The organism is Ruegeria sp. N8 (assembly GCF_056531325.1).
Genome location: NZ_JBQFLQ010000002.1, coordinates 338,661 through 393,217, shown reverse-complemented (window position 1 = coordinate 393,217; position 54,557 = coordinate 338,661). Strand labels below are relative to the sequence as shown.

59 protein-coding genes (1 of these 59 only partly in view) are annotated in these 54,557 nt (G+C 59.4%); 48 read left to right on the top strand and 11 right to left on the bottom strand.

Going from position 1 to position 54,557, the window contains the following annotated elements:
• The 3 genes from ACR0C5_RS06030 to ACR0C5_RS06020 all read left to right on the top strand — a co-directional run.
• A protein-coding gene (locus tag ACR0C5_RS06030) for a DUF3422 family protein (protein WP_480875276.1) crosses the window boundary here: on the top strand, positions 1-1,154 show its 3' portion. Its footprint begins 124 nt before the window's first position; 1,154 of the gene's 1,278 nt are visible here — the last part of the coding sequence; the start codon falls outside the window, past its left edge; the stop codon is at positions 1,152-1,154.
• A 68-nt stretch (positions 1,155-1,222) separates the two neighbouring features.
• On the top strand, positions 1,223-2,359 hold the full coding sequence (locus ACR0C5_RS06025) for an MFS transporter (RefSeq protein ID WP_331252254.1): 1,137 nt from the start codon (positions 1,223-1,225) through the stop codon (positions 2,357-2,359).
• A gap of 15 nt (positions 2,360-2,374) precedes the next feature.
• Positions 2,375-3,538, top strand: coding sequence for a M20 aminoacylase family protein (locus ACR0C5_RS06020; RefSeq protein ID WP_170788354.1), 1,164 nt, complete (start codon positions 2,375-2,377; stop codon positions 3,536-3,538).
• 46 nt (positions 3,539-3,584) lie between these two features.
• On the opposite strand, the gene ACR0C5_RS06015 is transcribed toward ACR0C5_RS06020, so the two are convergent.
• Complete coding sequence (locus ACR0C5_RS06015; protein WP_480875272.1) at positions 3,585-4,907, bottom strand: 3-deoxy-D-manno-octulosonic acid transferase; 1,323 nt, start codon at positions 4,905-4,907, stop codon at positions 3,585-3,587.
• A 1-nt stretch (position 4,908) separates the two neighbouring features.
• Positions 4,909-5,916, bottom strand: coding sequence for a GTP 3',8-cyclase MoaA (gene moaA, locus ACR0C5_RS06010; RefSeq protein WP_480875269.1), 1,008 nt, complete (start codon positions 5,914-5,916; stop codon positions 4,909-4,911).
• 90 nt (positions 5,917-6,006) lie between these two features.
• Here moaA and ACR0C5_RS06005 point away from each other — a divergent pair, with 90 nt between their 5' ends.
• A complete protein-coding gene (locus ACR0C5_RS06005; RefSeq protein WP_480875266.1) occupies positions 6,007-6,429 on the top strand; it encodes a hypothetical protein in 423 nt (140 codons plus the stop codon).
• Here ACR0C5_RS06005 and ACR0C5_RS06000 read toward each other — a convergent pair.
• The 3 genes from ACR0C5_RS06000 to glmU are packed head-to-tail and all read right to left on the bottom strand — an operon-like array spanning position 6,417 to position 10,282.
• Complete coding sequence (locus tag ACR0C5_RS06000; RefSeq protein ID WP_170769830.1) at positions 6,417-7,106, bottom strand: DNA alkylation repair protein; 690 nt, start codon at positions 7,104-7,106, stop codon at positions 6,417-6,419. The two genes, ACR0C5_RS06005 and ACR0C5_RS06000, sit on opposite strands and share 13 nt — an antisense overlap.
• On the bottom strand, positions 7,106-8,926 hold the full coding sequence (glmS, locus tag ACR0C5_RS05995; protein ID WP_480875264.1) for a glutamine--fructose-6-phosphate transaminase (isomerizing): 1,821 nt from the start codon (positions 8,924-8,926) through the stop codon (positions 7,106-7,108). Before glmS ends, ACR0C5_RS06000 begins: the two co-directional genes overlap by 1 nt.
• Before the next feature lie 3 nt (positions 8,927-8,929).
• Positions 8,930-10,282: a bifunctional UDP-N-acetylglucosamine diphosphorylase/glucosamine-1-phosphate N-acetyltransferase GlmU gene (gene glmU, locus ACR0C5_RS05990; protein ID WP_480875262.1), complete on the bottom strand. Its 1,353-nt coding sequence runs from the start codon at positions 10,280-10,282 to the stop codon at positions 8,930-8,932.
• A gap of 134 nt (positions 10,283-10,416) precedes the next feature.
• On the opposite strand from glmU, the gene ACR0C5_RS05985 reads away from it, so the two are divergent.
• Positions 10,417-11,088 (top strand): HAD-IA family hydrolase, encoded by a 672-nt coding sequence (locus ACR0C5_RS05985; RefSeq protein ID WP_170352600.1) that lies wholly within the window; start codon positions 10,417-10,419, stop codon positions 11,086-11,088.
• Between the two features lie 39 nt (positions 11,089-11,127).
• A complete protein-coding gene (locus ACR0C5_RS05980; RefSeq protein ID WP_480875259.1) occupies positions 11,128-12,318 on the top strand; it encodes a DegT/DnrJ/EryC1/StrS family aminotransferase in 1,191 nt (396 codons plus the stop codon).
• Between the two features lie 6 nt (positions 12,319-12,324).
• Here ACR0C5_RS05980 and ACR0C5_RS05975 read toward each other — a convergent pair whose 3' ends face one another.
• Positions 12,325-13,392, bottom strand: a complete 1,068-nt coding sequence (locus ACR0C5_RS05975; protein WP_170769256.1) for a Hint domain-containing protein — start codon at positions 13,390-13,392, stop codon at positions 12,325-12,327.
• Between the two features lie 207 nt (positions 13,393-13,599).
• Here ACR0C5_RS05975 and ACR0C5_RS05970 point away from each other — a divergent pair, with 207 nt between their 5' ends.
• Positions 13,600-14,763: an isovaleryl-CoA dehydrogenase gene (locus tag ACR0C5_RS05970; protein WP_170769257.1), complete on the top strand. Its 1,164-nt coding sequence runs from the start codon at positions 13,600-13,602 to the stop codon at positions 14,761-14,763.
• A gap of 44 nt (positions 14,764-14,807) precedes the next feature.
• Here the strand turns inward: ACR0C5_RS05970 and ACR0C5_RS05965 are convergent, their stop codons facing one another.
• On the bottom strand, positions 14,808-15,413 hold the full coding sequence (locus ACR0C5_RS05965; RefSeq protein ID WP_170769258.1) for an OmpW/AlkL family protein: 606 nt from the start codon (positions 15,411-15,413) through the stop codon (positions 14,808-14,810).
• Between the two features lie 136 nt (positions 15,414-15,549).
• Between ACR0C5_RS05965 and ACR0C5_RS05960 the strand changes: the two genes are divergently transcribed.
• The 32 genes from ACR0C5_RS05960 to ACR0C5_RS05805 all read left to right on the top strand — a co-directional run bounded on the left by ACR0C5_RS05960 (position 15,550) and on the right by ACR0C5_RS05805 (position 44,701).
• A complete protein-coding gene (locus ACR0C5_RS05960; RefSeq protein WP_480875257.1) occupies positions 15,550-17,076 on the top strand; it encodes an AMP-binding protein in 1,527 nt (508 codons plus the stop codon).
• Positions 17,077-17,569: 493 nt separating this feature from the next.
• On the top strand, positions 17,570-19,174 hold the full coding sequence (locus tag ACR0C5_RS05955; RefSeq protein WP_480875254.1) for a carboxyl transferase domain-containing protein: 1,605 nt from the start codon (positions 17,570-17,572) through the stop codon (positions 19,172-19,174).
• 1 nt (position 19,175) lies between these two features.
• Entirely contained in the window at positions 19,176-19,598 is a 423-nt protein-coding gene (locus tag ACR0C5_RS05950) for an ASCH domain-containing protein (protein WP_480875251.1), read from the top strand.
• 3 nt (positions 19,599-19,601) lie between these two features.
• Positions 19,602-21,530 carry an acetyl/propionyl/methylcrotonyl-CoA carboxylase subunit alpha gene (locus tag ACR0C5_RS05945; protein WP_480875249.1) on the top strand — a complete coding sequence of 643 codons (1,929 nt, stop codon included), beginning with the start codon at positions 19,602-19,604 and terminating at the stop codon, positions 21,528-21,530.
• A 59-nt stretch (positions 21,531-21,589) separates the two neighbouring features.
• Positions 21,590-22,444 carry a hydroxymethylglutaryl-CoA lyase gene (locus tag ACR0C5_RS05940; RefSeq protein WP_170769264.1) on the top strand — a complete coding sequence of 285 codons (855 nt, stop codon included), beginning with the start codon at positions 21,590-21,592 and terminating at the stop codon, positions 22,442-22,444.
• Positions 22,445-22,447: 3 nt separating this feature from the next.
• On the top strand, positions 22,448-23,236 hold the full coding sequence (locus tag ACR0C5_RS05935; RefSeq protein WP_480875246.1) for a crotonase/enoyl-CoA hydratase family protein: 789 nt from the start codon (positions 22,448-22,450) through the stop codon (positions 23,234-23,236).
• 188 nt (positions 23,237-23,424) lie between these two features.
• The gene (locus ACR0C5_RS05930; protein ID WP_050602775.1) at positions 23,425-23,790 is read left to right on the top strand and encodes an NADH-quinone oxidoreductase subunit A; all 366 of its coding nucleotides are present in this window, start codon (positions 23,425-23,427) and stop codon (positions 23,788-23,790) included.
• Positions 23,781-24,314: a NuoB/complex I 20 kDa subunit family protein gene (locus ACR0C5_RS05925; protein ID WP_037307875.1), complete on the top strand. Its 534-nt coding sequence runs from the start codon at positions 23,781-23,783 to the stop codon at positions 24,312-24,314. The genes ACR0C5_RS05930 and ACR0C5_RS05925 overlap by 10 nt, the downstream gene beginning before the upstream one ends.
• Positions 24,311-24,637 (top strand): antibiotic biosynthesis monooxygenase, encoded by a 327-nt coding sequence (locus ACR0C5_RS05920; RefSeq protein ID WP_170769266.1) that lies wholly within the window; start codon positions 24,311-24,313, stop codon positions 24,635-24,637. Before ACR0C5_RS05925 ends, ACR0C5_RS05920 begins: the two co-directional genes overlap by 4 nt.
• Positions 24,630-25,229 carry an NADH-quinone oxidoreductase subunit C gene (locus tag ACR0C5_RS05915; protein ID WP_480875241.1) on the top strand — a complete coding sequence of 200 codons (600 nt, stop codon included), beginning with the start codon at positions 24,630-24,632 and terminating at the stop codon, positions 25,227-25,229. The genes ACR0C5_RS05920 and ACR0C5_RS05915 overlap by 8 nt, the downstream gene beginning before the upstream one ends.
• A 5-nt stretch (positions 25,230-25,234) precedes the next feature.
• Positions 25,235-25,411 (top strand): hypothetical protein, encoded by a 177-nt coding sequence (locus ACR0C5_RS05910; protein ID WP_170784206.1) that lies wholly within the window; start codon positions 25,235-25,237, stop codon positions 25,409-25,411.
• Between the two features lies 1 nt (position 25,412).
• Positions 25,413-25,535: a hypothetical protein gene (locus ACR0C5_RS05905; RefSeq protein ID WP_257599041.1), complete on the top strand. Its 123-nt coding sequence runs from the start codon at positions 25,413-25,415 to the stop codon at positions 25,533-25,535.
• Positions 25,535-26,758 carry an NADH-quinone oxidoreductase subunit D gene (locus tag ACR0C5_RS05900; protein WP_170352614.1) on the top strand — a complete coding sequence of 408 codons (1,224 nt, stop codon included), beginning with the start codon at positions 25,535-25,537 and terminating at the stop codon, positions 26,756-26,758. The genes ACR0C5_RS05905 and ACR0C5_RS05900 overlap by 1 nt, the downstream gene beginning before the upstream one ends.
• Positions 26,758-27,864 carry an NADH-quinone oxidoreductase subunit NuoE gene (nuoE, locus tag ACR0C5_RS05895; RefSeq protein WP_480875237.1) on the top strand — a complete coding sequence of 369 codons (1,107 nt, stop codon included), beginning with the start codon at positions 26,758-26,760 and terminating at the stop codon, positions 27,862-27,864. The genes ACR0C5_RS05900 and nuoE overlap by 1 nt, the downstream gene beginning before the upstream one ends.
• Before the next feature lie 30 nt (positions 27,865-27,894).
• Positions 27,895-28,113: a DUF5337 domain-containing protein gene (locus tag ACR0C5_RS05890; RefSeq protein WP_480503119.1), complete on the top strand. Its 219-nt coding sequence runs from the start codon at positions 27,895-27,897 to the stop codon at positions 28,111-28,113.
• Between the two features lie 12 nt (positions 28,114-28,125).
• Positions 28,126-29,424, top strand: coding sequence for an NADH-quinone oxidoreductase subunit NuoF (nuoF, locus tag ACR0C5_RS05885; protein WP_170788373.1), 1,299 nt, complete (start codon positions 28,126-28,128; stop codon positions 29,422-29,424).
• 2 nt (positions 29,425-29,426) lie between these two features.
• Positions 29,427-29,843, top strand: a complete 417-nt coding sequence (locus ACR0C5_RS05880; RefSeq protein ID WP_480503117.1) for an MAPEG family protein — start codon at positions 29,427-29,429, stop codon at positions 29,841-29,843.
• Positions 29,843-30,226: a hypothetical protein gene (locus tag ACR0C5_RS05875; protein WP_480856838.1), complete on the top strand. Its 384-nt coding sequence runs from the start codon at positions 29,843-29,845 to the stop codon at positions 30,224-30,226. The genes ACR0C5_RS05880 and ACR0C5_RS05875 overlap by 1 nt, the downstream gene beginning before the upstream one ends.
• Before the next feature lie 98 nt (positions 30,227-30,324).
• Complete coding sequence (locus ACR0C5_RS05870) at positions 30,325-30,729, top strand: DUF5333 domain-containing protein (protein WP_170769274.1); 405 nt, start codon at positions 30,325-30,327, stop codon at positions 30,727-30,729.
• Positions 30,730-30,732: 3 nt separating this feature from the next.
• Positions 30,733-32,754, top strand: a complete 2,022-nt coding sequence (gene nuoG / locus ACR0C5_RS05865; RefSeq protein WP_480875232.1) for an NADH-quinone oxidoreductase subunit NuoG — start codon at positions 30,733-30,735, stop codon at positions 32,752-32,754.
• Positions 32,755-32,958: 204 nt separating this feature from the next.
• Positions 32,959-33,996, top strand: a complete 1,038-nt coding sequence (gene nuoH / locus ACR0C5_RS05860) for an NADH-quinone oxidoreductase subunit NuoH (protein WP_170788377.1) — start codon at positions 32,959-32,961, stop codon at positions 33,994-33,996.
• Position 33,997: 1 nt separating this feature from the next.
• Entirely contained in the window at positions 33,998-34,492 is a 495-nt protein-coding gene (gene nuoI / locus ACR0C5_RS05855; RefSeq protein WP_170769278.1) for an NADH-quinone oxidoreductase subunit NuoI, read from the top strand.
• Positions 34,489-34,899 (top strand): carboxymuconolactone decarboxylase family protein, encoded by a 411-nt coding sequence (locus ACR0C5_RS05850; RefSeq protein ID WP_170769279.1) that lies wholly within the window; start codon positions 34,489-34,491, stop codon positions 34,897-34,899. Before nuoI ends, ACR0C5_RS05850 begins: the two co-directional genes overlap by 4 nt.
• Entirely contained in the window at positions 34,896-35,498 is a 603-nt protein-coding gene (locus ACR0C5_RS05845) for an NADH-quinone oxidoreductase subunit J (RefSeq protein ID WP_480875228.1), read from the top strand. The genes ACR0C5_RS05850 and ACR0C5_RS05845 overlap by 4 nt, the downstream gene beginning before the upstream one ends.
• Complete coding sequence (locus ACR0C5_RS05840) at positions 35,495-35,983, top strand: hypothetical protein (RefSeq protein WP_480875225.1); 489 nt, start codon at positions 35,495-35,497, stop codon at positions 35,981-35,983. Before ACR0C5_RS05845 ends, ACR0C5_RS05840 begins: the two co-directional genes overlap by 4 nt.
• 4 nt (positions 35,984-35,987) lie before the next feature.
• Positions 35,988-36,293 carry an NADH-quinone oxidoreductase subunit NuoK gene (gene nuoK / locus ACR0C5_RS05835; RefSeq protein WP_005984024.1) on the top strand — a complete coding sequence of 102 codons (306 nt, stop codon included), beginning with the start codon at positions 35,988-35,990 and terminating at the stop codon, positions 36,291-36,293.
• Between the two features lie 7 nt (positions 36,294-36,300).
• Positions 36,301-38,442, top strand: coding sequence for an NADH-quinone oxidoreductase subunit L (gene nuoL / locus ACR0C5_RS05830; RefSeq protein WP_480875222.1), 2,142 nt, complete (start codon positions 36,301-36,303; stop codon positions 38,440-38,442).
• On the top strand, positions 38,442-39,986 hold the full coding sequence (locus ACR0C5_RS05825) for an NADH-quinone oxidoreductase subunit M (protein ID WP_480875219.1): 1,545 nt from the start codon (positions 38,442-38,444) through the stop codon (positions 39,984-39,986). Before nuoL ends, ACR0C5_RS05825 begins: the two co-directional genes overlap by 1 nt.
• Positions 39,987-39,999: 13 nt before the next feature.
• Positions 40,000-41,442 carry an NADH-quinone oxidoreductase subunit NuoN gene (gene nuoN / locus ACR0C5_RS05820; RefSeq protein ID WP_170769283.1) on the top strand — a complete coding sequence of 481 codons (1,443 nt, stop codon included), beginning with the start codon at positions 40,000-40,002 and terminating at the stop codon, positions 41,440-41,442.
• A gap of 54 nt (positions 41,443-41,496) precedes the next feature.
• Positions 41,497-42,246, top strand: coding sequence for a biotin--[acetyl-CoA-carboxylase] ligase (locus ACR0C5_RS05815; protein ID WP_170788382.1), 750 nt, complete (start codon positions 41,497-41,499; stop codon positions 42,244-42,246).
• Between the two features lie 11 nt (positions 42,247-42,257).
• Positions 42,258-43,037 carry a type III pantothenate kinase gene (locus ACR0C5_RS05810; protein ID WP_170769285.1) on the top strand — a complete coding sequence of 260 codons (780 nt, stop codon included), beginning with the start codon at positions 42,258-42,260 and terminating at the stop codon, positions 43,035-43,037.
• A complete protein-coding gene (locus ACR0C5_RS05805; RefSeq protein WP_480875216.1) occupies positions 43,034-44,701 on the top strand; it encodes a ribonuclease J in 1,668 nt (555 codons plus the stop codon). Before ACR0C5_RS05810 ends, ACR0C5_RS05805 begins: the two co-directional genes overlap by 4 nt.
• 8 nt (positions 44,702-44,709) lie before the next feature.
• Here the strand turns inward: ACR0C5_RS05805 and ACR0C5_RS05800 are convergent, their stop codons facing one another.
• Together ACR0C5_RS05800 and ACR0C5_RS05795 are read right to left on the bottom strand one after the other, a co-directional pair.
• Positions 44,710-45,411 carry an NUDIX hydrolase gene (locus ACR0C5_RS05800; RefSeq protein ID WP_480875213.1) on the bottom strand — a complete coding sequence of 234 codons (702 nt, stop codon included), beginning with the start codon at positions 45,409-45,411 and terminating at the stop codon, positions 44,710-44,712.
• A 28-nt stretch (positions 45,412-45,439) separates the two neighbouring features.
• On the bottom strand, positions 45,440-45,835 hold the full coding sequence (locus ACR0C5_RS05795; protein WP_170769288.1) for a DUF983 domain-containing protein: 396 nt from the start codon (positions 45,833-45,835) through the stop codon (positions 45,440-45,442).
• Positions 45,836-46,025: 190 nt separating this feature from the next.
• Between ACR0C5_RS05795 and ACR0C5_RS05790 the strand changes: the two genes are divergently transcribed.
• Genes ACR0C5_RS05790 through ACR0C5_RS05775 form a run of 4 tightly spaced genes read left to right on the top strand, consistent with a single transcriptional unit; the run spans position 46,026 to position 47,924 of the window.
• On the top strand, positions 46,026-46,493 hold the full coding sequence (locus ACR0C5_RS05790; protein WP_170784237.1) for an EF-hand domain-containing protein: 468 nt from the start codon (positions 46,026-46,028) through the stop codon (positions 46,491-46,493).
• A gap of 6 nt (positions 46,494-46,499) precedes the next feature.
• Positions 46,500-47,114, top strand: a complete 615-nt coding sequence (locus ACR0C5_RS05785) for an RNA polymerase sigma factor (protein ID WP_480875209.1) — start codon at positions 46,500-46,502, stop codon at positions 47,112-47,114.
• On the top strand, positions 47,107-47,454 hold the full coding sequence (locus tag ACR0C5_RS05780; RefSeq protein ID WP_480875207.1) for a hypothetical protein: 348 nt from the start codon (positions 47,107-47,109) through the stop codon (positions 47,452-47,454). Before ACR0C5_RS05785 ends, ACR0C5_RS05780 begins: the two co-directional genes overlap by 8 nt.
• Positions 47,451-47,924 (top strand): periplasmic heavy metal sensor, encoded by a 474-nt coding sequence (locus ACR0C5_RS05775; protein WP_170788388.1) that lies wholly within the window; start codon positions 47,451-47,453, stop codon positions 47,922-47,924. The genes ACR0C5_RS05780 and ACR0C5_RS05775 overlap by 4 nt, the downstream gene beginning before the upstream one ends.
• 4 nt (positions 47,925-47,928) lie before the next feature.
• Here the strand turns inward: ACR0C5_RS05775 and ACR0C5_RS05770 are convergent, their stop codons facing one another.
• Positions 47,929-49,314, bottom strand: a complete 1,386-nt coding sequence (locus ACR0C5_RS05770; protein ID WP_480875204.1) for a diguanylate cyclase — start codon at positions 49,312-49,314, stop codon at positions 47,929-47,931.
• 87 nt (positions 49,315-49,401) lie between these two features.
• Here ACR0C5_RS05770 and ACR0C5_RS05765 point away from each other — a divergent pair, with 87 nt between their 5' ends.
• The 5 genes from ACR0C5_RS05765 to ACR0C5_RS05745 all read left to right on the top strand — a co-directional run bounded on the left by ACR0C5_RS05765 (position 49,402) and on the right by ACR0C5_RS05745 (position 53,788).
• The gene (locus ACR0C5_RS05765) at positions 49,402-49,686 is read left to right on the top strand and encodes a DUF3572 domain-containing protein (protein WP_170784247.1); all 285 of its coding nucleotides are present in this window, start codon (positions 49,402-49,404) and stop codon (positions 49,684-49,686) included.
• An 18-nt stretch (positions 49,687-49,704) separates the two neighbouring features.
• Positions 49,705-50,397 (top strand): HAD family hydrolase, encoded by a 693-nt coding sequence (locus ACR0C5_RS05760; RefSeq protein WP_480875201.1) that lies wholly within the window; start codon positions 49,705-49,707, stop codon positions 50,395-50,397.
• A gap of 123 nt (positions 50,398-50,520) precedes the next feature.
• Positions 50,521-52,080: a trimethylamine methyltransferase family protein gene (locus ACR0C5_RS05755; protein ID WP_480875199.1), complete on the top strand. Its 1,560-nt coding sequence runs from the start codon at positions 50,521-50,523 to the stop codon at positions 52,078-52,080.
• A 122-nt stretch (positions 52,081-52,202) separates the two neighbouring features.
• On the top strand, positions 52,203-52,790 hold the full coding sequence (locus ACR0C5_RS05750) for a heme NO-binding domain-containing protein (protein ID WP_480875196.1): 588 nt from the start codon (positions 52,203-52,205) through the stop codon (positions 52,788-52,790).
• Positions 52,787-53,788, top strand: coding sequence for a GGDEF domain-containing protein (locus tag ACR0C5_RS05745; RefSeq protein WP_480875195.1), 1,002 nt, complete (start codon positions 52,787-52,789; stop codon positions 53,786-53,788). Before ACR0C5_RS05750 ends, ACR0C5_RS05745 begins: the two co-directional genes overlap by 4 nt.
• Before the next feature lie 6 nt (positions 53,789-53,794).
• Here the strand turns inward: ACR0C5_RS05745 and ACR0C5_RS05740 are convergent, their stop codons facing one another.
• A complete protein-coding gene (locus ACR0C5_RS05740; RefSeq protein ID WP_480875193.1) occupies positions 53,795-54,493 on the bottom strand; it encodes a CbiX/SirB N-terminal domain-containing protein in 699 nt (232 codons plus the stop codon).
• Positions 54,494-54,557 lie beyond the last annotated feature (64 nt).

Below are 54,557 nucleotides of genomic sequence, written 5' to 3'. Positions count from 1 at the left end.
CGGTGGCGCGGGATCGGGATGAAGATATTGCGCATCTGATCAATCTGCTGGACCGCCATGGCGCACAGCATCCGCAGCCTGACGCCACGCATTATGCCGGACAGATCGGGCGCCATTGGTTGAAATGGGAGCAACATACGGAATTTGTCACTTACACAGCGATTACGCAAAATGTCAGTGATCGTGCCTTCAATCCAGCCGATTTCGAGGTGTTCCCCCCCGATTGGTTGATGGCCAGCCCCGGTCAGCGTGTGACCTCGGCAATGATCCGTGTGGTCCCGCGGGCGGAGGAGGACGCGGTGCAGGCCGCGCTTGGGGATTGGTTTGAACCTGAAAGCTTGGCTGTGGCGCGGGTGCTGGACGACTCGGCCATTTGTGCCAGTGACTTTCGCATCGACCCGGCTGGACACATGCGCTTTGCGCTGTTTGTCGACGAACAGACAGGGCGGCGCAGGACCGGGCGGATTATTCAACGCCTGTGCGAGATCGAAACCTACAAGGCCATGTCCATGTTAGGCTTTGCAAGGGTGAAGCAGCTGACGCCACGGATCAGTGAGTTGGACGCACAGCTGACCCGGTTGATGGGGCAGATGACTGACAATTCGGCGCACCCCGATGAGCTATTGCCAGATTTGTTGTCGACTTCGATCGAACTGGAGACACTGTCTGCCCGCTGTTCGTTCCGCTTCGGGGCCACGGGGGCATATGAAGCGATTGTCAATCAGCGGATCGAAGTGTTGCGCGAAGAACGGTTCGCGGGGCGGCAGAGTTTCGCGGACTTCATGATGCGCCGCTATGATCCGGCCATTCGGACTGTGAAATCCACCGAACGTCGGTTGCAAGCCTTGTCCGACCGGGCGATCCGCGCCGGAGAGTTGCTGCGAACGCGGGTGGATGTGGAGCGCAGCGCACAAAACCAGGCGTTGCTGGAGAGTATGGATCGCCGGTCCGATCTGGCGCTGCGGTTGCAGCATACGGTCGAAGGGCTGTCGGTGGTTGCGATCAGTTATTATGCAGTCTCGCTAGCCAGTTATTTGCTGTACCCCTTGACCAAGGCTGGGATCAGCAAAGGTATGCTGACCGCTATTGTTACGCTGCCGGTCGTGTTTTTGGTCTGGTACGGGATTCGTCAGATACGCAAGCGGTTGGAATAATCCGCATTTGCTCATCCCGGGAGCGTCTATAGAACGGAAACAGGCAGGGACGTGCGAAGGATTAGAGCGTGATCGGAATATTGGCCGCATGGCGGGCCGTGGCGGCCATGTTCATCTTGAATGGTGCGCTTTTCGGTATCTGGGCCTCGCGCATTCCGGCGGTCCGCGATCGGCTGGATCTGACGCATGAGGCCTTGGGATATGGTCTGCTGTTTATGGCGGCAGGTGCGGTGTGTTCTTTTCCGGTCACGGGGCGTTTGACCGACAGGTTTGGTGCTGTTGCGATTACGCGGGTCATTGCCGTCCTCTATACGTTTTCCCTGATCCTGCTGGCCTTTGCGGGCGGGTTCTGGGCGCTGGCGGCGTTTCTGTTTGTATTCGGGGCCTTTCATGGCTCGATGGATGTGGCGATGAACGCCTGGGCGGCCGAGGTCGAGCAGGCCTATGATAAACCAGTCATGTCCTCGTTTCACGCGATGTGGAGCCTTGGGGCAGGGCTGGGCGCGCTCAGCGGGTATGGCGCTGTGCAGTTGGGTTTGTCTGTCTTACAGCACTTCTTGCTGGCGGGCGGTGTTGTGGTCGCGCTGGCGTTGGCTTTTTCCTGGGTGCGATGGTCGTCGCGGCGGGTTGAGACGTCAGGTGGGGCGGTTTTCGCGTTGCCATCGGGGGCCTTGGTACTGGTGGGGTTCATCGCACTGTGCGGCGCTTTGGGCGAGGGCGCGGTCGCAGATTGGAGCGCGATTTTCCTGCGTGATGTCACCGGAGCAGCAGAAAGCGTCGCTGCGTTGGGATATGCGGTGTTCTCCGTTACGATGGTGGCGTTCCGGCTGGCAGGCGGGTTTGTCATCGCTCGGTTTGGCGCGGTGCCTACGGCACGGTTCGGTGGGGTTTGTGCGGCTTTGGGCGTGATCGGGGTTGTTGCGGCCAACGCGCCGGGACCAGCGCTGGCTGGGTTTGCGTTGATGGGTGTCGGCTATGCGGTGATTATGCCGCTTGCGTTCAGCCGGGCTGCCAATGATGCGACGATCCCACCGGGGCAGGCCATCGCCAGCGTGGCGACGTTGGGCTATGGCGGGTTGTTGATCGGACCTCCGCTTATTGGGTTTTTGGCCGAAATGCTTACATTGCGTTTGGCGTTCATGGCGCTGTTGCCGCTGGCTGTGTTCATTGTGCTGCTATCTGGTGCATTGAAGACAGACAGATAGATTTGGGAGAGAGATATGCCGATCAAAAACCGCTTTGCGGAGTTGCAGACGGAAATTACGGAATGGCGGCGTGACATTCACGAACATCCCGAAATTCTGTTTGAAACGCACCGGACCAGCGCTCTGGTCGCGGAAAAGTTGAAGGCATTTGGGTGTGATGAGGTGGTGACGGGCATTGGCCGAACCGGAGTTGTTGGGATGATCAAAGGCAAGGCTGACACCAGCGGCAAGGTCATAGGGTTGCGGGCGGATATGGATGCGCTGCCGATCCTTGAGGCGACAGGGCTGGACTATGCCTCGAAAACTGAAGGGGCGATGCATGCGTGCGGCCATGACGGGCATACGGCAATGTTGCTGGGGGCGGCCAAATACCTGTCCGAGACGCGGAACTTCGATGGCACTGTTGTGGTGATCTTTCAACCGGCCGAAGAAGGCGGTGGCGGCGGCCGCGAGATGTGTGAAGACGGGATGATGGACCGATGGGGTATTCAAGAGGTCTATGGAATGCACAACTGGCCGGGTCATCCCGTTGGCAGTTTCGCCATCCGGCCCGGTGCGTTTTTCGCGGCCACCGATCAGTTTGATATCGTGTTTGAAGGCAAGGGCGGTCACGCGGCCAAGCCACATGAAACGGTGGATACGACAGTGATGGCCGCACAGGCTGTGTTGGCCTTGCAGACCATCGCCGCGCGGAATGCCGACCCGGTGGATCAGGTGGTGGTGTCAGTCACTTCGTTCGAGACCTCTTCCACTGCGTTCAACGTGATCCCTCAGACGGTCAAGATGCGCGGCACTGTGCGGACTATGAGCACCGCCATGCGCGACTTGGCCGAGAAGCGAATTGGCGAAATCTGCAACGGTGTTGCTGCGACCTTTGGCGGGCGCGTCGATGTCACCTATTACCGGGGCTATCCCGTGATGGTGAACAGCGAGGCGCAAACCGAGTTTGCAGCTGATGTGGCGCGGTCGGTGTCCGGTGCATGCGAAGAGGCACCTTTGGTCATGGGGGGTGAAGATTTTGCGTTTATGCTGGAGGAGCGACCGGGCGCGTATATTTTGGTGGGCAACGGGGACACGGCAGCGGTGCATCACCCAGAGTATAATTTCAACGATGAAGCGATACCGGCCGGGTGTAGCTGGTGGGCTGAAATTGTTGAACAGAGGATGCCGGCGGCTTGAACGTGCGGGCCGGTGGGGGCTCTGCCCCCACGCCCCCGGGATATTTTTAGCCAGATGAAGTGGGATCCTGACGTTTCAAGTTAAGCTGGGCGCAAAGTGTTTCGACGATGTCGTCCAGTGCCTTTTTTTGAGAGTTTACGCAGGTTTTCGCAGCTTCGCGGGCTGCGTTCAGTTTGGTTGGATCAGACAACCATTGGGTCACAGCCTTCGTTAACTCTGGTGCTGTTCGTACCTCGGTTGCGCCACCTGTTTCGATCAGAGGGGCGAAGGTCTCGGCGAAGTTGAAATAGCCGGGACCGGTGATCACGGCTGCGCCAGCTTGGGCAGGTTCGAACGGATTATGGCCACCGATTTCCCTGAGGGACCCGCCGAGGAACACAATAGGGCAGAGCGCATACCAGGTGCCGGTTTCACCCAGCGTGTCGGCGACATAGATTTGTGCATCCTGCGCAATGGGTTGCGACGCAGAGCGGAAGGCTGCCGTTAGGTGAGACTGTTGGATCAGCGCGGCGACGTCGCCTCGACGCTCGGGGTGGCGAGGGATCAAGAGGAGCAGCAGGTCGGGCCAGCGGTTCAGCAGTTCGGCATGGGCCGACAGTACGGTTTCCTCTTCTCCGGCGTGGGTCGAACTGGCGATCCAGATGGGGCGGTCACTGATTTGGGTTCGAATTTCCTCAAGTGTGGTGCGGTCCACCGGTAGCGGGTCGGACATCGCTTTGAGGTTCGTGCCCGGTTTCACGCGGGTTTCTGGGGCACCCATAGCAATCAGGTTGCGGGCGGTTTTGTCGTTTTGGGTCAGGAAAAGGGTGAATTGGTCCAGAAGGAAACGCGCTGTTTGGGGCCGTTTTTTCCACCCCTCAACCGATCGATCTGAAAGTCGTGCATTCAGCAGCGCCAGAGGTGTGTCGCGATTGTGGGTTTCGGTGATAAGCCGCGGCCAGATTTCGCTTTCGACAAAGATGGCAGCATCGGGTCGCCAGTGGTTCAGAAAGCGCCGGACCGGGCCAGCTGCGTCCAAGGGCGGGTATTGATGGCGCGTCCGGGGCGGCATACGCTTTTCGATGAGCGCCGCCGATGTGGGTGTTCCTGAGGTGATCAGGAAGCTGGCATCTGGCAGCCTTTTGCCCAGACGTTTGATCAGAGTGATGACCGACAGAGTCTCGCCCACACTGGCGGCGTGAAACCAGATGAGATGGCCTTTGGGACGCGGTTGGCTGGCGTGACCCAGTCGCTCATGTTGGCGCAGGGTTGGGACTTCTGCCGCCAGAAGTTTCTTGCGCACCGCGCGCCACACGAAAGGGGCCGCCACAGCAGTCAGGCCGCAATACAAATGGTAAAGCAGCGTCGGTCGGCCAGAAGGGGCGGCCATGTCAGCCGCCTGTGTGGCTCATGTGGCGGCTCATCTTGCCATCCACCGACTGGCGGGAATAGTCGAAATCATGCCCCTTGGGCTTGAGGTCGATTGCGGCCCGGATCGCCTCTTCCAGCGGTTGCTCGGTGTCGGGATGGTTGCGCAGCGCACCGCGCAGGTCTGCCATATCCTCTTGCCCGAGGCACATATACAGCTCACCGGTGCAGGTCAGGCGCACGCGATTGCAGCTTTCGCAGAAATTGTGCGACAGTGGCGTGATGAAGCCGATCTTTTGGCCTGTCTCTTCCAGACGGACATAGCGCGCGGGTCCACCGGTGCGTTCGGCCAGGTCGGACACCGTGTAGTGGTTTTCGTATTCCTTGCGCACATCTTTCAGTGACCAGTATTGGTCCAACCGGTCTTCGTTGCCGATATCCCCCATGGGCATCACTTCGATCCAGGTCAGGTCCATGTCGCGTTCGGCACACCATTTTGTGATCGTGGGGAGCTCTTCTTCGTTGAAGCCTTTCAACGCAACCGCATTGATTTTGATCCGCAACCCGGCCTTTTGCGCCGCATCAATTCCGTTCAGAACTTGCTTGAGACGTCCCCAGCGGGTGATCTGAGCGAATTTGTCCTCGTCCAGCGTATCCAGCGAGATATTCACCCGCCGTACGCCAGCGGCGTAGAGCTCATCGGCAAAGCGATGCAGTTGTGATCCGTTGGTGGTCAGCGTCAGCTCTTTCAACGCGCCGCTGTCCAGATGCCGGGTCATGGCGTTGAAAAACGTCATGATATTGCGGCGTACCAGCGGCTCACCCCCGGTGATCCGTAACTTTTCTACGCCCATGTTCACAAAGGTCGAACACATGCGATCCAGCTCTTCCAGCGTCAGCAGGTCCTTTTTGGGCAGGAACTTCATGTCCTCGGACATGCAGTAGACACAGCGGAAATCGCAGCGGTCCGTGACGGAGACGCGGAGATAGGTGATGGCGCGAGCGAACGGGTCGATAAGTGGAGCAGTCATGCGACATAGGTAAAGCGCCACCCGCCCTGCGACAAGGGCGAACTGTGCTTTGCGCTGGTACAGATGCGCGCACGGCAGTAGGGTTCAGGCATGAGATATGAGCTTTTGCTATGCTGTATTCTGGTCGCTGGGTGCGATGCAGTCCGATCGACCACGGATCGAGTGTTTAACCGGGGTGAACCGGCTGCCGCAGCCGAACCCGAAGAGGCTGTGGTTGAAGAGGTCGCCGAACCCGAACCGGCCCCAGCTACCGCTGCCGGTTGGATCGGGGCCAAGACCACGATTGCCAGCTTGGGCGATCCGACCACGCCGGGGCGCTGGATGCAGACGCCTCTGGTCGAGACGGAATTTACCGGGCGGGTGCTTGTACCCCGAACCGGCGCGCAGGCTTACATCACGCTGGTTCCCGCACCGGGGCCCGAAGGCGGGGGGAGCCGCCTGTCGCTGGACGCGATGCGAGAGCTGTTGTTGCCCTTTGATGAACTGGTCGAGCTAGAAGTCTACTCCAACTGATCTTTCAGGTACTTGCCTGCTTCGCGGCGGGCAAAGGGTTTCATCGCCAGGCCATGCGTTTGCAAAAAGGCGATGACGCGCGGTGCGTCGTGCTTGGACAATTCGCGCAGCCACCACGCGATAGATTTCTGGATGAACCAATCACGGTCAGGTACATAGCCCGCAGCCCAGCCCAGGATCCGATCCCGGTGTTTCAGGTCGTCTGGTTTGGGATGGTTCTGTTTGGTCCAAGGCAGGGTAGCGACCAAAGCCGCGCGACGGGTCCACATGTGCTCGGATGTCGTCCAGCGTTCGACCTGATCCAACCGCGCAGGATCGGCGGACAGGCGTTTCTGCATTGCCATACAGGCGTGGTCGGCAACGGCCCAGGCGTCGAAATCGGGCAGCCAGCTTTGCAGCAGATCCCATGCCGCTTCATCTGGCCGGATGCGTGCCTGCGTCAGTAGCTTGGCAGCGGCGATGCGGGCTTCGTGAATATTCGTCTGCCAAAGCGCATCTGCCAGAGCGACGCGATCCGGCACATCCAGCTCTTGTCGCCAGCTTTTGGTCAGATCATTCAGAACCGGATTGGGCACGCCCAGATAGGGACGGTCCACCTTGTGATAGGCGGCGGCCTGCTGCGCGCGCTCAGTGTCCTCAAACGTGTTGATCTGGTCCAGATATGCGGCGGCTTGCATCATTCGACGGTGACGGATTTCGCCAGATTGCGCGGCTGGTCCACATCCGTCCCCTTTGCCACGGCTGTGTGATAGGCCAGCAGTTGTGCCGGAACCGAATAGAGGATGGGCGCAAGGCTCGGGTGGATGTGCGGCATGCGAATGGTGCTTTGAACCCCGTCCTTGGCCTCGGCGATGCCGTCGTCGTCGGAAACGAGGATCACCTTGCCTTTGCGTGCCATGACCTCTTGCATGTTCGACACCGTCTTGTCGAAAACCGCATCGCGCGGGGCCATTACCACCACGGGCATATGCTTGTCGATCAAGGCGATGGGCCCATGTTTCAGCTCACCCGATGCGTAACCTTCGGCGTGTATATAGCTGATTTCTTTTAGTTTAAGCGCGCCTTCCATTGCCAATGGGAACATGAGGCCGCGACCCAGAAACAGAACGTCGCGCGCCTCGGACAGACGTTGGGCAGCGGCGCGAATGGCATCGTTTTGCTCCAGCGCGATGTTCAGCACTGATGGCAGGCCACGCAAGGCGGCGGCGTGATCAGCCAGTTGCTTGGGCGTCAGAGTGCCGCGATCAGCGGCCGCTTTCAGCGCCAGCATCAGCAGCACGCTGAGCTGACAGGTGAAGGCTTTGGTCGATGCCACGCCGATCTCGACCCCCGCATGGATGGGCAGCGCGATGTCGCTTTCCCGCGCGATTGAACTTTCGGGAACATTGACCACCGAGACGATCTTGTCGGCTTTGCCCTCGCAATAGCGCAGCGCGGCCAGCGTGTCGGCTGTCTCGCCCGACTGGCTGACGAACAAGGCTGCTGTGCGACCGGGAATGGGCGGTTCGCGATAACGGAACTCGCTGGCGATATCGACCTCGACGGGGATCTTGGCCAGTTGCTCGAACCAGTATTTCGCGGTCAGACAGGCGTAGAAAGCGGTGCCGCAGGCGACCATGGTCAGACGGTCCAGCTTGGTGAAGTCCAGATCGCCGGGCAGGGTGATCTCGTCCCCGCCCGTGCGCAGATAGGACCGGATCGCCTCGGCCACGACAACGGGCTGTTCGGCGATTTCCTTGGCCATGAAATGCTTATGGCCGCCCTTGTCGGCGCGGGACTGGTCGATCTTGATCTGGCGGACTTCCCGATTGACCAACTCACCGGTTTCGTTGCGGATCTCCAGCGAGGTGCGGGTCAGCACGGCGCGGTCACCCTCTTCAAGATAGGTGATGCGGTCGGTGAGCGGGGCCAGTGCGATGGCATCTGAGCCTACGTACATCTCGCCATCCCCGTGACCGACGGCCAGCGGAGAGCCCTTGCGCGCCGCCACGATCAAATCGTCCTGACCGTCGAAAAGGAACGCTAGCGCAAAAGCACCCTCAAGCCGGTCGATGGTTTTGAATGCGGCGTCAACCGGCGACAGGCCCGTATTCAGGAAATGCTCGGCCATGAGGGCGACGGTTTCGGTGTCAGTTTCGGTTACGAAACCCACCCCATGCTCGGCCAATTCGGCGCGCAGCTCGCGGTAGTTCTCGACGATCCCGTTATGCACCACGGCCACGGGGCCCGCCTGATGCGGGTGCGCATTGGTCACCGAGGGTACGCCGTGTGTGGCCCAGCGGGTATGGCCGATACCCGACTTCCCGGGCAATGGGTCATGTACCAGCAAATCGCTAAGGTTCACCAGCTTGCCTACGGCCCGTCTGCGTCCTAACGCGCCGTTGTTCACGGTCGCAATCCCGGCGCTGTCATAGCCGCGATATTCAAGACGCTTCAGCGCCTCGACCAGAATGGGGGCAACCTCGTGTTCGCCCAAAACGCCTACGATACCACACATGGGTCAGGCTCCTTTGTCGCGGCGAGCCTTCTTCGCCTTGAGCATTTCAAAAAGTTTGCGCGCATAGCCGGGTTTGTTGTCCTGCTTGGCCCGTGCTACGGCCAGAGCGTCGGGCTCGACGTCGCGCGTGACCACCGTGCCGGTCGCCGTCATCGCGCCGTCACCCACGGTCACGGGGGCAACCAGCATGGTGTTTGATCCGATGAACACATTCTCACCAATCGTGGTCTTGTGCTTCATCACCCCGTCATAGTTGCAGGTGATCGTACCCGCTCCGATATTTGTTGCCGCACCAACAGAGGCATCCCCGATATAGCTGAGGTGGTTGACCTTAGCCCCTTCGGCGACCTCGGCATTCTTGATTTCGACGAAATTCCCGATGCGCGTGTTCTCGGCCAGTTCAGTGCCGGGGCGCAGTCGGGCATAGGGGCCGACGATAGCTCCGCGGCTGACATGGCAGCCTTCCAGATGCGAAAACGCCCGGATCGTCGCGCCACTTTCGACGGTGACACCGGGGCCAAAGACCACGTTGGGCTCGATCACCGTGTCCCGTCCGATGATCGTATCAGCGGCCAGGTAGACGGTTTCCGGAGCCATCAAGGTTACGCCCAGATCCAGCAGGTCTGCGCGGGCGCGAGCCTGGAATACCGCATCAGCAGCGGCCAGATCTGCGCGCGAGTTGACGCCTAGCGTCTGCGCCTCGTTACAGGCAACAGCGGTGACTTTCAGATCCCGGCTGCGGGCGATCTCGACCACGTCAGTCAGGTAGTATTCCTCGGACGCGTTGTCATTGCCTACCGCGTCGATCAACGAGAGCAAGGTTAGTACGTCACAGGCCAAAATCCCAGAGTTACAGAAACTTATCGCGCGTTCCTCATCCGAGGCGTCCTTGTATTCTACGATCCGTTCCAGCGTGTCTCCCTGCATGACCAGACGGCCATAGCGGGCGGGATCGGCGGCCTCGAACCCCAGAATGACCAAATCATTCTGTGCGCGTGCGTCGATCATCCGTTCCAGCGTGTCAGGCTGCAAAAACGGCGTGTCACCGTAAAGGACCACCACGTCGCCTTCGAACCCCTCCAGCGCGGCGCGGGCCTGGGCGACGGCATGGGCGGTGCCCAACTGTTCCTCTTGTACGGCAATCTGCGCGGTCTCATCCTCGGCTGTGGCGACCTTGGCAACGGCCTCGGAGCCGTGGCCGGTGATAATCACCGTGCGTTCGGGCGACAGCACGGCCCCGGCGCGCATGGCGTGGACCAGCATCGGAGCTTGCGCGATGGGATGCAGAACTTTGGGGATATCCGAATTCATCCGGGTGCCTTTTCCGGCGGCGAGGATGACAAGGGCGGTGCTCATGAATTCGTTTTCTCTTTGTGTTTTGTTGGCGACCGTTTTATCCGCTGGGGGCAAAGGCGCAAGCGGTTCGGGCATCAAACTAGATTGCCGTTTGCAACACGACGTGGCGAAAACCCGCCGAGGCAGGAGGCTTTATGCGTACCGTAATCTTCGATCTGGATGGAACTTTGGCGGATACATCCGGCGATCTGCTAGAGGCCGCGAACCATTGTTTTCGTCATATGGGCCATGGTGATGTGCTGATCCACGGGCAGGACGCGGGCGTGGCACTTCGGGGTGGTCGGATGATGCTGACCCACGGGTTAAAGCGTGTTGGAGCATTCGAAGAGCAGACCATTTCGGACTATTACCCGATGTTGCTGGAGGCCTACGCGCAGGCCATCGACACCCATACCACCTTCTATCCCGGCGCGTTGGACGCGGTTGAGGCGCTGAAAGCGGCCGGTTACGGCGTGGGCATCTGCACCAACAAGCCCGAGGCGCTGGCGCATCAGTTGCTGTCACAGATGGGAGTGCGGGATCAGTTCGCCGCTCTGGTCGGGGCGGATACGTTGCCCGTGCGCAAACCCGACCCCGAACCGCTGCGCGAGGCTGCGCGGCGGGCAGGTGGTCATCCCGACCTGTGTGTTCTGATCGGCGACTCCGATACCGACCGGAACACGGCAAAGGCGGCGGGCGTGCCTTCGGTTCTGGTTACATTCGGCCCTTCTGGTGACGATATGGCCGCGCTGGAGCCCGAGGCGTTGCTGCATCATTTCGATGATCTGCCCCGCGTGGTCGAGGGGTTGATTGGTGCGGCGGCTTAGTCTCTTGACCCAAGCGGGCGTGAGGACCAGAACAGAGCCATGACCGAGATATTCACTGGCAGCTTCACCCAGCAGGAACCCATCCCCGAAGAGGCGGTCGAGGCCGCGCTCGCTGTGCTGCGCCATGGGCGGTTGCACCGTTATAACGTGGTGCCCGGAGAACTGGGCGAAACCGCGCTGCTGGAGCAGGAATTCGCGGCGCAGATGGGGGCGAAATACTGTCTGGCGGTATCCTCGGGCGGATATGCGCTGGCCACGGCCCTGCGCGCAGTTGGGGTGCAGCCGGGTGATCCGGTGCTGACCAATGCTTTCACGCTGGCGCCGGTGCCGGGGTCAATCGCCTCGGTCGGGGCGAGGCCTGTGTTCGTGGGCGTGACCGAAGGGTTGGTGGTTGATCTGGACGATCTTGAAGCCAAGCTGGATAAGGCGCGAGTGCTGATGCTCAGCCATATGCGCGGGCATCTGTGCGACATGGACCGGCTGATGCAGATGTGCGACGCCGCAGGAGTGATCGTGATCGAGGACTGCGCCCATACGATGGGGGCAGCGTGGCGCGGGCAATTGTCGGGGCGGCAGGGGGCCATTGGGTGTTATTCCTGCCAGACCTACAAGCATGTGAACTCGGGTGAGGGCGGCTTGCTGGTCACCGATGATGAGGAACTTGCAGCGAAGGCGACGATGTTGTCGGGCTCGTATATGCTGTACGAACGTCATCTGGCCGCACCGGGGCCAGAGGTGTTTGAGCGGATCAAATATAACACCCCCAATGTCTCGGGCAGGATGGATAACCTGCGGGCGGCGATCCTGCGGCCTCAACTGCGGGATCTGGACCAGCAGGTTTCGCGCTGGAACGAACGCTATGCTGAGATCGAAGATGGTCTGCGCGACACGCCCGGCCTAACTATTGTCGAACGGCCCGAAGGTGAGACCTATGTGGGCTCATCCATTCAATTCCTGTTGCTGGATTGGTCGCCCGAGCGTATCGCCGAGGTGATCCACCGCTGCGCTGCGCGTGGGGTCGAGTTGAAGTGGTTCGGTGGGGCCGAGCCCACTGGTTTTACCTCGCGATACGACAGTTGGCGCTATGCGGACAGCACGCCTTTGCCTGCCAGTGACCGAGTGCTGGCGGGGATCATGGATATGCGGGTGCCGCTGACCTTCTCGCTGGAAGATTGCCGCCTGATTGCGCGGATCATCCGGGCCGAGGTTGGCGCGGTCTATCAGTCCTGACCAACGCTAATGCGCGCGCTGGTCCAGCGGGTGTTTGTTGTTTTTGCCCAGACGCTCGACAAACCGTTTTTGCTTTTTGATCTGCGGGATGGTCTGCTGCGAGGTTGACGGGGTGACGGCTGTCAGGCCCGGGAACAGCAGGTGGAGCTCCTCCAACGTCTCGGCAGATAGGGCTGACAGAGACATCGGCGACAGCAACATGCTTTCACTGGGGGCACCGTTCGCAAATACAATTTCATGGTCATCGAAAAGCAGATGGAAATAAGTCGTCGCACACGCCTGCGCCTCGACTTCTACCTCTGGCAGGGCGGTCAGCCGAATGGCTGAGATCAGAACCTCGCGCGCGCCAAACATACGTTCTGCCACGGGCGACGAGGCCTGCATCCGGTGCTGTCGTGACACCAACAAATCCGTATGCGGCATCCCTTGTCCAAGCGCACCTTTGGCAATGCGGATCGGAAGCAGCTTGGGTTCAGCCGTCATCTCGGCCTTGGAAACATGTCGCCGCCCGACCCATTTCAAAGCTTTGGCCCCCGATTGCGTCATCACCAGATCGCCGGCCTTCAACTGTTCGACGGGGATTTCACCATGTTCTGTGTCGATCAGCGTTCCCTGACAGAAACAGATCAGAAGCGAGATGTTGTCGACAATCGCGCCAAGGCTGTCATCTACGCCGATTTCGGTGAATCGCAGCGTGTAGTCACCCGCCTCGGGGAAATCGACGTCTATGATGATTGTTGTGAAGCTGGCCTCAGTTGGCAGAACGGTCATGGTTGAAATCACGACGCCGTCGCTGTCCACGATTTCGACCGTGAACCCATCGGTGCCCGCGTTACCCAGCGAGGCTGTGCGCAATGCTGTATCGAATTCCAAAATACCCGAATGCGCATCGTCCAGCGTAAACGTCTGTTCCAAAACGGTGGTGAAACCCGAGCGGCCATCCAATTCTGAAACCAGATTCCTTGAACCATTTCCAAGGAAGGCAAACTCGGGGTTGATTTCCACGTCGGTGCCCGACCAGTTCGAGCGGCCGCTGCTGAAATCTCCGTTAATAATCACATTCGTCGGGGCCATGGGATCTGCTTTCTAAATGATTTTCGACTCAACGCATGTCGGCGAGACCCTATTGGCTCAGCGTCGGGACGACAATGTGTTGAAATCGTGAAGATACTCTGAATCCGAGGTTTTTTTGAGTGATTGCGCCAGGTTCTTGACGTCCGCGCTTGTCCGTGTCAAATTATTTGAACAAGTGTTCATTAATCCAGTTGGAGGAAGTCGGGGATGTTCACGGCCACAATGCAGTTCGATCTGGGTGAAGATGTGAATGCCCTGCGGGAGATGGTTCATCGCTGGGCGCAGGAGCGGGTCAAACCGAAGGCTGCCGAGGTCGACAAATCCAACGCCTTTCCCAATGACTTATGGCGCGAGATGGGTGATCTGGGGATGTTGGGTATTACCGTACCCGAGGAATATGGCGGAGCGGGGATGTCCTATCTGGCCCATACCGTCGCAGTTGAAGAGGTGGCGCGGGCTTCGGCCTCGGTCTCGTTGTCTTATGGGGCGCATTCAAATCTATGCGTCAACCAGATCAAGCTGAATGGGACGGACGAACAGAAAGCAAAATACCTGCCGCGACTTGTCTCGGGTGAACATGTTGGCGCGCTGGCCATGTCCGAGGCCGGAGCCGGATCGGATGTTGTGTCAATGAAGCTGCGCGCCGAAAAACGCAACGACCATTACCGGCTGAATGGCAGCAAATACTGGATCACCAATGGGCCGGACGCGGATACTCTGGTCGTCTATGCCAAAACCGACCCGGAGGCGGGATCGCGCGGAATCACCGCTTTTTTGATCGAGAAAGAGATGACCGGGTTTTCGACATCCCCGCATTTCGACAAGCTAGGGATGCGTGGGTCAAACACGGCCGAGCTGATCTTTGAAGATGTCGAGGTTCCGTTCGAAAACGTGTTGGGCGAGGAGGGCAAGGGCGTCGCGGTTTTGATGTCCGGTCTGGATTATGAACGCGTGGTGCTGGCCGGGATCGGCACCGGTATCATGGCTGCCTGTCTTGATGAGATCATGCCCTATCTGGCCGAGCGCAAGCAATTCGGCAAACCTATCGGGTCGTTCCAGCTGATGCAGGGCAAGATCGCCGATATGTATACAGCGATGAACTCGGCGCGGGCCTATGTCTATGAGGTCGCCAAAGCCTGTGATCGGGGGGATGTGACACGGCAGGATGCGGCGGCATGTTGCCTCTATGCGTCCGAGGCGGCGATGACGCAGGCGCATCAGGCGGTGCAGGCGATGGGCGGGGCCGGGTTCCTGTCGGATTCTGCCGTCAGCCGGATTTTCCGCGATGCGAAGCTGATGGAGATCGGTGCAGGCACCAGCGAAATCCGCAGGATGCTGATTGGCCGTGAGTTGATGAGTGAGATGTCGTGACGAAAAACGCCCCGCAACAGGATGCGGGGCGCAGAAGTGTTGGATCAGAAACGATGGACGTAGGAAACGCCAATCAGCCAGGGGTCGATCTCGGCTTCGCCGATATCGGCACCATCAAGCGACACGTCCGAGTCGATGTCGAACCAGCGCACGTTCAGACGTACGGCACCTTGTTCGGTGATGGCGTAGTCCAGACCGGCTTGCAACGCGAGTCCGACCGAGTTGTCCAGCTCAAGATCGCCCAAGGCAGAGCTTTCATCAAAGAAGATCGTGTAGTTGATGCCGGCACCGACATAGGGTTTCCAGGCGGTGCCTGTGTCGAAGTGGTAGTTCAACGACAGGGTGGGCGGCAGATGCTTGAGGCTGCCTGCGTCGACGCTGCCCCCCAGCGTGACTTCATGGCTGAACGGGGTTGCAGCCAGCAGCTCGATGCCCAGATTGTCGCGGACAAAGTATTCAACGGTGAAGATTGCGCTGACGTCGGAATCGACTTCGGCGTCCAGCCCGGCCAGCGTACCGTTATCGGATTTGGGCTCCAGATACCCCGCACCGATACCAACGGTCCAATCACCCTGGTTCTGAGCAAGAACAGGAGAAGCAAGCGCCACAAGCGCAGTGGAAAGTGTCAAAGCGGCGAGTTTTTTGGTCATGTCACGGCCTCTGAATGTTTTGATGCTTCGGTTTTGCATCAACCGACCCCTGCCAACTCTGATCTGTGTCAAGTTTCTGTGACAGTTGGGGTGCGCGCGAAAAGGAAAAATCTCTTTGAATCAGGAGGTTCAAGCCATGTGTCCCGCTAGAAACATACCAGGTATGCTGGGTGTGGGTGGCTGGGATGTGCCAGACCGACTCAATATGGCGGCGCAATGTCTGGCGCAGCCGCATGATCAGGTTGCAGTCGTTGATCTGACACGCGATGCGCGAAAGGACATAACGTTCCGGGATCTTGCGCGGATGACGGATGGCATTGGGCAGGTTTTGCAACAACGGATCAGGCCCGGTGATCGGGTCGGTGTATTGCTTAGTCAGTCGCCTTGGTGTGCGGCGGCGCATCTGGCGATCTGGAAACTGGGCGCGATCTCGGTGCCTTTGTTCAAGCTGTTCCAACGCGATGCGCTGGCGTCACGCGCGGGCGACGCCGGGGTGCAGGTTGTGCTGACGGATGCCGAGGGGCAGACGCTGCTGAGTGGGTTGGCGGATCCGCTGCGTGTCGACCAAATCGCGCCGTCGGATCAGACGCTACCCTTTGCCGATACCGGCCCCGAGGATCCGGCGGTGCTGATCTATACCTCGGGCACCACTGGCAGCCCCAAGGGCGTGCTGCACGGGCATCGGGTGCTGACCGGCCATCTGCCCGGCGTGTCGATCAGCCATAACCATCTGCGCGACGGCGATTGCCTGTGGACCCCCGCCGACTGGGCGTGGATCGGTGGGCTGTTTGACGTGCTGATGCCAGGTCTGGCGCTGGGCATTCCGGTGGTCGCTGCGCGGCTTGAGAAGTTCACGCCCGAGGCCTGCGCCGATGTGGTCGCGCGCGGCGGGGTGCGCAACGTTTTCTTTCCGCCCACCGCGCTGCGGATGTTGAAAGCGGCGGATCAGGCCATTCCCGGTCTGCGTTCGGTCGCCTCGGGCGGCGAGCCGCTGGGGGCCGAGATGCTGGCCTGGGGGCAGCGGGCGTTTGGTCTGACGATCAACGAATTCTACGGGCAGACCGAATGCAATATGGTCGTTTCCTCCTGCGCCGAGGATTTCCCCGTGCGCCCCGGTTGTATTGGCAAACCGGTGCCGGGGCATGAGGTGGCGGTGATCGACGAGGATGGCCATCCGACCGATGAAGAGGGCGACGTGGCCATCCGGCGCGGCTCGGCCTCGATGCTCTTGGAATACTGGAACCGGCCTGAGGCAACAGCTGAGAAGTATCGTGGCGACTGGCTGATCACCGGCGACCGTGGCGTGTGGGTGGGTGACTATCTGCGCTTCATGGGGCGCGATGATGACGTGATTACGTCGGCCGGATACCGGATCGGCCCCGCCGAAATCGAGGATTGCCTGCTGACCCACCCGGCAGTGGCGACCGTGGGCGTGGTCGGCAAGCCCGACAAGCTGCGGACCGAGATCGTCAAGGCCTATGTGGTGTTGAAGCCAGGGGCCGAAGCGTCGGGCACAGAGCTGCAGGAGTGGGTCAAGGCTCGTCTGGCGCAGTATTCCTACCCGCGCGAGGTGGCGTTTCTGGAGGAATTACCGATGACGGTGACGGGAAAGGTTATCCGGAAGGAATTGAAGGCGCGGGCTGCTGGGGAGACAGCTGTATGAAACTAGTCAGCCTGTTTTTAGTTACTTTGTGCTTTGCATCAAAAGCGAGTGCGCGGAGTACGGAGTCCCAATACATTGATGCTCTTGCATGGCTTGACGGATGTTCGGCTTTGTCGAGGGGCGCCCCAATCACTCAGATGCATATGGATACCAAGTGCTTTGAGTGGGGAGTTAGGCATTGCTACTATCCACCCTCTTTAAAGACGCGAATTTCTTGCAAGAATGCGTTTGTCAGGCACCTAGAAATACGATCGCATGAAATACTTGCAGAGCTCCCGAATGAGATTCCTGCTGTGAATGAGGCGGAAGCCCAGAACTACCTAAACGTTCTATCCCGATCACGCGCAAAGGTTGGGGCAAGCGATTGCACCTCAGGCGGGGAAAACGGTGCCATCCTGACTAGGTGTCACGTGAAAGCGTCGGGGCTTCGATGGGTGGAGGCTCGCAGGTTGGCTAGGTGGGCTGAGCTATCTAAACCGGAAGGTAAAGACCAATGAAGCTAGTATCCAAAGCCATGCCTACCTCTGAGGGCTACAAGGCAAACCGCACCGCCCATCTCGACGCGCTGGCGCAAATCTCAACCGCTGCAGAGGCCGCCCGAATGGGCGGCGGTGAGAAATCCCGCGCGCGGCATGAAGCCCGTGGCAAGATGCTCCCCAGACGCCGGGTGGCGAACCTGCTGGACGCGGGGTCGCCGTTTCTGGAAATCGGCGCAACGGCGGCGCATGGGATGTATGGCGACGCCGCGCCCTGTGCTGGGATGATCGCGGGGATAGGCCGAGTGCAGGGGCGTGAGGTCATGGTGGTGTGCAACGATGCCACCGTGAAGGGCGGCACCTACTATCCAATGAGCGTCAAGAAACACCTGCGGGCACAGGAGATTGCCGAGGAAAACCATCTGCCCTGCATCTATCTGGTCGATAGCGGCGGTGCGAACCTGCCCAATCAGGATGAGGTGTTCCCCGACCGCGATCACTTTGGCCGCATCTTCTATAATCAGGCTCGGATGAGCGCCAAGGGGATTGCCCAGATCGCGGTAGTGATGGGGTCGTGCACGGCAGGCGGGGCTTATGTGCCCGCGATGTCGGATGTGACGATCATCGTCAAGGAACAGGGCACGATCTTTCTGGCCGGTCCGCCTCTGGTCAAGGCCGCAACGGGCGAGGTGGTCAGCGCCGAGGATCTGGGCGGTGGTGACGTACATACGCGTCTGTCCGGCGTGGCGGACTATCTGGCCGAGGATGATGCGCATGCGCTGGCTTTGGCGCGCCGAGCCGTAGGGTCGCTGAACCTGCGCAAACCGCAGACGGTGGATTGGGCCAACCCTGAGGACCCGGCCTATGACCCAGAGGAAATCCTCGGGGTTGTGCCTGCCGATCTGCGCACGCCCTATGATATCCGCGAGGTGATTGCGCGGCTGGTCGATGGCTCGCGCTTCGATGAGTTCAAGCCGCGCTTCGGGGAAACGCTGGTAACCGGCTTTGCTCATGTTAAAGGCTGCCCGGTTGGGATCATCGCCAATAACGGCGTGCTGTTTTCCGAGGCGGCGCAGAAGGGCGCGCATTTTGTCGAGCTGTGTTCTCAGCGTCGCATCCCGCTGGTGTTCCTGCAGAACATTACCGGGTTTATGGTCGGCCGCAAATACGAGAACGAGGGCATCGCGCGGCACGGGGCCAAAATGGTGACGGCGGTGGCGACGACCTCGGTGCCGAAGGTCACAATGTTGGTGGGCGGCTCGTTCGGCGCGGGGAACTACGGCATGGCAGGGCGGGCGTATCAGCCGCGTTTTCTGTGGACCTGGCCGAATTCCCGGATTTCCGTGATGGGCGGGGAGCAGGCTGCGGGCGTTCTGGCCACCGTCAAGCGCGATGGGATCGAGCGGCAGGGCGGCACCTGGTCGACCGAGGAAGAGGCCGAATTCAAACGCCCGACCTTGGACATGTTCGAAGAGCAATCGCATCCGCTTTATGCCTCGGCGCGGCTTTGGGATGACGGCATCATCGACCCGCGCAAATCGCGCGATGTGTTGGCCTTGTCGCTGAGTGCGGCGTTGAACGCTCCGATCGAGGAGACACGCTTTGGCGTGTTCAGGATGTAAAATGGTCGATCTGGAAAAACTGAAATCCCGCTACCCCGGTGCGCAGACCTTCAAGTTTGGAGACAACGCAACGCTGAGCGCCGAGTTGTTGGCGTTGGTGCGCGCAGGAAAGAAAACCGCGACCTGCGGCGCGTTGCGGGATTACCCCGAGGACAGTGCGGACACGCCGGTTGTAGGGCGCAGGGACATCGCTTTGGAATGGGACGACCGACCGGCGCTGGTGATCGAAACGGTCGAAGTTTCGATCTGCCGCTATTGCGATGTGACCGAGGAGTTTGCGTTGGCCGAAGGCGAGAATGAGACGCTTGAGGGGTGGCGCGAAGATCACCGCCGGTACTTTGAACGAAATGGCGGGTTCGAGCCCGAGATGGAGCTGCTCTGCGAGCGGTTCCGGTTGGTCGAAGATCTGACGGTTGAGGGGTAAGTCATGTTCACCAAAATCCTGATTGCCAACCGGGGTGAGATTGCTTGTCGGGTGATCGAGACCGCCCAGAAGATGGGTGTGGCCTGCGTTGCGGTCTATTCTGATGTGGACGCCTCGGCCAAGCATGTGCAGATGGCGGACGAGGCAGTGCATATCGGTGGTGCGGCCCCGGCGGAGAGTTATCTGAAGGGCGACACGATCATTCAGGCGGCGCTCGACACCGGAGCGCAGGCGATCCATCCGGGCTACGGGTTTCTGTCTGAGAACCCGGATTTTGTGGATGCGGTCGAGGCGGCTGGGCTGACCTTTATCGGTCCCTCAGCCGAGGCGATCCGCAAGATGGGCCTCAAGGATGCTGCCAAAGTCTTGATGGAACAGGCGGGCGTGCCTGTGGTGCCGGGCTATCATGGCGACAATCAGGACCCGGAGCATTTGGCCGGTGCCGCGGACACAATCGGCTACCCTGTTCTCATCAAAGCTGTTGCAGGTGGCGGCGGAAAGGGTATGCGGCTGGTTGAACGTGCCGAAGATTTCGCAGACGCGCTGCACAGTGCGCGAGGCGAGGCGAGCACGGCCTTTGGCAACGACGCCGTTCTGGTCGAGAAATTCGTCTCCAAACCGCGCCATATCGAGGTGCAGGTTTTCGGCGACGGCACCCATGCGGTTCATCTGTTCGAACGCGATTGCTCGTTGCAGCGGCGCCACCAGAAGGTGATCGAAGAGGCTCCGGCACCCGGTATGACGGCTGAAATGCGCGAAGCGATGGGGCAGGCCGGTGTACGCGCCGCCGAGGCGATTGGCTATAAGGGCGCGGGTACGGTTGAATTCATCGTTGATGCCTCGGACGGGCTGCGGCCGGATCGGTTCTGGTTCATGGAGATGAATACCCGCCTGCAAGTGGAGCATCCCGTGACCGAGGCGATTACCGGGGTTGATCTTGTCGAATGGCAATTGCGCGTGGCCGCGGGCGAGACGCTGCCGAAACAGCAGAGTGACCTTTCTATCTCGGGTCACGCATTCGAGGCGCGGCTGTATGCCGAGGACGTGCCCAAAGGCTTTCTGCCTGCGACAGGAACGTTGACGCATCTGCATTTCCCGGCGCTCTGCCGGGCGGACAGCGGTGTGCGGGCAGGGGATACGATCAGTCCGTGGTATGACCCAATGATCGCAAAAGTCATCGTCCACGGCCCTACGCGCGACATTGCGCTGGAACAGTTACACCGTGCGTTGCGTCAGACTGAGGTCGCGGGCACTGTAACCAACCTTGCCTTTCTGGGCGCGCTGACGCGCCATCAGGGGTTCGCGTCGGGTGATGTGGATACCGGGCTGATCGGGCGTGATCTGGATGGGTTGGTTCAGACCTCGGCAACCTCAACGCGTGCTGCAGTTGCGGCGGCCATGACCGCTGCGGGTTTGGTGGACACATGCGAGGAGACTGGGTTCTCGCTGTGGGCGCCTCTGCATCGTGCTGTTCAGCTTGTGGCGGATGACGTGATTGATCTGGATGTGCAGGTCGAAGGTCCGAACCGGCAGGTCTGGCACATCGGCAACGAGACGATTCTGGCCGAACGTAGCGCGGGGAACTGGACTATCGGTGGTGCAGCTATGCCGCGCGTTTCAGTCGCTGGTTCCAAGATCACGGTATTCGAGGGTTATGGCCAGGTGTTCGAGATGATCGACCCGCTGGACCGCGATACCAGCGCCATTGGCAATACCAATGTGATCGAGGCCCCGATGCCCGGTCTGGTCAAGGCGGTCTTTGCGCAGTCTGGGCAGGCTGTGGCCGAGGGCGACCGGTTGGCCATCCTTGAGGCTATGAAGATGGAGCATTCGTTGCTGGCAGCCCGCGATGGCGTCGTGGCCGAAGTGCTGGTCGAGGCGGGCGCTCAGGTCGAGGCCGGGGCCGCACTGGTCCGGCTGGAGGAGGAATGACCTGTTCCTGCCGCCTTAGCCGTGGCACAGTTGGATCAACAGCTTAGCGGAGGAGTAAGATGGGCGATCGGGTCGAGATATTCGAAGTGGGGCCGCGCGACGGGCTGCAGAATGAACAGCGGGAAATCCCGGTAGCGGAAAAGATCGCTCTGGTGGATTGCCTCAGCCGCGCCGGGTTCAACCGGATCGAGGTGGCCAGCTTTGTCTCGCCCAAATGGGTGCCGCAGATGGCAGGTAGTGCCGAGGTGCTGGCCGGGATCAGCCGGGCCGATGGAATCCGCTATGCTGCGCTGACACCGAATATGCGTGGATATGAGGACGCGTTGGCCGCTAAAGCGGATGAGATTGCAGTGTTTGCCTCGGCGTCCGAGGGGTTCTCGAAGGCCAATATCAACGCGACGATTGCAGAATCTATCGAACGCTTTACCCCGATCCTTGAGGCCGCGCGCCATATCGATCTGCCGGTGCGGGGCTATGTGTCTTGCGTGACCGACTGCCCTTATGACGGTCCGACCGCACCTGAAAAAGTGGCCGAGGTGGCGGACAAGCTGTTTGCGCTGGGCTGCTATGAGGTCTCGCTGGGCGATACCATCGGAAAGGGGACGCCGGATACCATCGCTCATATGCTGCTGGCGGTGCGTGACAGGGTGCCGGTCACGCGGTTGGCGGGGCATTTCCATGACACCAATGGGCGCGCCATCGACAATATCGACGCTGCACTTGCGCTGGGTGTTCGCAGTTTCGATACGGCAGTTGGCGGATTGGGCGGATGCCCTTATGCGCCTGGCGCGGCTGGCAATGTCGCGACCGAAGCGGTTGTCGCTCATCTGGAACGATTGGGGTATGAGACGGGCATAGACATGGCCACAGTAGAAGAGGCCGCGCAGATGGCGCGCGCCATGCGGGCGGAGTAAGGGATGTTCGAAACGATCTCGGTTACGTCGGATGCGCGTTGTGTTGCCACTCTGACGCTGAACCGCCCAGAAAAACACAATGCCATGTCGGCGCAAATGATTTCCGAACTGACGCAGGCGGCTGCGCAGTTGGGGGCCGACGACGCAGTTCGGGTGGTCGTTCTGACCGGCGCGGGCAAAAGCTTCTGCGCCGGAGGTGATCTGGGCTGGATGCAGGCGCAGATGGCGGCTGACCCCGCAACCCGTTTCGTTGAAGCACGCAAACTGGCCGAGATGTTGCAGGCCTTGAACACGATGCCCAAACCGTTGATCGGCTTGGTGCAGGGAAACGCATTCGGAGGCGGGGTGGGGCTGGCCTCGGTCTGCGATATCGCCATTGGGGTTGATACGCTGAAGATGGGGCTGACCGAAACCCGGTTGGGTTTGATCCCGGCGACCATTGGCCCCTATGTGATCTCCCGTATGGGCGCGGCGCGTGCACGGCGCGTCTTCATGTCGGCGCGCCTCTTCGATGCCGCCGAAGCCGTTCAGCTTGGGCTGTTGGCCAAGACAGTCCCGGTAGATGATCTGGCTGATGCGGTTGAGGCCGAAGTTGCTCCCTATCTGTCCTGTGCGCCTGGCGCGGTCGCCTCGGCCAAGGCGCTGGTGCGTGATCTGGGACCGCGGATTGACGACACCGTGATCGACCAGACCATCCGCGCCTTGGTGGACCGGTGGGAAACCGATGAAGCGCAGGAGGGAATCGCCGCTTTTTTCGAGAAACGAAAAGCTGCATGGATTGAAAAGGTTTAGCTGATAGTCCCAATCCAGCGGGGCGGGGAATCGCCGTGGTGAACCAACCCGTATTGGCAAGCGGATATTTCACGCCCTGCGCGTTTGTGTTCGGTTGACCCTCTGACCCCGCAGGGATAGAGAATGTCCAGTCAACACGCCAATTGACGGCGCACCCTTTGGGGGTATGCGCAGGAAAGGAGCTATTCGTGGAAGACCTGCTGCGGGAGTACCTCCCGATTCTGGTGTTTCTGGCCGTTGCCGTAGGCCTTGGGATCGTCCTGATTCTGGCCGCTGTGGTTTTGGCTGTCCGTAATCCCGACCCTGAAAAGGTCAGCGCATATGAATGTGGCTTCAACGCCTTTGACGATGCGCGGATGAAGTTCGATGTCCGGTTCTACCTAGTCTCGATCCTATTCATCATCTTCGATCTAGAAATCGCCTTCCTGTTCCCCTGGGCCGTTGGCTTCAAAGACATCAGCGATGTGGGATTCTGGTCCATGATGGTGTTCCTTGGCGTTCTGACCATCGGCTTTGCCTATGAATGGAAGAAAGGGGCCCTGGAATGGGAGTGATGACGGGTGCAAACACCGCTGGCGTCGACAAGGAAGTCGCCACCCAGGCCCTGAATGCGGAACTGCAGGACAAAGGGTTTCTGCTGACCTCGACCGAGGACATCATTAACTGGGCGCGTACCGGATCTTTGCACTGGATGACCTTCGGTCTGGCATGCTGCGCGGTTGAGATGATGCATACCTCGATGCCGCGCTATGATGCGGAACGGTTCGGCATCGCCCCGCGTGCGTCCCCACGTCAGTCGGACGTGATGATTGTAGCCGGAACCCTGACAAACAAGATGGCCCCGGCGCTGCGCAAGGTCTATGACCAGATGCCCGAGCCGCGCTATGTGATCTCGATGGGCTCTTGCGCCAATGGCGGTGGCTATTACCACTATTCCTATTCGGTCGTGCGCGGCTGTGACCGCATCGTCCCCGTAGATATCTACGTTCCCGGCTGCCCTCCGACCGCCGAGGCGCTGCTGTACGGCCTGATGCAGCTGCAACGCAAAATTCGCCGCACGGGGACGATTGTCCGATGAGTGCTGCTGTCGTCAGGCGCTGGGAAGCCGTTGTCGCTCGGGAGGATGTTCCGGGCTGGGTTGAGACATTTCGTACCCGTGCTTTGCCCGGAATGCGCACCCTGAACGGGTTCCTGTCAGTTTCCTTCTTGGTCAGACGCGAGCAGGACCCTTGCCACATCGTCGTGCTGACAAAATGGCGCGATATGGCGGCTATTGTGGCTTACGCTGGCCAAAACGCCGAAAAGACGGTCATGCCTGATTTTATGGCGAAGTTTTTCAAGTCATACGATGCCGAAGCAACGTTTTATGACGAAGTTCTTCAGGAGGGACGCGATGAGTGACGCGCTCAAAGAACTCGGCGCGCAGCTTGAGCTGAAGCGGGCCGATTGTGTTCTGTTCTGGGATGTGACCCATGGCGAACTGAACGTGGATGTGGCCCCGTCGAATCTTGTGGAATTCGTGGAGTTCCTGCGGACGGACCAGAACTGCAAATTCTCGTCTCTGGTTGATATCACCGGCGTCGATTACCCCGAGCGGGCCAAGCGGTTCGATGTGGTTTATCACTTCTTGTCGATGTATCAGAACCAGCGCATTCGCCTTCGGGTTTCGGTGCGCGAAGAGGATATGGTGCCTTCAATCGTGGATATTCACCCCTCGGCCAACTGGTTCGAACGTGAGGTGTTCGACATGTTCGGCATCCTGTTCTCGGGTCACCCCGACCTGCGGCGGATCCTGACTGACTATGGTTTTCGCGGCTATCCGCTGCGCAAGGATTTCCCGACGACGGGCTATACCGAGGTTCGCTATGACGAGGCTGAAAAGCGTGTCGTATACGAACCGGTTAGCCTAGTGCAGGAATACCGGCAATTCGATTTCATGTCCCCTTGGGAAGGTGCGAATTACATCCTACCAGGGGATGAAAAACAGGAGTAGCCATCATGTTTGAGTTCCTGATCTGGATAGTTCTGGTGGTCGTAACGATCGTACCGATGATCAAGCTGCTGCCGCATTTCGGGATCAACAAGAACTGGGCGTTTGCCTGCGTTATCTCTCCGGCTGTGATTGTCCTGTTGTGGATGATGGCCATGAAACTGCAAGAGATGGAGCGACGCTGACATGATGGGCGAACTGATCATTTTGGGCGCTTTGGGCGTCTTGCTTGCAGGGGCTGCAGCCAAGGCGGCTGAGGCCGAAAAGGTCCGCGTTCGGGCCGAGGCAAAGAAGAAACGAGGGCGTTGATGGACGGCTCAAGATACGATGACGGCAGCACGGACGCGCTGAGCGGAGAACAGAAGATCCGCAACTTCAACATTAACTTCGGTCCGCAACACCCAGCAGCGCACGGAGTTTTGCGCCTTGTGCTTGAGCTGGACGGCGAGATTGTCGAACGCTGCGACCCGCATATCGGTCTGCTGCACCGTGGCACCGAAAAGCTGATGGAAAGCCGGACGTATCTGCAAAACCTGCCGTATTTCGACCGTCTGGACTACGTGGCGCCGATGAACCAGGAACATGCCTGGTGTCTGGCCATTGAAAAACTAACCGGGGTTGAGGTGCCGCGCCGGGGTTCGCTGATCCGGGTTTTGTATTCCGAGATCGGGCGCATCCTGAACCACCTGCTGAACGTGACCACGCAGGCGATGGACGTTGGCGCGCTGACGCCGCCGCTCTGGGGGTTTGAAGAACGCGAAAAGCTGATGGTGTTCTATGAGCGCGCCTGTGGTGCCCGCTTGCACGCCGCCTATTTTCGACCCGGGGGCGTCCATCAGGACCTGCCGCCGGAATTGCTGGATGATATCGAGGCGTGGAGCCACGAATTCCCCGCCGTTCTGGACGACATCGACGGTCTGTTGACCGAAAACCGCATCTTCAAACAGCGCAACGCCGATATTGGCGTCGTGACCGAGGATGACATTCAGAAATACGGCTTCTCGGGTGTGATGGTGCGCGGGTCGGGCTTGGCCTGGGATCTGCGCCGCGCGCAGCCTTACGAATGCTATGACGAGTTCGAATTCCAGATTCCAGTCGGCAAGAATGGCGACTGCTATGATCGCTATCTGGTGCGGATGGAAGAGATGCGTCAGTCGCTGTTGATCATCCGTCAGGCCATCGCCAAAATCCGCGAATGCCCCGGTGACGTGCTGGCACGCGGAAAGATCACCCCGCCGAAACGCTCGGACATGAAGACCTCGATGGAGAGCCTGATCCATCACTTCAAGCTTTATACCGAGGGCTTCCACGTCCCTGCAGGCGAGGTCTATGCCGCCGTCGAAGCCCCTAAAGGTGAGTTCGGCGTCTATCTGGTGGCCGACGGCACCAACAAACCCTACCGCGCCAAACTGCGCGCGCCGGGCTTCCTGCACCTGCAAGCCATGGACCACGTCGCCGGAGGGCACCAACTGGCCGACGTCGCCGCCATCATCGGCACCATGGATGTCGTATTTGGAGAGATTGACCGCTAATGCTCCGCCGTCTTCACCCCGAACAACCCGATGCTTTCGCCTTCACTGCTGCCAACCAGCAATGGGCCGAAGCACAGATCACCAAATACCCCGAGGGTCGCCAGGCCAGCGCGGTGATCCCGCTGCTGTGGCGCGCGCAAGAGCAGGAGGGGTGGCTGTCCCGTCCGGCGATTGAATCCGTCGCCGACATGCTGGGCATGGCTTATATCCGCGTGCTTGAGGTCGCCTCGTTCTATTTCATGTTCCAACTGCAACCGGTTGGATCGGTGGCGCATATTCAGGTATGCGGCACGACGTCCTGCATGATCTGCGGGGCCGAGGACCTGATCGCGGTTTGCAAGGAAAAGATCGCGGCCAAGCCGCACGCGCTGTCCGCCGATGGCAAGCTGAGCTGGGAAGAGGTTGAATGCCTCGGCTCTTGCACTAACGCGCCGATGGCGCAGATCGGCAAGGATTACTACGAAGACCTGACCGCAGAGAGCTTTGGCAAGATCATCGATGATCTGGTGGCGGGCAAGGTTCCGACTCCGGGTCCGCAGAATGGTCGCTATGCAGCGGAGCCGCTCAGCGGCCTCAGCAGCCTGGTGGAATACGAGACGGGCAAGCCTGAACACAATGCCAGTGTTGAACTGGCGACTGATTTGAGCGACACCGTCAAGCGCATCGACGGGACCGAGGTTCCGATCCTGACCCCGTGGTTGGGCAAGGATGGCAAGACGGCGGCAAGCAAATCGGCCCCGAAACCTCCGAAGGAAGGCGCGACGCCGAAACCTGCCGTGAAGCAGGCTGAAGAGGCGAAGGCCAAAGCGGCGGATGAGGACCAGCCCGAAACGCTAACCGCAGCGCGCGGTGGCAAGGCCGATGATCTGAAGATGCTGAAAGGTGTCGGGCCGAAGCTGGAAGAAAAGCTGAACGATCTGGGCATATACCACTATGACCAGATCGCGAAATGGACTGCTGGGAATATCGCTTGGGTGGACGCTCGGTTGAAGTTCAGGGGGCGGATTGAACGCGATGGCTGGGTTGCGCAAGCAACCAGTCTGGCTGCGGGGGAAGAGACCGATTTTGCCAAACGTGCCAAGGAAGATGGCACTTACGAGGACTAAGCGGGTGCCCATCCGGGGCATCAGGATGAGATGGACAAAGACAAGGAACAGGCTATAGCCCGAAAGGGCCGTCACATCGGCATTGTCATCGCTGCGACGATGGTGCTGTGGCTTGCCATGTCTTTTGTCGGTCCGCAGTTGGGGCTGCCGGGCCGTTATGCGCTGCTGTTTGATTTTGCCGCTCTGGCAGGATTCATCTATGCGGGCATCAACATTTTTCAACTCTGGCGCATGCGCCAGGATAGCTGAAGGTAACACGCGATGCTGAAGGATCAGGACCGGATCTTTACCAACATCTATGGGATGCATGAGCGCACATTGCGGGGCGCACAGGCGCGCGGGCATTGGGACGGCACGGCGGGCCTGATCGATAAAGGCCGCGACTGGATCATCCAGACGATGAAGGACTCGGGCCTGCGGGGGCGTGGCGGGGCGGGCTTTCCGACAGGTCTGAAATGGTCGTTCATGCCCAAGGAAAGCGACGGTCGTCCGGCCTATCTGGTTGTGAATGCGGATGAATCCGAGCCCGGCACCTGCAAAGACCGAGAGATCATGCGCCATGATCCGCACACGCTGATCGAGGGTTGTCTGATCGCCTCTTTCGCGATGAATGCACATACTTGCTACATCTATCTGCGCGGCGAATACATTCGCGAGCGTGAGGCGCTGCAGGCGGCGATTGATGAAGCCTACGACGCTGGTCTGCTGGGCAAGAACGCCGCCGGTTCGGGCTGGGATTTCGACCTGTTCCTGCATCACGGGGCCGGGGCCTATATCTGTGGTGAGGAAACCGCCCTGATCGAAAGCCTTGAGGGCAAGAAGGGCATGCCGCGGATGAAACCTCCGTTCCCGGCGGGCGCAGGCCTCTATGGCTGCCCAACGACCGTGAACAATGTGGAATCGATTGCCGTTGTGCCGACGATCCTGCGCCGAGGCGCGGATTGGTTTGCGGGCTTTGGCCGTCAGAACAACGCGGGCACCAAGCTTTTTGCGATCTCGGGCCATGTGAACAATCCCTGCGTGGTCGAAGAGGCGATGTCGATCTCGTTTGAGGAACTGATTGAGACCCATTGCGGCGGTATTCGCGGCGGCTGGGATAATTTGCTGGCGGTGATTCCGGGTGGCTCGTCTGTTCCTTGCGTGCGCGGTGAAAACATGCGCGACGCGATCATGGATTTCGATTACCTGCGCAACGACCTGGGCTCGGGCCTGGGAACGGCGGCGGTGATCGTGATGGACAAATCCACCGATATCATCAAGGCAATCTGGCGGCTGTCGAAGTTCTACAAGCACGAAAGCTGTGGCCAGTGTACGCCGTGCCGCGAAGGCACCGGCTGGATGATGCGCGTGATGGATCGTCTGGTGCGCGGTGAGGCTGAGCTGGAAGAGATCGACATGCTGTTCGATGTGACCAAACAGGTCGAAGGTCACACAATCTGCGCCTTGGGCGACGCGGCTGCTTGGCCGATCCAGGGTCTGATCCGCAATTTCCGCGAAGAGATCGAGGATCGCATCAAAGCGCAAAAATCCGGTCGCAGCGGCGCGATGGCGGCGGAATAACCATGGACGTCTTCGCAGAATACGACCACGCAATTGCCTCGGTAGTGGTTTTCACCCTGGTGGTGCTTTTCATGGCTCCGTTCACGGCACTGGCAAAGACGGCCAAGGGGCTGGCACCGGGGGCTACACCGTCGCAAGACTATGCAGATAAGGCCTATCGACTGAACCGAGCCTATTTGAACGGGACGGAAACCCTGCCTGCTTTTGCAGCGGTGGTTGTGGCAGCGGTTCTGATGGGGGTCAGCCCGCTCTGGGTGAACCTACTGGCGTCGATCGCACTGGTTGCGCGACTTGCGATGTTGGTCGTGCATATTCGTGGAATCGGAAAGCCAAACAGTGGGTTGCGTTCGGTTCTTTATGTGTTGGGGTGGGTCTGCATGTTCGTGACGGGCCTGATGGCACTGGTGGCGGCGTTCTGATGCAGCAGGTAGATTTTTCATCTGTAAGAAAACGCGCGCGCCCCCCCTTGGGTTTTGCGATCATCGCTTTGATGCTGGTGCCGGCCTGCGGCGTTATCACGCCGTCCTCACAGCGTGTGGCCTTTGACGGTCACTTCTTCAAAACCAAGGTCAAGCAGGTGGACAAAAAGGCCTCGCCTACGGATTTTACCGTCCTGGTAAACGACGTCTCGACCTCGCTGGATGGCGCGCGCGCGGCAGCACAGCATGAGGCTATCAAGTTCTGCATTGCCAATTTTGGCTCGTCCCGTATCGACTGGGCCGTGGGGCCGTTTACAGAGACGGAAAAACTGCGCATCAGCGATGACAAGATCACCTTTATCGGGCGGTGCCGTCGTCCATGACGCGATTTTCCGCATATCACGCAGGGTTGCGCGACGTGTTATTGCATAGCGCAGCGCACACCGGTCGTCTTGGGTTTCCCAAGACGAAAGGATCTGTGATGTCTGGAATGAAGATGCTGACCTTGGCCGCCGTGCTGACCCTGCCGGTCTCAGCGGATGCCAAACCGCCTTTGCGCGAGGTCAAAGAGATCGACGATCAGCTTTACTATATCGCGATCGCAAATGAGATTTCCGAGATTTGCCCCACCGTCAGTGGGCGACGGCTCAAGGCGATTGGCGTGTTGTGGGATCTTCGGTCGAAAGCGAACAAACTGGGGTACTCGGACAAGGAAATCCGGGCGTATATCGAATCCGATGCTGAAAAAGACCGGATGCGCGCCAAGGGCGAGGCGTATCTGGCGCAGCAGGGGGTGACGTATGACTCTCCTGAAACATTCTGCTCGTTGGGGCAGAAGGAAATCGAAAGAAACAGCGCCATTGGCGTTTATTTGAGGGCGAACTAGACCATGTCTGACCTCCGCAAGATCAATATCGACGGGCAGGAAATCGAAGTCGATGGTGCGATGACCCTGATTCAGGCGTGTGAAGAGGCCGGGGTCGAGGTGCCGCGTTTCTGCTACCACGAACGTCTGTCGATTGCCGGGAACTGCCGGATGTGTCTGGTTGAGGTTGTGGGCGGCCCGCCGAAACCCGCCGCGTCCTGCGCGATGCAGGTGCGCGACTTGCGGCCGGGGCCGGAAGGCCAGCCGCCGGTGGTCAAGACGAACTCTCCCATGGTCAAGAAGGCCCGCGAAGGCGTGATGGAGTTCCTGCTGATCAACCACCCTCTGGACTGCCCGATCTGTGATCAGGGCGGCGAGTGTGATCTGCAGGATCAAGCGATGGCCTATGGGTTGTCCGGCACGCGCTTCAAGGAAGCTAAGCGCGCGGTTGATGATCTGGATCTGGGGCCGCTGGTTGGAACGGCGATGACCCGTTGCATCAGCTGTACGCGTTGCGTGCGCTTCACGACCGAGGTCGCCGGGATTACTCAGATGGGCCAGACGGGGCGTGGCGAGGATGCCGAGATCACCTCGTACTTGAACCAGACGTTGGATTCGAACCTGCAGGGCAACGTTATCGACCTATGTCCGGTTGGGGCGCTGACCTCGAAGCCTTATGCCTTTACCGCGCGTCCGTGGGAGCTGACCAAGACCGAAAGCGTCGATGTCATGGATGCTCTGGGCTCGAACATTCGCGTAGACACCAAGGGACGCGAAGTGATGCGGTTCCTTCCGCGCAACCATGATGGCGTGAACGAGGAATGGATCAGCGACAAGACGCGGTTCGTCTGGGATGGGCTGCGTCGCCAGCGTCTTGACAAGCCTTACGTGCGCGAAAACGGCAAACTGCGCCCGGCCTCGTGGCCCGAGGCGCTGACCAAGGCCGCCGAGGCGCTTAAAGGCGCCGAGAAGCTGGCTGGGATCGTGGGTGATCTTGTTCCGGTTGAGGGCGCCTTTGCATTGAAACAGATGATCGAGGGGCAGGGCGGTGTTGTCGAATGCCGCACGGACGGGGCTAAGCTGCCGGCGGGCAACCGTGCGGCCTATGCTGGCACCGCTGCGATCGAGGATATCGACAGCGCCGAACGCATCCTGTTGATCGGCACCAACCCGCGCGACGAAGCTCCGGTTCTGAACGCCCGCATCCGCAAGGCGTGGGCGCATGGCGCTGAGGTTGCTCTGGTCGGGCCCGCCGTTGATCTGACCTATGAATATCACCATATGGGCGACGACCGCGCGGCGCTGCAAGCTGCGCTGGATATGGGCGGGGATGATGAGATCAAGGCCGAGCCGTCGCTGGTCATCGTCGGTCAAGGTGCTTTGCAAGAGGCTGACGGGGCCGCTGTTCTGGCCGCAGCGCAAACCATCGCTGCAAATACCGAAAGCGGCCTGATTGTTCTGCACACTGCTGCGTCTCGTGTAGGTGCGATGGATGTGGATGCCACCAACGACGGCGGCATGGATGCCGTCAGCGCGGCGGACGTGATCTATAACCTCGGCGCGGATGAGGTCGAAATCGGTGACGGTGCATTCGTCATCTATCAGGGCAGCCATGGCGACCGTGGCGCGCACCGCGCCGACGTGATCCTGCCGGGTGCGGCCTATACCGAAGAAAACGGGCTATTCGTGAACACCGAAGGCCGCCCGCAACTGGCCATGCGTGCCGGGTTTGCGCCGGGCGAGGCCAAGGAAAACTGGGCAATCCTGCGGGCCTTGTCGGCCGAGTTGGGCGCGACACTGCCCTACGACTCGCTGGCGCAACTGCGCACTGCATTGATCGAGGCGGTCCCGCATCTGGCGCAGATCGACGAGGTCATCGAGAACGAAGTTCAAGCGCTGAAAACGGGAAAACTGGGTGATGCCAGCTTCCGATATGCGATCACGGATTTCTATCTGACCAACCCGATCGCACGTGCCTCGCAGCTAATGGCCGAGCTTTCGGCGCAGGCACAGGCCCGCAAATCCGAAAAGATTGCGGCGGAATGAACCAGACAGTTTTCATATCGCAGGCAGGGGCGAGTGCCGGGTGGCAGATCGCCGCGCCCGAATTGCGTGTGAAATTCAACAATAAGGGTGGCGCAATGCCGGCAGATGCTGTTTACACCAACGCGCCGACCCAGCCGCAAAATGCGCAGGCATCTGGCCTTCGTATCGCACGCGGAAAACGGAATACCCACGGTGTGAGGACCAATGGCTGAATTCTTTAACACCCCAGGCGGAATTGCCATCATCATTCTGGCGCAAGTGCTTGCAGTCGTTGCCTTTGTGATGATCTCGCTCTTGTTCCTCGTTTATGGCGACCGCAAGATCTGGGCCGCGGTCCAGATGCGTCGGGGCCCCAATGTGGTGGGCGTCTATGGCCTGCTGCAATCGGTAGCGGATGCGCTGAAATACGTGGTGAAAGAGGTGGTCATTCCGGCGGGTGCCGACCGCACGGTATTCATGCTGGCGCCGCTGACATCCTTCGTGCTTGCGATGATCGCCTGGGCGGTGATCCCGTTCAACGATGGCTGGGTGCTGTCTGACCTGAACGTGGCGATCCTGTATGTCTTTGCCGTATCGTCATTGGAAGTTTATGGCGTGATTATGGGCGGTTGGGCGTCGAACTCAAAGTATCCGTTCCTTGGGTCGCTGCGGTCTGCGGCGCAGATGATTTCGTACGAGGTCTCGCTGGGCCTGATCATTATCGGCGTGATCATCTCGACCGGGTCGATGAATTTTGGACACATCGTCGAGGCACAGGACGGTCGGTTCGGCTTCTTCAGCTGGTACTGGCTGCCGCATTTCCCGATGGTTTTCCTGTTCTTCATCTCGGCACTGGCCGAAACCAATCGTCCACCGTTTGACTTGCCCGAGGCGGAATCGGAACTGGTCGCAGGCTATCAGGTCGAATACTCGGCCACTCCTTTCCTGCTGTTCATGGCGGGCGAATACATCGCCATCTTCCTGATGTGCGCGCTGATCTCGCTGCTGTTCTTTGGCGGCTGGCTGTCGCCGATTCCGGGCTTGCCCGATGGCGTACTATGGATGGTCGCCAAGATGGCGTTCTTCTTCTTCCTCTTCGCGATGGTCAAGGCGATCACGCCCCGCTACCGCTATGACCAGCTGATGCGGTTGGGCTGGAAAGTGTTCCTGCCATTCTCGCTGGCATGGGTGGTTTTCGTGGCCTTCGCGGCGAAATTCGACTGGTTCTGGGGCGCGTTCGCCCGTTGGAGCGTTGGAGGCTGATATGACCCAAATCGACTATACCCGCGCCGCCAAATACTTCCTTCTGCAGGACTTCTGGGTCGGCATGAAGCTGGGGTTGAAGTACTTCTTCGCCCCCAAGGCCACCGTGAACTACCCGCATGAAAAGGGCCCTCTTTCCCCGCGCTTTCGCGGTGAACACGCCCTGCGCCGCTATCCCAATGGCGAGGAGCGCTGCATTGCCTGTAAACTGTGCGAGGCGATCTGCCCGGCCCAAGCCATAACCATCGACGCCGAACCGCGCGAAGATGGCAGCCGCCGCACCACGCGTTACGATATCGACATGACCAAGTGCATCTATTGCGGCTTCTGCCAAGAGGCCTGCCCGGTGGATGCCATCGTCGAAGGTCCGAATTTCGAATTCGCCACGGAAACCCGCGAAGAGCTTTTCTATGACAAGGAAAAACTCCTGTCGAATGGCGAACGCTGGGAGGCTGAAATCGCCCGTAATCTGGAAATGGACGCGCCGTACCGATGAACGACAAAAGCTCGAACCCGTTTGAACTGATGATGAAACAGGCGCAGGATATGGCGAAGGCGATGAATCCGGCGATGGAGAACTTTTCGCCCAAAGGGTTCGAAGCGCTTTGGCCGACGATGCCGAAAGAGGTCATGGAAATGATGTTCGGCAACACCGTCAACAAGGACGGGCTGGACGCCAAGACCCGCCTGTTGCTGACGTTGGCCGGGCTGACCATGCAGGGCGCGCAAGCGGATTCAGCGGTACGTCAGACCGTGCGCCACGCGTTGGAGGCCGGTGCCAAGAAACAAGAGATCGTCGAAACGATCGGGCAGATGTCGGTCTTTGCCGGCATCCCGGCCATGACCCGTGCGCTGGAACTGGCGCAAGAGGTTCTGGGCGACAACGAGGATAAGGATCAATGACAGTCTTTGCCTTCTATCTGTTTGCCATCAGCGCCATCACCGGCGGCCTGTTCACGGTGATCAGCCGCCAGCCTGTGCACTCAGTGTTGTGGCTGATCCTGTCCTTCCTGTCCTCGGCGGGACTGTTCGTGCTGCTGGGGGCCGAGTTCGTGGCGATGCTGCTGATCATCGTCTATGTGGGCGCGGTCGCGGTGTTGTTCCTGTTCGTGGTGATGATGCTGGACGTCGACTTTGCCGAGCTTAAGGCCGAGATGGCGCGTTATATGCCGCTGGCATTGCTGATCGGTCTGGTCATCCTGATGCAGTTCGTCATGGCGTTCGGTGCATGGGACAGCGCGCAAGGCGTTGAGGCCAATCTGGCGCAACCGGTTCCGACCGACCGCCACAATACCGAGGCTCTGGGCGTCATCCTGTACGATCAATACTTCCTTCTGTTCCAACTGGCGGGCTTGATCCTTCTGGTGGCAATGATCGGTGCCATCGTGCTGTCCCTACGCCACCGTCAGGACATCAAGCGTCAGGACATCATCGGCCAGATGATGCGCGACCCGGCCAAGGCGATGGAGCTGAAGGACGTGAAACCGGGGCAGGGGTTGTGAGCTATAGATTGGTCATATCGGGTTTAGTGCTGGCGTGCATGCCGTTGTCCGCAAGCGCGTTTACAATTGCGGAGTGCGCTGGCCTACCAATTTTGTCTCATCATTGGGTCGAGGCCGAGCATGAAACTGTCGGTGAAGGCGTTGTTGCATTCCGCGAAGTCGGCGGATTTTGCGATGAAGATATGGGATGCACGTACTCCGAGTTTCTCAAGATTTCGGCGTGTGAATCGGGACAAACACTTCGAGTTGTCACGCAGCTCATTAGGGAAAGCGACGATACTCAACTGGATCGCACTGACGAGGCAAACGAAGTTTTGCAAAATCTAGCGGGAACCGACGAGGGCCATTCGTGGATTTCGGTGAAAAGGGCCTTCGAACGGAAAGCGTTCAAGGTTGATGAAACTACGGAAACGAACGAGACCTGTGCTTGTGCTGCTGCGTTCCCAGAGCTCCGCAATGGGAAAGAGAAATTCGAAGGACTATGAGACGATGATCGGACTTGAACACTATCTTACGGTCGCGGCGACGCTGTTCGTCATCGGCATCTTCGGTCTCTTCCTGAACCGCAAGAACGTTATCATCCTGCTGATGAGCATCGAACTGATGCTGCTGGCGGTGAATATCAACCTTGTGGCGTTCTCCAGTTTCCTCGGCGATCTGGTCGGGCAGGTGTTTACGCTGTTCGTGCTGACAGTTGCGGCCGCCGAGGCGGCGATTGGTCTGGCCATTCTGGTCTGCTTCTTCCGCAACCGTGGCACTATCGCGGTTGAAGACGTCAATATGATGAAGGGCTAAGAGAACTATGGAAACCACCATCCTCTTTGCCCCGCTGGTGGGCGCGTTGATCTGCGGTTTCGGCCGGCGGTTCATTGGCGAGAAAGCCGCCATGTGGACCGCAACCGGCCTGCTGTTTCTGGCCTGTCTTCTGTCGTGGATCGTGTTCTTTGCCTTCGACGGGGTGACGCAGCAGATCGAGATCATGCGCTGGATCGAGAGCGGATCGTTGTCGACAAGCTGGGCCATCCGTCTGGACCGTCTGACCGCGATCATGCTGATCGTGGTGACGACCGTCTCAGCGCTCGTGCACCTCTATTCCTTTGGTTATATGGATCACGACCCGCAGTGGCGTGAAGGCGAAAGCTATAAGCCGCGGTTCTTCGCCTATCTGTCCTTCTTCACCTTTGCGATGCTGATGCTAGTGACGGCGGACAATCTGGTGCAGATGTTCTTTGGCTGGGAGGGCGTGGGTGTCGCATCCTACCTGCTGATCGGATTCTATTACCGTAAGCCGAGCGCCAATGCGGCGGCGATGAAAGCCTTCATCGTGAATCGCGTGGGCGACTTTGGCTTTGCTCTGGGTATCTTTGCGCTGTTCTTGCTGACCGATAGCATCAACTTCTCGGACATTTTTGCCTCGGCCCCGGCTTTGGCTGAGGAAAAGCTGCACTTCCTGTGGGGCGAATGGACCGCTGTTGAGGTCATCTGCGTGCTGCTCTTCATCGGCGCGATGGGGAAATCGGCGCAGCTGATCCTGCACACATGGTTGCCCGACGCGATGGAAGGCCCGACGCCTGTGTCGGCCCTGATCCACGCCGCAACCATGGTGACGGCGGGTGTATTCCTTGTATGCCGTATGTCGCCACTGATGGAGTTCGCGCCGGGTGCGACCGGTTTCATCACCGTGCTGGGCGCAACGACCGCGTTTTTTGCGGCGACCGTGGGTCTGGTTCAGACCGACATCAAGCGCGTCATCGCCTATTCGACCTGTTCGCAACTGGGCTACATGTTCGTGGCTGCAGGTGTCGGGATGTATTCGGCGGCGATGTTCCACCTGTTCACGCACGCCTTCTTCAAGGCGCTGCTGTTTCTGGGCGCAGGCTCGGTGATCCACGCCATGCATCATGAACAAGAGATGACCGAGTATGGCGGGTTGCGCAAAAAGATCCCCTATACGTTCTGGGCGATGATGATCGGCACGCTGGCCATCACCGGTGTCGGTATCCCGCTGACGACCTTCGGTTTCGCTGGCTTCCTGTCGAAGGATGCGATCATCGAGAGCGCCTATGCCGGTGGGTCTTCCTATGGCTTCTGGCTGCTGGTCGTGGCGGCTGCGTTCACGTCCTTCTACAGCTGGCGTCTGATCTTCCTGACCTTCTACGGCACGCCGCGCGGCGACAAGCATACGCACGACCATGCGCATGAAAGCCCGATAGTCATGCTGGTGCCGCTGGGCGTTCTGTCTCTCGGCGCGGTCTTTGCGGGCATGATTTGGTACGGCAATTTCTTCGGTCACGCGGACAAGGTGGGCAAGTTCTATGGCATCCCGGTGGCTGAGGCGTCGGAACATGCCGAGGCCGGTGATCACAGCAAAGCGGACGCGCATGGCGATGATAGCCACGCAGATGAAAGCCGTGGTGATGACCACGCAGATGACGGTTATGGTGAAAAGGATGCTCATGGCGATCATCACTATGTTTTCGAAGGTGAGCCGGGCGAGGGCGCGCTGTACATGGCACCGGACAACCATGTGCTGGACGATGCGCATGCGGCGCCTAAGTGGGTCAAGGTTTCACCCTTTGTTGCGATGCTGCTGGGCTTTGCGATGGCCTATTGGTTCTACATCGTGAACCCATCGCTGCCGGGACGTCTGGCACAGAACCAGCGTCCGCTGTACCTGTTCCTGCTGAACAAGTGGTACTTTGACGAAATCTACAATGTGATCTTCGTCAAACCCACCGTGGCGCTTGGACGGTTCCTGTGGAAACGCGGTGATGGCAACACCATTGACGGTTTCCTGAACGGGATCGCCATGGGCGTTGTTCCCTTCTTCACCCGCCTCGCAGGCAAGGCGCAGACGGGCTACATCTTTACTTATGCCTTCTGGATGGTCTTGGGGATAGCAGCCCTTGTCACCTGGATGTCGATCGGCGGAGGCGCACACTAATGGATAATATCCTCTCGATCGTTACTTTCATTCCCGCAGTGGCGGCGGCCATTCTGGCCCTGTTCCTGCACGGGGATGACGAAGCCGCGCAGCGCAACGCGAAATGGGTCGCGCTGGTGGCGACCACGGTGACGTTCCTTGTCTCGATTGGTATCTATACGGGCTTTGACCCATCCAACACCGGCTTTCAGATGGTGGAAGAGGGCGAGTGGCTGCTAGGCCTGAAATACAAGATGGGCGTGGACGGCATCAGCGTGTTGTTCGTGCTGCTGACCACCTTCATCATGCCGCTGACCATTCTGGCCAGCTGGAATGTGACCGACCGGGTCAAGGAATACATGATCGCCTTCCTGCTGCTGGAAACGCTGATGCTGGGCGTGTTCATGGCACTGGATCTGGTGCTGTTCTACCTGTTCTTCGAGGCCGGTCTGATCCCGATGTTCCTGATCATCGGTATCTGGGGCGGGGCGAACCGCATCTATGCCAGCTTCAAATTCTTCCTCTATACCTTCCTCGGCTCGGTGCTGATGCTGGTGGCGATGGTGGCGATGTATGCGGATGCGGGCACGACGGATATTGAGGCGCTGATGAGCCATCACTTCTCATCCGAGAGCTTCAGCGTGATGGGCATTTATGTGGTCGGCGGGATGCAGACGCTGATGTTCCTGGCGTTCTTTGCCTCATTTGCCGTGAAAATGCCGATGTGGCCGGTTCATACCTGGCTGCCGGACGCGCACGTTCAGGCGCCGACGGCGGGTTCGGTCGTGCTGGCGGCGATCCTGTTGAAGATGGGGGGCTATGGTTTCCTGCGGTTCAGCCTGCCAATGTTCCCTGTGGGCTCGGCGGTGATGACCGATCTGGTGCTGTGGATGTCGGCCATCGCCGTTGTCTACACCTCGCTGGTGGCGCTGGTGCAGGAGGATATGAAAAAGCTAATCGCTTACTCTTCGGTCGCGCATATGGGCTTTGTGACCATGGGCATCTTTGCGGCGAACCAGCAAGGGATAGATGGCGCGATTTTCCAGATGCTGAGCCACGGGTTTATCTCGGCGGCACTGTTTCTGTGTGTGGGCGTGATTTATGACCGGATGCACACCCGGGATATCGACGCTTATGGCGGTCTGGTCATCCGGATGCCGGCTTACGCGCTGGTTTTCATGCTGTTCACCATGGCGAATGTCGGCCTGCCGGGCACGTCCGGGTTTATCGGCGAATTCCTGACCCTGATGGGGGCCTTCCAGGTTAACACATGGGTAACGGCGGTGGCTGCAACCGGCGTGATCTTCTCTGCCGGGTATGCGCTGTGGCTGTACCGTCGCGTGGTCTTTGGCGATCTGATCAAGGAAAGCCTCAAGGCCATGACTGACATGAGCTCGCGCGAGCGGCTGATCTTTGCACCGCTGATCATCATGACGATCCTGCTGGGCGTCTACCCATCGCTGGTGACCGATGTGATCGGCGACTCGACCGCCGCGCTGATTTCGAACTATGACACGGCTCTGGCCGCGGCTGAGGCCGTGATCCAGACAGCCGCTTCGCATTAAGGGAGCTTCGGAGATGATCCAAGCTGATCTGACAATCATCCTGCCAGAGATCGTTCTGGCCGTATATGCGATGGCGGCGCTGATCGGGGCTGTCTACACCACAAAAGACGGGCTGGCCCCGGTTCTGGTCTGGGCGACCTCGGGCCTGATGGCGCTGCTGGCGATTTGGATCGCCACCAATGGCGACGGCACCAACGTGGCCTTCAATGGCATGTTCGTCGATGACGGTTTCTCGCGCTTTGCCAAGGTTGCGATCCTGCTATCTGCGGCAGCCGTTCTGTTGATGAGCCAGGATTACATGTCGCGTCGCGGGCTGTTGCGGTTCGAATACCCCTTGCTGGTGGCACTTGCCGCCGTGGGTATGATGATGATGGTCAGCGCGGGCGATCTGATGTCTCTCTATATGGGGTTGGAACTGCAATCGCTGGCGCTCTACGTCGTGGCCGCCCTGCGCCGTGACAGTGCGAAATCCACCGAGGCTGGTCTGAAGTATTTCGTTCTGGGCGCGCTCAGCTCGGGCTTGCTGCTGTATGGTGCATCATTGGTTTACGGCTTCACGGGCACCACGCTGTTCTCGGGCATCATCCAGACGGTGCACCACGGCGACATCTCGGTTGGCCTGCTGTTCGGTTTGATCTTCCTGATCTCGGGACTGGCGTTCAAGGTCTCGGCGGTGCCGTTCCATATGTGGACGCCGGACGTGTACGAAGGCTCACCCACGCCGATCACCGCTTTCTTTGCCACTGCGCCCAAAGTGGCCGCGATGGCATTGTTTGCGCGATTGCTGCATGACGCGTTCGGCGGAGTGATCAAGGATTGGCAGCAGGTGATCGTTCTGCTCTCGGTCCTGTCGATGCTGTTGGGGGCCGTGGCTGCGATTGGTCAGCGCGACATCAAGCGACTGATGGCGTTTTCGTCGATTGCCCATATGGGCTATGCGCTGATCGGTCTGGCGGCGGGTACTGAAATGGGCGTCAAGGCGATGCTGATGTATCTGGCGATCTACGTGACCATGAATATCGGCACCTTTGCCTTCATCCTGATGATGGAGCGCGACGGCAAACCCGTCACCGATATTGATGCGCTGCGGCAATATTCTAAACGTGATCCTGGTAAGGCGCTGGCGGTTCTGATCCTGATGTTCAGCCTTGCGGGCGTCCCGCCGATGCTGGGCTTCTTCGCCAAGTTCGGCGTTTGGCAGGCCGGTGTCAGCGCGGGCCTGACCGGTCTGGTGATCGTGTCGGCCATCGCCTCGGTCATTGGTGCGTTCTACTACCTGCGGATCGTGTTCTACATGTATTTTGGCGAGGAGAACGAGGACCCGATCGAGACGCATTCCACGCCCGTTCTGTGGGTTGCGTTGATGGGGTCGGCTGCTCTGATGTTGGTAGGTATATTCTATCAGTTCGGTGTTGAGGGCGCAGCGGCAGCTGCGGCAGCGACGCTTGTTAACTGATCTCCAGCTCACTCAATCCAGGAGGGCTCGGTCGCTGGACCGGGCCTTTTTGCGATGACGCAGTGGCCGCAAGGATATGGGTTGCACGTGCTGCAAACGGTCGACAGCACGTTGAACGAAGCTGCGCGTATCGCCCCAACGGCGGCAGGGCCGGTCTGGATCATGGCCTATAATCAAACCTCGGCGCGCGGGCGGCGGGGCAGGGCATGGGCCAATCCTGTCGGAAACCTCGCAGCTACTTTGTTGATGCGTCCGCAGGGTGAGCCGGAACAGGCCGCATTGCGCAGCTTCGTCGCAGCGCTTGCACTGTACGATGCCTGTGTCGCTGTGACGGGGCGGTCTGACGGATTGTCACTGAAATGGCCCAACGACGTGCTGCTGAACGGCGGCAAGCTGGCTGGCATTCTTCTTGAAAGCACGGGCATGGGGCGCGAGCTGGGCCATTTGGCGATTGGCATAGGGGTCAACCTGTCGCAAGCTCCGCAGCCTGACGCGCTTGAGGAAGGAGCGGTACGCCCGGTTTCGCTTTTGTCCGAGACTGGCGCCGACGTCATGCCCGAGGATTTTCTGACCGAGCTGGCCGCCAACTATGCGCGCTACGAAAGCCAGTTCGTGACCTACGGGTTCGAACCGATCCGCACGGCATGGTTGGACCGGGCCGCGCGACTGGGGGAAGTGATCACGGCGCGGACTACAACGTCGGAAACGGTGGGCACGTTTGAAACGGTGGACGGGAATGGCAACCTTGTCTTAAACACCGCCAAAGGCCGCGCGGCCATACCTGCCGCGGATGTTTATTTCTAAAGGGGGCTGAAATGCTTCTTGCAATCGACTGCGGCAACACAAACACAGTGTTCTCGATCTGGGACGGCGCGCAATTTCTGTGCACCTTGCGCACCTCGACCCATCACTCCCGTACGGCGGATGCCTATTTCACATGGTATTCTACTCTGGTGAAACATTACGGGATCGAGGCGGATATCACTGATGTTGTGATCGCGTCGACCGTGCCACGCGTGGTGTTCAATCTACGCATCTTTGCAGACCGTTTCTTTGGCTGCCGTCCGCTGGTTGTGGGCAAGCCGGAATGCCTGTTGCCAGTCGCTCCACGCATCGACGAAGGCACCATTCCCGGACCGGACAGGCTGGCCAATGCGGTTGGAGCGTTTGATCGTCATGGTGGCGATGTGGTTGTGGTTGATTTCGGAACCGCCACGAATTTCGATGTTGTTGCATCGGACGGGGCTTACGTGGGCGGCATTATTGCACCGGGTGTGAACCTCAGCCTTGAAGCGCTGCACCAAGGCGCGGCGGCGTTGCCTCATATCGACATCACGCGCCCCGAAAAAGTGATTGGGACAAATACGGTTGGCTGTATCCAATCGGGCGTGTATTGGGGCTATTCCGGTTTGATCGAGGGGCTGATTGCCCGGATCAAGGCGGAATATGGAATGCCGATGAAAGTCGTTGGAACCGGGGGGCTTGCACCTCTGTTCGATCAGGCGGATGTGGGCTTTGACGTGATCGAGGATGATCTGACGATGCACGGTCTGACCGTGATCCATCGCTATAACAAGGAAAATGGCTCAACATGAGCAGTGAACGACTGATCTATCTGCCGCTGGGCGGTGCAGGCGAAATCGGCATGAACGCCTATGTCTATGGCTATGGCAAGCCGGGGCAGGAACGTCTGATCCTCGTCGATCTTGGGGTGACGTTCCCGGATATGGACACCACGCCGGGCGTCGATCTGATCCACGCGGATATCTCGTGGCTGCAGGAACGCGCTGATCGTCTTGACGCCATCTTCGTCACACACGCCCACGAAGACCACGTGGGGGCCGTAGCGCATTGCTTTGAGGCATTGGGCGCGCCGGTCTATGCCCGTGCCTTCACCGCCAATATCGCGCGCCGCAAGATGGATGAACATGGCCATCCCGAGGACGCCGTTCAAACCGTGTCGCCATGGCCCGAGCAGGTTCAGGTGGGGCCGTTCTCGGTCGGTTTCCTGCCGGTCTCGCATTCGATCCCGGAAAGTGCAGCCTTGGTCATCGACTCGCCTGCGGGCCGGGTCGTGCATTCGGGTGACTTCAAGCTGGACACCAACCCTGTGGTAGGTGAGCCTTTTGACGCCGATTTGTGGGCCGAGATTGCCAAACCAGGCGTCAAGGCTCTGGTTTGTGACAGCACCAATGTATTCTCGCCCCATGACGGGCGATCGGAATCCGAGGTCGGCCCCGAGATCACCAAACTGGTCGAAAGCGCCGAAGGGATGGTTGTCGCGACCACTTTCGCGTCCAACGTGGCACGGGTGAAAACCCTGGCCGAGGCGGGGCAGCGGGCCGGACGCTCGGTCGTGTTGCTGGGCCGCGCGATGCGCCGCATGATCGAAGCCGCGACCGAAACCGGCATCCTGTCGGATTTCCCCAAGGTTATCAGCGCGGAAGAGGCGGTGGATGTACCGCGTCAAAACCTGATGCTGATCGTGACCGGCAGCCAAGGTGAGCGCCGCGCCGCCAGTGCGCAACTAGCCCGAGGCAAGTATCGCGGTCTGGAGTTGAAAGAGGGCGATCTGTTCCTGTTTTCGTCGAAAACCATTCCGGGCAATGAGCGGGGCGTGATCTTCATCATTAACCAGCTTAGTGAAAAAGGGGTGGATGTGGTCGACGACAGCTCGGGGCTGTATCACGTGTCGGGCCATGCCAACCGCCCTGATCTTGAGAGGGTACATGCTCTGATCGACCCTCAGATCGTGATCCCGATGCATGGTGAACATCGCCATCTGCGCGAGCACGCCAAGCTGGCCGAGGCTGGGGGACGCGCAGGAATTCTGGCCGTGAATGGCACGATGCTGGATCTGACTGGCAACGCACCGAAAGTGGTGGACTATGTCGAAACGGGCCGGACTTATCTGGACGGCACTGTGAAGGTCGGCGCGCTGGACGGCGTTGTGCGGGATCGTATCCGCATGGCTCTGAACGGTCATGTGACCGTCACGGTCATTCTGGACGAAGAGGATGAACCACTGGGTGAGCCGTGGTGCGATACGATGGGCCTGCCCGAGATTGGGTCCTCGCGCGCGGCATTGGTCGAGGTTTTGGAAGAGGATCTGAACCAATTCCTGATGCGCGCCGACGCCAAAACGTTGCGCGACGACGACAAATTGGAAGAGGCCATGCGCCGGATCGTGCGTCAGACCGCCAAGGCCGAGATCGGTAAAAAGCCCGAGGTCACGACGGTGATCAGCCGAATGAAATAGGCGCGACTTCAGTCCGTCACAGGCATCGGATAGCCTTTGAGTTTCAGAAACAAGCTCTCCTCTTCCTGATTTAGCAGGAAGGGGACCGATGACGGCGGCGCGGGGTCTGATACGCGCGCTGCAATCTCGGCCAGTACGACCTCGGTGATAAAGGGTAGGTCAAACTCGCGTGCGCGATCCAGCGGCACCCATTGCAGGTGAGACAGCTCATCCGAGGCGCGCGAGAAGTCGTCCAGGTCGCCCTGAACCGCCGAAGCATCGACAAGGAAAAACCGCGCATCGAACCGCCGGGGGCGACCCGGAGGCGTCACCGCGCGAAACACGAATTGCAGCGCTTGGGCCGTGGGGCGAAAACCTAGCTGGGCAAACTCGGCCCAATCCTCCGGCGGTTGTCCGGGCCATGCGCCGGGTTGCCCCAGAACCAGGCCGGTCTCTTCCCACAACTCGCGGATTGCGGCGGCGGCAAGCGCATTTTGCAGACCCGCCTCCGCCCGCTCGGACAGGCGGTCATGGCACAACTCAGACAGGGCCGTGGCCAATTCGACATTGGCGTCTTCGGCGTCAACCGCGCCGCCCGGAAAGACAAACTTGTTGGGCATGAACGCGGCTTTCGCGCCCCGTTGCCCCATCAGGATCGACGGGTCTGACAAACGGTCACGTAGAACAATGACCGTTGCCGCGTTGCGGATGGCGGTCTTGTCCTGTGTCATGTGCGGATCAATCCAGTCGGAAATCGCATTACGCGTTCTCGAATCCGTGCATGCGACGTGCCCATTGATAGGCCACAACAGCCCCTTTCAGGCGCGGCAGCAAGAACAACGACAACGCCGTACAACCGATCGCAAAAATCAGGAACATTGTCAGTGGTTCAGGCCGGAACTCGACATAAGTCACGTGCAGCGCAGGGGCCAGCAGGTGGCCGACCAGCAGGATCGTCAGATAGGCAGGGCCATCGTCGGCGCGGTGATGAAACAGCTCTTGCCCGCAATTCGAGCAGCTATCATTGACCTTGAGATAGCCGCTCAGCAGCTTGCCCTCACCACATTTCGGGCAGCGGCCGCGAAAGCCTTTCAGCAGTGCTGGCTTGGTGGCGCGATCCGCATCGGGCTGGGTGTCTATTGTTTGATCTGTCATTGCGAGACTCACGGGTTTCAATGGGCGGATATTGCGCATCTTTTGTGCAACTTAAAAGGGGGGTGCGTCGCTTTGCGCCCTGAAAGGTGACGGAAAAAAATTTCAATTTTTGCGACGGAACCCCGGTGAATCTGCGTTTGAACCTATGTAGGCAGCGACAAAAGCGCTGTGCAAACAAAGGGAAACCGACATGAAAAGCGCAAAAATCATACCTGCGATTATCCTTGGGGCCGTTGCGATCACGGCGACCTCCGCTCTGGCCGCAGGGCCACGCAATCACGAACCTGTGACGTTTCAGGAACTGGATGCCAATGGCGACGGGCAGGTGACGAAGGATGAAATGCAGGCCCACCGCGCCAAGCGCTTTACGGATGCAGATGCCAATGGCGACGGGCAATTGACCGTCGAAGAGATGCAGGCGGCGGGGCAGCAGAAGGTGAACGACCGTGTCGCCAAAATGTTCGAAAAGCACGATGCCAATCAGGACGGATTTCTGAGCGAGGATGAGTTGCCCAAACCGCGCCGGGCTGACAAGATGTTTGATCGTATCGACGCTGATAGCAACGGTTCGATCTCGGAACAGGAATTTGCTGATGCAAAGGACAGGATGGGCAAGCGTCACAAGAAACGCGCCAAATCGGATACCGACGATAGCTGATTTGGAATGCGGGACTTGAGGCCCTCAGGTCAGATCGTCCGCGGCGCTGACAGTGCCGCGGATGCGCCAGCGGATGACGTCCTGCTGGCCATGTTCGCCGCAGGTGATGCGGCGGCTGCGCGTGTGCTGACCGACAGGCTGGGCCCGCGAAGCTATTCGGTGGCGCTGCGGATGCTGGGCAACCGGGCCGAGGCCGAGGATATGACCCAGGAGGCGATGATGCGGCTGTGGAAGGTCGCGCCGGACTGGGTGGCGGGGCAGGCCAAGATCTCGACCTGGCTGTACCGTGTGACGATGAACCTGTGTCTGGACCGGCTGCGCAAACAGACGCCCGACCGTTTGTCGGATGTGCCAGAGCCTGAGGACGAATGTGCCAGTGCAGCGCAGAAGATGCAGGACGATGCCCGCCGGGACGCGTTGCAGGCGGCCTTGTCGAAACTTCCGGACCGGCAGCGACAGGCCGTGATACTGCGCCATATCGAGGAATTGCCCAACCCCGAGATTGCCGGGATCATGGAGCTTTCGGTCGAAGCGGTGGAAAGTCTGACGGCGCGGGGCAAGCGGGCTCTGACAGCGATATTGGCGGGGCGACGGGACGAATTGGGGTATGACGATGACTGAAGATGACACGAGATTGGATCAGCTTTTTGCACAGGCTCGTCAGGATCGGCCGGCGCTGCCTGACGATTTGGCCGTTCGCATCCTGACCGATGCCGAAGCAGTGCGGCTGAACATTGCCAAACCCAAGCGGTCTGCGCCCCGATCCGTTTTTCGCCGCATGGTCGAAGGGATCGGTGGCTGGCAGGGCCTGAGCGGTCTGGCCGCCGCCAGTGTCGCCGGCCTGTGGATCGGGTTCGCTGCGCCGGATTTTCTGCCCGACGCGGCCACTTACCTCTACGGATCGGAGGCCACATTTGCACTTGCCGATCTGGACACATCATTCCTGGAGGACGCCGAATGAGCGACAATCCCAAGCCCAAACGCCGTTGGATGCCCATTTTGTTGGCGGTTTCCCTTGCCGTGAACTTGCTGATTGTAGGCGTAGCAGTCGGAACGGTTCTACGGGTCAAAGGCAGTGACCATGCAAAGGCGCCACCCGGTTTTGGCTCGGCTCTTTATCGCGCGTTGCCGAAAGAGGACCGCAAGGCGCTGCGCGGGGATTTGTCGAAACAGCACCGCAAAGGCTCTAAGCTGCGGGCAGAGGATTTCGCCATGCTCAGCGCAGCCCTGCGCGCCGATCCGTTCGACCCCGAATCCGTTCGGGCGATACTGGCTAATCAGAGCGCGTCGCTGGTGTCGTTGCAGATGTCCTTGCAGAATGAATGGCTGACGCGCGTCTCTGCAATGAGCGAAGAGGAACGTATGGACTATGCCGCGCGTTTGGATGAGGTCGTACGCCGCGGCCCTCATAAACGGGGCAAAAAGGACTGATCTGTCAGGCAGCGCATTGCCGAAAACTGACCTGATTGCGGCCCGCGCGCTTCGCGGCATAGAGCGCGGTGTCGGCTGATTGAATCAACGTCTCGACCGGAGCACCACTTGAGCGGGCCGGTTGCGCCGAAATCACGCCGATGCTGATCGTTACCGGTACTGGCGCGAAGGTGCCCGGCAGCTTGAAGGGTGTTTTGCAGATACAATCGCACAACGTGCGCGCCAGTTTCAGCGCATTGTCCTGAGTGGTATCGGGTACGCCAATCATGAATTCCTCTCCTCCGATCCGGGCCACGAACCCAGCTGCGCCGATGGCGCGCTGCATCCGGGTTGCGGTTTCGGTCAAGACACGGTCACCACACACATGGCCAAAGCGGTCATTGATGGATTTGAAATGATCCAGATCCGCCAACATTACCGCAAAGCCGCGCTGGGTTTGGTTGGACTGAGCGACGATGCGGTCGATTGCGTGCATTGCATAACGCCTGTTGTGCAGCCCAGTCAGCGGATCAACCCAGGATTCCGCAATCCCGCGGCGCAGCGATGCACGCATCTGGTCCAAGCGGGTCTTGCGCGCGATCAGGTTCTCCAAACGCAGCACGGTTTCGTCGGCACAGAACCCGTTCATGCAGACTGCATCTCCCCCCCGGTCCAGAATTTCTGCTGCAATACCGGGGTCATTTTGCGTCAGAATGCCTATAGCCGCCGTGTGGCGGGTGGCGCCGCGCGATTTAAGATCGTTCAAAACGGACAGACCAGACCGGTCGGTTCCGATCTCGATCAGGATGGCGTCGGGGGTGGGGCCGGATAACAGACACTGCAAGTTGGAGGACGTATGGGCCGTCAACCTGTGCTTCAACCGGTTAGCCAAAGCGTTTCGCCACTTCGCACCAATGCTTGATGTTTGGGTCAGCAGGGCAACATGGCCGGATTTCGGCGGAGTGATCAGCGCGGGTGCGGGTTCGGCAAATCCGATGGGCTGCGAGCCACCCGGACGCAGGTCCTGCGATTCGGCTCGGACGCGCATCAGGCTGCGGACCCGCGCCAAAAGCAGCGTGTCTTTGAAAGGATGCGCCAGAACATCATCCAGCCCGTCCGACAAAGCCTGAAGACGCGCGGCCTTGTCGTTTTGCGGTGCGATTGCGACAACCGGCACATCCGCCAGTTCGGGGTCGGCCATCACCAGCTTTTTCACATCGGCTGCGGTGCCATCTGGCAAGGTTTGTGCGGTCAGCACAAGGTCGGGCCGAGCCCGCCGCAACAGCCCGGCCAGCCCTTGAACCTTTTCGCCCTGCACAACGTGATACCACGCTGCCGTAAGCTGAACTTTCAGCATGATCCGATTGGTCGAGGTCCCGTCAAGGACAAGGATGGTACCGTGAACGGACATATCTGCCACCGTTGATTGCATGTATGACCAAAGTGTTTATGAGTCTGGTTAACAAACCCTTTCCAAGAGCAGATTCAGGGACTCTTTATGTCGATAACCGCGCAATCCGCTGAAACGCTGGCGTTGAATGTGCTTGGCTGGCTGGTCGGAAATGACGAGCTCTTGCCGGTGTTTCTGGGCTCCACAGGCGCATCCGAAGGTGATCTGCGCGAACGGGCGTCCGAACCCGAGTTTCTGGGCTCAGTGCTGGAATTTCTGATGTTGGACGATTCGTGGGTTGTGGCATTTTGCGACGCCAATTCCGTGCCTTACGATCTGCCTGCGCAAGCCAAGGCCGCGCTTTCCGGCGGCGCTGACATTCACTGGACCTGACCCTCACAGGAGAACACCATGCCAATCGACGCTATTCTGTTCGACAAGGACGGTACTCTGTTCGATTTCGCCGATACCTGGGGTGCCTTCGGACGCAATATGCTGTTGCATCTGACGGAGGGGGATCACGCCCGCGCTGCCACGCTGGGCAAGGTGATTGGTTTCGATCTTCAGACGCTGACTTATTCGCCGGACAGCATCGTAATTGCGGGAACGGTGGAAGAAGTGGCCGAGGTTCTGGCTCCGCATTTTCCTGATCTGCCTAAGGCAGGGCTGATAGACGTTCTGAACACCGAATCCGCAAATGCACCACAAGCCCCCGCAGTGCCACTTGCGCCGTTCCTAGATGGGCTGCGGCGGTCTGGTCTGAGGCTGGGCGTGGCGACGAATGATAGCGAGATGCCCGCGCTCGAGCATCTGAGCTCGGCCGGGATACGGGATCACTTTGATTTTGTGGCGGGCTATGACAGTGGGCACGGGTTCAAACCGGGTCCGGGTCAGCTTTTGGCCTTTGCTAAACATGTGGGCGTCGCCCCGGATCGCGTTGCGATGGTGGGGGACAGCCTGCATGACCTTCAGGCCGGGCGCGCGGCAGGGATGACAACGATCGGTGTTCTGACCGGAATGGCCGAGGCCGAAGCGCTTACGCCTATGGCGGATGTGGTCTTGCCGGATATCGGGCACATCCCCGGCTGGCTGGCGGATCGCTGACCGAATCCGGCTCGATTTCGGCGTATCAGGTTCTAAATCCGACATAGCCTGTCGCAGACAGAGCGGCCAGTCTTTCCTGTTCGGGGCTTGCTTGAGGCAACGCGAACACAGGGAGACGGTCCGATGGCAGGCACGACAAAGCGCAGACGCCGCAGTGGAGGGCGCGCAGGGGCCGCTGAACGCCGAGGCTCGGCCGTAATCGACCAGATGCCGTGGAACCCTCCGGTCAATACGGATGCACCGACCGAGCCGCTTGGTCCTGAGGGGATTGAAGCGATCCACGAGGGGGCGATGCGCATTCTCGAAGAGATCGGTATTGAATTCTACAACGAGGAAGCCATCGGCATACTGCGTCAGGCAGGCTGCACCATTGACGGCGACAATGTCCGCATGGGGCGCGATTTCGTGATGGAGATGGTGGGCAAGGCTCCGTCATCCTTTACCATCACGCCGCGGAATCCGGCCCGCCAGATTGAAATCGGTGGGCGCAATCTGCTGTTCGGCAATGTCTCGTCCCCGCCCAACTATTGGGATATGGAGATCGGCACGAAAGTGCCCGGCAATCGCGAAATGTGCCGGAACCTTTTGAAACTAACGCAATATTTCAACTGCATTCACTTTGCGGGCGGTTATCCGGTGGAACCGGTCGACATCCACGCCAGCGTGCGCCATCTGGATGTGCTCTATGACAAGCTGACCCTGACCGACAAGGCGATGCACGCCTATTCACTGGGCAAGGAACGGGTCGAGGACGTGATGGAGATGGTGAGGATCGCAGGCGGTCTAAGCCATGAGGAATTCGAGGCGACGCCCCGGATGTATACCAACATCAACTCGACCTCGCCGTTGAAACATGACCACCCGATGATTGACGGCTGCCTACGTCTGGCACGGCGGGGGCAGGCGATTGTGGTGACGCCCTTTACGCTGGCTGGCGCGATGGCCCCGGTTACAATGGCGGGCGCGGTCGCGCAATCTCTGGCCGAGGCGCTCTGCGCGATTGCGCTGTTCCAATATGTCCGGCCCGGCATTCCCTGCGTGATCGGAACCTTTACCTCGAACGTGGATATGAAATCTGGCGCGCCGGCGTTCGGAACACCGGAATATATGCGCTCGACCCAGATGACCGGCCAGATGGCACGGTTTTACGGCCTGCCCTTGCGGTCCTCGGGCGTGTGTGCGGCAAACGTGCCAGATGGGCAATCGGTTTGGGAAACGTCGAACTCACTGTGGGCGGCGGTGCAGTCAGGGACCAATATAGTCTACCACGCCGCAGGTTGGCTTGAGGGAGGGCTGATCGCCAGCCCGGAAAAGTTCATTATGGATTGCGAAGTTTTGCAGCAAATCCAAAGGTATATGCAGCCCGAGATCACGGCGACCGGGTCGGATGAGATTGCGTTGGATGCGATCCGTGCGGTCGGCAATGACGGGCATTTCTTTGGCATCCAGCACACGCAGGACCGTTACACTACGGCATTCTACCAACCTTTCCTCAGCGACTGGAAGAATTTCGAAGGGTGGAACGTAGCGGGTGGTATCTGGACTGCAGAACGCGCCCATCACATGTTCAAAGAGATCATCACCAGCTTTGAACCCCCACCGATGGACGAAGGTATCCGACAGGAACTGGCGGAATTCGTTGAACGCCGAAAGGTCGAGGGCGGAGCACCGACCGATTTCTAGCAGTTTAGAAAGAGATTCCAGTTTGATACTCGATTGGATTGTCCATATCCGAAGCTGCGTTTTGGCGATTTGTTAAGGATTCGTCGGTCAGACTACGTGTGAATCCAAGCTGGGGCTTTGTCATGCATGGTCTGATCAATCGAGCGGTCCAATCCTTCGTTTGCGCGGCATACGGGCAATCCTGCTGGCTGCACGTGACCGAAGTCGCAGAACTTGGCTTTTCCGAGTTTGAGGCGATGTTGGTCTATGACGATGACGTCAGCGCGCGCATGCTGGAGGTATTGTGCGCTAAACTCGATCGCCCGGGCGCCGAACTGCTGGAGGATTTGGGGACCTATCTAGTCTCTCACCCCAACATGGAAGATCTGCGACGCCTGCTGCGGTTTGGCGGAGTGACGTATGTCGAATTTCTGCATTCGCTTGATGACCTTTCCGATCGGGTTCGCCTTGCGGTCTCGGATCTGCGTTTGCCCGAACTGGAACTACGCGAGATGTCGCCAACCGAGTTCCAGCTTCTGTGTCATCCGGGTTTGCCCGGATATTCCAGCGTGATGGTGGGTGTGCTCCGCGCGGTTGCGGATGACTATGGTGCATTGGCCATTCTTACCCATGAGGGGCAAAGGGGGGACACCGAAGTTATTTCGATCATCCTGGTTGAAAGCGCCTTTGCTCAAGGCCGACAGTTTGAGTTGGGGGCGCGAAAAGCATGATGAGCAATGTCGAATTGGCCGGGTTGCTGGACACGCTTTGCCCGATGTTCGTTCTCGTCGATCGAGACGGACGCATTCAGCGTGTGGGGCCGACCGTTCAAAAACTTCGGCCGGATACACCGATGCGTGGGCAGGCTTTCCTGGACGTTTTCGAACTGGTTCGACCCCGAAAGGTGACAACCTTGTCGGCCTTGCTTTCTCTGGCCGGGGCAAAACTGCACCTCAAGCTGCATGACAGGCCCCGCACGGCCCTTAAAGGCTTGGTCGCGCCCTTGCCGAACGATATGGGGGCGGTCGTGAACCTGTCCTTCGGAATTTCGATCCTGGATGCGGTACGGGATTATGCGCTGACCAGTGCCGATTTTTCCGGCACAGATCTTGCGATTGAACTGCTCTATCTGGTCGAAGCCAAATCCGCCGCGATGGAGGCGTCCCGTTCACTAAACCTGCGCCTGCAGGGCGCGATGCTTGCGGCCGAGGAGCAGGCCTATACTGATATGTTGACCGGCCTCAAGAACCGCCGTGCGATGGATGTGGTGTTGGGGCATTTGGTCTCAGGCAATGGACCATTTGCGCTAATGCATCTGGATCTGGACTATTTCAAATCAGTCAATGACCGGTTTGGCCATGCCGCTGGGGATTATGTTCTGAAACAGGCCGCGCGCATCATGGTGGAAGAGACGCGTGCAGATGACACCGTCGCGCGCGTCGGAGGGGATGAATTCGTAATCATTTTCAAAGGCTTGGTCGATGAGGCTGTACTGTCCGCGATCGCGATCCGACTGATCGAGCGGTTGCAACATCCCATAAGTTTTGAAGGGTCAACCTGCTGCATATCGGCCAGTATCGGAACCGCGCTTTCCACGCAATTTCACTCCCCCAAACCTGCCGAGATTTTGAACGCCGCCGATCAGGCCTTGTACGAGGCCAAGCGAAAAGGCAGGTCTCGTCACTGCTTGTTCTCATCACTGGCGCACAAAGCGATGCCTCCGCAATAGCAGGCGTCAGGTAGAAAGAAACGCCTTGCTGAGGGTCGCGGCGATATGGCGTTGAATGCCGGGAAGCTCTCCGACGACGGGTAGGGTGTCGCCCTGAAAGGCAGCCTTTTCCAATTCTTGCGGGATGTCCTCTAGAACGTGTCCGCCAGTGCAGGCAAAAAACGGCAAACAAATTGCTTGCGCACCCGCTTTTGATGCGGCGTCAGAGATGGACGGGGGTTCCTCGACAAAGCCGACGCGAAGAGACTTGAACGGTAAAGTTTGACCCAAAGCCTCGGCGAAGTGCAAAGCCACGGCAGAGGGGTTGCGGCTGCGGCCGGACCCGTGGGCGGCGAGAACAAAATCGGTCTCTGTGGCCTGCCACTGACGCTGCGCAAGAGCGTCGGTCAGAGCCTGTGCCACAAGGTTGGGCATTTCGGGGTCTACTCCCAGCGGGTCCAGAATACGAAGGGGGCGTTCGTCCAACCGCTTGGGCAACGCGCTGGTCACGAACCACCCCTTGGCCATGAAGAGCGGAAAGAGAACGGTATCGTCCGGTAGCTTTTGCAGGCAGGATTCGAACTGTCCCGGTGCGGCCAGCGTGGCGGAAACCACCGTGATATCCGGGCACAGCGCATCGACGCTACGGGCATAGTCTGCCAATGCGGCCTCGGCCGGTTCCGGGTCAGAGGGTTGGCCATGGGCGACGATGACGGCATGCGGCATAAGTACGATCCTTGTTGCGTGACCGGATAGGTGTGTTTGTACAACCCAAAGTCAACCGGAAACC

Excerpts from the sequence above, each read along its gene's own strand:
- ACR0C5_RS05935 (WP_480875246.1), top strand. The coding sequence starts at position 22,448 with ATGTTCGAAACGATCTCGGTTACGTCGGATGCGCGTTGTGTTGCCACT.
- ACR0C5_RS05810 (WP_170769285.1), top strand. The coding sequence starts at position 42,258 with ATGCTTCTTGCAATCGACTGCGGCAACACAAACACAGTGTTCTCGATC.
- ACR0C5_RS06020 (WP_170788354.1), top strand. The coding sequence starts at position 2,375 with ATGCCGATCAAAAACCGCTTTGCGGAGTTGCAGACGGAAATTACGGAA.
- ACR0C5_RS05825 (WP_480875219.1), top strand. The coding sequence starts at position 38,442 with ATGGATAATATCCTCTCGATCGTTACTTTCATTCCCGCAGTGGCGGCG.
- nuoI (WP_170769278.1), top strand. The coding sequence starts at position 33,998 with ATGACCCAAATCGACTATACCCGCGCCGCCAAATACTTCCTTCTGCAG.
- ACR0C5_RS05880 (WP_480503117.1), top strand. The coding sequence starts at position 29,427 with ATGGACGTCTTCGCAGAATACGACCACGCAATTGCCTCGGTAGTGGTT.
- ACR0C5_RS05945 (WP_480875249.1), top strand. The coding sequence starts at position 19,602 with ATGTTCACCAAAATCCTGATTGCCAACCGGGGTGAGATTGCTTGTCGG.
- ACR0C5_RS05740 (WP_480875193.1), bottom strand. The coding sequence starts at position 54,493 with ATGCCGCATGCCGTCATCGTCGCCCATGGCCAACCCTCTGACCCGGAA.
- glmS (WP_480875264.1), bottom strand. The coding sequence starts at position 8,926 with ATGTGTGGTATCGTAGGCGTTTTGGGCGAACACGAGGTTGCCCCCATT.
- ACR0C5_RS05925 (WP_037307875.1), top strand. The coding sequence starts at position 23,781 with ATGGGAGTGATGACGGGTGCAAACACCGCTGGCGTCGACAAGGAAGTC.
- ACR0C5_RS05790 (WP_170784237.1), top strand. The coding sequence starts at position 46,026 with ATGAAAAGCGCAAAAATCATACCTGCGATTATCCTTGGGGCCGTTGCG.
- nuoE (WP_480875237.1), top strand. The coding sequence starts at position 26,758 with ATGCTCCGCCGTCTTCACCCCGAACAACCCGATGCTTTCGCCTTCACT.
- ACR0C5_RS05905 (WP_257599041.1), top strand. The coding sequence starts at position 25,413 with ATGATGGGCGAACTGATCATTTTGGGCGCTTTGGGCGTCTTGCTTGCA.
- ACR0C5_RS05770 (WP_480875204.1), bottom strand. The coding sequence starts at position 49,314 with ATGTCCGTTCACGGTACCATCCTTGTCCTTGACGGGACCTCGACCAAT.
- nuoK (WP_005984024.1), top strand. The coding sequence starts at position 35,988 with ATGATCGGACTTGAACACTATCTTACGGTCGCGGCGACGCTGTTCGTC.
- ACR0C5_RS05870 (WP_170769274.1), top strand. The coding sequence starts at position 30,325 with ATGTCTGGAATGAAGATGCTGACCTTGGCCGCCGTGCTGACCCTGCCG.
- ACR0C5_RS05845 (WP_480875228.1), top strand. The coding sequence starts at position 34,896 with ATGACAGTCTTTGCCTTCTATCTGTTTGCCATCAGCGCCATCACCGGC.
- ACR0C5_RS05785 (WP_480875209.1), top strand. The coding sequence starts at position 46,500 with ATGCGGGACTTGAGGCCCTCAGGTCAGATCGTCCGCGGCGCTGACAGT.
- ACR0C5_RS05980 (WP_480875259.1), top strand. The coding sequence starts at position 11,128 with ATGACCGAGATATTCACTGGCAGCTTCACCCAGCAGGAACCCATCCCC.
- ACR0C5_RS05975 (WP_170769256.1), bottom strand. The coding sequence starts at position 13,392 with ATGGCCCCGACGAATGTGATTATTAACGGAGATTTCAGCAGCGGCCGC.
- ACR0C5_RS05795 (WP_170769288.1), bottom strand. The coding sequence starts at position 45,835 with ATGACAGATCAAACAATAGACACCCAGCCCGATGCGGATCGCGCCACC.
- ACR0C5_RS05875 (WP_480856838.1), top strand. The coding sequence starts at position 29,843 with ATGCAGCAGGTAGATTTTTCATCTGTAAGAAAACGCGCGCGCCCCCCC.
- ACR0C5_RS05965 (WP_170769258.1), bottom strand. The coding sequence starts at position 15,413 with ATGACCAAAAAACTCGCCGCTTTGACACTTTCCACTGCGCTTGTGGCG.
- ACR0C5_RS05750 (WP_480875196.1), top strand. The coding sequence starts at position 52,203 with ATGCATGGTCTGATCAATCGAGCGGTCCAATCCTTCGTTTGCGCGGCA.
- ACR0C5_RS05955 (WP_480875254.1), top strand. The coding sequence starts at position 17,570 with ATGAAGCTAGTATCCAAAGCCATGCCTACCTCTGAGGGCTACAAGGCA.
- nuoN (WP_170769283.1), top strand. The coding sequence starts at position 40,000 with ATGATCCAAGCTGATCTGACAATCATCCTGCCAGAGATCGTTCTGGCC.
- nuoF (WP_170788373.1), top strand. The coding sequence starts at position 28,126 with ATGCTGAAGGATCAGGACCGGATCTTTACCAACATCTATGGGATGCAT.
- nuoH (WP_170788377.1), top strand. The coding sequence starts at position 32,959 with ATGGCTGAATTCTTTAACACCCCAGGCGGAATTGCCATCATCATTCTG.
- moaA (WP_480875269.1), bottom strand. The coding sequence starts at position 5,916 with ATGACTGCTCCACTTATCGACCCGTTCGCTCGCGCCATCACCTATCTC.
- ACR0C5_RS05760 (WP_480875201.1), top strand. The coding sequence starts at position 49,705 with ATGCCAATCGACGCTATTCTGTTCGACAAGGACGGTACTCTGTTCGAT.
- ACR0C5_RS05745 (WP_480875195.1), top strand. The coding sequence starts at position 52,787 with ATGATGAGCAATGTCGAATTGGCCGGGTTGCTGGACACGCTTTGCCCG.
- ACR0C5_RS05950 (WP_480875251.1), top strand. The coding sequence starts at position 19,176 with ATGGTCGATCTGGAAAAACTGAAATCCCGCTACCCCGGTGCGCAGACC.
- ACR0C5_RS06005 (WP_480875266.1), top strand. The coding sequence starts at position 6,007 with ATGAGATATGAGCTTTTGCTATGCTGTATTCTGGTCGCTGGGTGCGAT.
- ACR0C5_RS05920 (WP_170769266.1), top strand. The coding sequence starts at position 24,311 with ATGAGTGCTGCTGTCGTCAGGCGCTGGGAAGCCGTTGTCGCTCGGGAG.
- ACR0C5_RS05890 (WP_480503119.1), top strand. The coding sequence starts at position 27,895 with ATGGACAAAGACAAGGAACAGGCTATAGCCCGAAAGGGCCGTCACATC.
- nuoL (WP_480875222.1), top strand. The coding sequence starts at position 36,301 with ATGGAAACCACCATCCTCTTTGCCCCGCTGGTGGGCGCGTTGATCTGC.
- nuoG (WP_480875232.1), top strand. The coding sequence starts at position 30,733 with ATGTCTGACCTCCGCAAGATCAATATCGACGGGCAGGAAATCGAAGTC.
- ACR0C5_RS06000 (WP_170769830.1), bottom strand. The coding sequence starts at position 7,106 with ATGCAAGCCGCCGCATATCTGGACCAGATCAACACGTTTGAGGACACT.
- ACR0C5_RS05800 (WP_480875213.1), bottom strand. The coding sequence starts at position 45,411 with ATGACACAGGACAAGACCGCCATCCGCAACGCGGCAACGGTCATTGTT.
- ACR0C5_RS05940 (WP_170769264.1), top strand. The coding sequence starts at position 21,590 with ATGGGCGATCGGGTCGAGATATTCGAAGTGGGGCCGCGCGACGGGCTG.
- ACR0C5_RS05910 (WP_170784206.1), top strand. The coding sequence starts at position 25,235 with ATGTTTGAGTTCCTGATCTGGATAGTTCTGGTGGTCGTAACGATCGTA.
- ACR0C5_RS05970 (WP_170769257.1), top strand. The coding sequence starts at position 13,600 with ATGTTCACGGCCACAATGCAGTTCGATCTGGGTGAAGATGTGAATGCC.
- ACR0C5_RS05850 (WP_170769279.1), top strand. The coding sequence starts at position 34,489 with ATGAACGACAAAAGCTCGAACCCGTTTGAACTGATGATGAAACAGGCG.
- ACR0C5_RS05805 (WP_480875216.1), top strand. The coding sequence starts at position 43,034 with ATGAGCAGTGAACGACTGATCTATCTGCCGCTGGGCGGTGCAGGCGAA.
- ACR0C5_RS05985 (WP_170352600.1), top strand. The coding sequence starts at position 10,417 with ATGCGTACCGTAATCTTCGATCTGGATGGAACTTTGGCGGATACATCC.
- ACR0C5_RS05960 (WP_480875257.1), top strand. The coding sequence starts at position 15,550 with ATGTGTCCCGCTAGAAACATACCAGGTATGCTGGGTGTGGGTGGCTGG.
- ACR0C5_RS05915 (WP_480875241.1), top strand. The coding sequence starts at position 24,630 with ATGAGTGACGCGCTCAAAGAACTCGGCGCGCAGCTTGAGCTGAAGCGG.
- ACR0C5_RS05755 (WP_480875199.1), top strand. The coding sequence starts at position 50,521 with ATGGCAGGCACGACAAAGCGCAGACGCCGCAGTGGAGGGCGCGCAGGG.
- ACR0C5_RS05815 (WP_170788382.1), top strand. The coding sequence starts at position 41,497 with ATGACGCAGTGGCCGCAAGGATATGGGTTGCACGTGCTGCAAACGGTC.
- glmU (WP_480875262.1), bottom strand. The coding sequence starts at position 10,282 with ATGAGCACCGCCCTTGTCATCCTCGCCGCCGGAAAAGGCACCCGGATG.
- ACR0C5_RS05765 (WP_170784247.1), top strand. The coding sequence starts at position 49,402 with ATGTCGATAACCGCGCAATCCGCTGAAACGCTGGCGTTGAATGTGCTT.
- ACR0C5_RS06015 (WP_480875272.1), bottom strand. The coding sequence starts at position 4,907 with ATGGCCGCCCCTTCTGGCCGACCGACGCTGCTTTACCATTTGTATTGC.
- ACR0C5_RS05780 (WP_480875207.1), top strand. The coding sequence starts at position 47,107 with ATGACTGAAGATGACACGAGATTGGATCAGCTTTTTGCACAGGCTCGT.
- ACR0C5_RS05775 (WP_170788388.1), top strand. The coding sequence starts at position 47,451 with ATGAGCGACAATCCCAAGCCCAAACGCCGTTGGATGCCCATTTTGTTG.
- ACR0C5_RS05900 (WP_170352614.1), top strand. The coding sequence starts at position 25,535 with ATGGACGGCTCAAGATACGATGACGGCAGCACGGACGCGCTGAGCGGA.